A 55,495-nucleotide genomic window follows, 5' to 3' on the forward strand; every position below is an offset into this window, starting at 1 on the left:
CGCAATCAGCATTCGCTTCCCTTACCGATTCTAAAGGTGATGAAGGTATTATTATGCGAGAAGAACAAGCGGTATCGATATTAGTTATTTCGCGTGATCATCAACTATGGTCAGGAATTTTGTCTGCTCAGGGATGGAGTTATCGAATTGTAGCATCGGTTGATACTGCGAAAAAGATATTAAAGAATGTACACAGACTTGTGGTTGTATTCGACTTTTCATGTGGTCGATACCAATGTAAACAATTAGAAGTACTCCATGGAATCGGCTTGGGAGTTCGCACTATTGCTTACTTGGACAAATCTCAAAGAGAGCTGATGACCTGTGAAGATCTCAACTATATTTCATACTATTGTGTTGATTATTACACCAGTCCTTTGCCTAGAGAAATGGTAGTAAAAACTCTAGGTCATCAATTAGGAATGCTCGATTTGAAGAGCAACTCACTGACAAAATCGAAAGTAAATGTTGTTGAAGTTAAGACGACAGCGTTGATTGGTGATTCTCCTGTTGTACATCGTCTGAAACGACAAATAGGCAAAGTTGCGCCAACGGACGTTAACACGCTAATTTGTGGTGAAAGTGGTACAGGTAAAGAATTAGTTGCTAGAGCTATTCATGATGCATCCTCACGAGCGAATGAGGCATTTGTAGCGGTGAACTGTGGTGCTTTGAATGAACAGTTAGTTCATTCTGAGTTATTTGGTCATGAAAAGGGGGCTTTCACAGGAGCCAGCACAAGCCGGACGGGTAAAATTGCGCTAGCACATAATGGCACACTATTTTTGGATGAAATTGGTGACTTGCCCCTAACTCAGCAAGCCAATTTGCTGCGGTTTCTTCAAGAAGGAACGATCGACGTACTAGGAGGTCATGAGCCGGTCAGGGTAAATGTGCGGGTGGTTGCGGCAACTCACGTTGATTTGGAACAAGCGATTAGGGAAGGCCGTTTCCGACAAGATCTCTACTTTAGATTGAATGTGCTTCGGGTTAATGTACCAGCGTTAAGAGAGCGAGATCAGGACATATTAGTCTTGGCTGAATTTTTTATGAAAAAGTTTAGTGCTGAATATAATTGTAACGTCTCTCATTTTGATGAGGGAGCAAGGCAAAGATTGCTTGGGTACCATTGGCCGGGAAATGTAAGGGAACTAATCAATATTGTTAAGCGTGCCGTGCTGATGAACGACATTGGAGTGATTTCAGCACAAGATCTTGATATATCCGCCAATGTGGAGTTTTCTACACCTAACAACGGTCATAAAGGTGAAAGCTTACGTGATGCCTTACTCCTTTATGAAGGTAATGTCCTAGAAGCCTCGAAATATTTAGGAATATCAAGAGCGACCGCCTACCGGATTATAGAAAAGTACGACCTAAGATCAGCATTGGTTAGGGCGAGAGGCCTCAATTAGTGATTGCTGACGGCATGTATTTCGTGTGATCGTTTGTCGGAATACATGCTTAGGTCTGCATGGGTTAACAACTCAGCGACATTAAGTGAATCTTCTGGATATCGAGCGATACCGATGCTAGTGGTTAATTCGAATTGCGTGCCATCTTTGATTTTAATTGGTTTGAATACGTTTTGATGGATTGTATCGATTGTCTTATTTATTACAGCCAGATCAGTTTGATTTGATATGACGGCAAATTCATCACCACCAATTCGGTAGCATTCTAGCCCGAGACGACTTAAGCGCCTAGTGACTGCTTTAATTACCTGATCCCCAGCATAGTGTCCATGATAATCGTTGATTTGCTTAAATTTATTTAGGTCAAGTAGCAAAATACTGAATGGTGTATCAGAATCTGTTCTCCGTTTTAATTCACTAAACATCGCCAAACGATTAGCAATACCTGTTAGCGAATCTGTGAGAGAGAGTTGCTTATGGTACTCCGACTCTTTATGGAAGATGTACATTGCTAGACAGACGCACAACACAAGCAACATCAAGGAGGCAAACTGGATATCGTTAAGATTCTGTGCTTGCTTCATCTGATCGCGATAGAGCGGACTCTTGATGCGAAAATTGGTGTTTACATACTGAATCATAGACATGTAAAGAGTGTTGAACTCGTCACTGACCTTCTCTACGTAATCAGGATGATTAAGAAGTTCCAAACGGGATTCGAGTGCTTTGAATTGGCTAAATAGTGTCAAAAAGAAAACTCTTGCTCCCGGTAACGCAATGTAGGTATCCGCTTCTCTACTGGTCAGAAGGAGATCAAAACGACTCCAAGTGAGCTCGTACTTAAGCAGGGCTCGTTGATGATAATCCTCATCCGTTGCCGCAAAAGGAAGAATGGAATTGAGCTCCGAAAACTCCTTACTCAGTTGGAATAAAAACCATGTAGCTTGATTTTGCTGTTCGCTGTAGGACTGAGCGTGTTGTCGAGTCGCACTAAGAAAGTAGAGATTCGCGATGATGACCACAAGACTGAGCAAGAGCAGTAAATACTTGGCCCTTTTGAGAATAGCGGATGATTGGTTGTAATTATTGCGCTGCCACATCTTGGTTTCTATGTATGAGTATCTCGTCTATTTGCCACACCATTTGAGCGTGGAAAACAGCATTATCAATTTCTGGGTATTGGTCTAAATTAAAGACCAGCCAATAAGGACCTTTATTTCTAACTTTAATGGGTTGATTGTCTATCTGATACGCCACAATAGGCTGATACTTTTTGATATCTTTGATTTGTGAGCTAGCCGCGTAGTCATTGAGTGCAAGGAAAGAGACAGAAAAAGCGTCGTTAATTCCAAGGTGTGTTAGGAGATCAGAAACCTTGAATCCAGTAATGTCTTTCTTATCTTCGAACCAAGGGAGGCTGGTGGTAAAGCTCGTTGGTGGAAAGAGAGATGTGACTTGTTCATGGGTAAGAACAATAGGTTGTTGATCTGCTGCACGAATGACCAACTGAGAGCCCAATGTTTGGAAACTCAAAATCGAGGACAACAAAGCAGCCCAATACCACCTCATAAGCTCTCCTTGGATTATTTATTTAGATAAATATCATTAATTATATTATGAGAACTGATGGATTAGAAAGCTTTTAGGCAAACAGTGAGAGATGACGAGGGTGCTGTTGGATATGATGAACAACAAAGCCCCTAAAAGGGGCTTTGTTCATTACGACAGAAACGGTGCGGATTAGAAAATCAGGTGAGCAACCGCTGCAATAACAGGTAATGTGATAAGAGTGCGCAAAATGAAGATTGCGAACAGCTCAAAGATATTCACAGGGATACGGCTACCTAACAGCAGAGCACCCACTTCAGACATGTAAATTAACTGAGTAACAGACATCGCTGCGATAACAAATCGAGTCATCTCGTTGTCTATTGATGCTGCTAGGATTGCAGGGATAAACATGTCAGCAAAGCCTACAACCATGGTTTCGGATGCCGCGGCTGCTTCAGGAATACCGAGTAGCTCAAGGAATGGGATAAAAGGTTGGCCTAAGAAGCTAAATACCGAAGTGTATTCAGCGATAATTAGTGCGATAGTGCCCAAGCCCATAACAACAGGCAGTACGCCAAATACCATATCGATAGCATTGTGGACGCCTTCTTGGAATACACTTTTAACTGACTTAACTTGGCTCGCTTTGTTAAGTGCCAGTTCCATACCCCAAGAAAAACTTGTGTGACCTTCAGGGATTGCATCTGCATCTTCACTTGGCTTAGAGCCATCGATGAAGGCATCTTTTTTGTAGCTAAGTGGTGGAAGGCGAGGGATGATCACCGCTGCGATGATACCAGCCAAACAGATAGCGCCATAGAAAGGCAAGAACAGATGTTCCAACTCCACTTGAGCAATAACAACAAGGCTAAAGGTAATGGAAACCGCAGAAAAAGTTGTACCTACAACTGCCGCTTCGCGTTGGGTGTAGAATTTGTTTTCGTACTGCTTGCTGGTCAGAAGAATACCTACTGAACCATCGCCTAGCCATGAAGCCATACAGTCGATAGCACTGCGACCCGGTAGGTTGAACACAGGACGCATAACTTTGCTAAGAAGAGTGCCGAATAGCTCTAACAGGCCAAAATTAAGGAGTAGAGGAAGGAGTAAGCCTGCGAAAATGAACACTGAAAATAGAGTAGGAAGCAAACCTTCAAGTACTAAGCCGCCAGTATTCTCTTCCCAAATTGCTTTAGGACCAATTTGGAAAAACGTCATTACAACAGCTGCACCGCCAATCAAGCGTACCGCCAGCCACAATGGGCTTGGGTTAAACAAGCTGTTTAAGAAATTACTCTTGGCAATAAAAGCGGGTGTCTTAATTCGACATAAAGCTGAGGCTGCAGCCATAAATGCGATGATCGTTGTGACCATAGCAACTAGGTAATCGCCAAATACGGCTTGGATGGATTTAGCTAATACAGCCACAGGGATGGTAATATCACCCTGATAGCTAATCGGTGCCATAAAAACAAAAAGGCCAAGTAGGGATGGAATAAAAAACATCCAAAAATTGCCTTTACTATTCACTTGCTTCATCGTTTGTGCGCTGTCTTGCATAAGTTTCTCGAGTTACAACTAGTGTAATACCTAAACCAACCTTGTTGGCATAGTTATTCACTAAACATCCATATATTATCAAATCTGAGCAAGGTTAATGGCTTTCCATAGTTCTTGCAATACTATTCAATAAAAATCGCTAAATATTCAACGAAAAATGTCAATAATTTTACCGTTGATGGCTAAATGTGTCGCGGATGTTAAATTGTTTACTCTAATGTTTCAAGTGTCAGTTAGGGTTGAGCTCGAGTTGGATGGCTTGAAATAAAGACCCAGTAAGCTATTGCAAGGCATAGAGCCAGTATGATTGGAGCAGCAAGGGCACCGATTGCATAATATGCGAACAGCTTGGCACCGATGATGCCACCGGATAAAAATCCACAGAAGATAAACATGAAGAGTTTCGCTTTGCGATAATCGAATGATTCACCCCGAAGCTTCGCGCCAATCATGATGCCAAGGTCAGTGATGATGCCGGTCATGTGCGTCGTGCGTACCACTGCTCCGCTAAACGTTGTGATCATCGCGTTTTGTAAACCACAAGCAGCGGAAGCTAAGTATTGCCCTGCGGTGATGTTTTCTTGCAACAGAATGTAAGCGCCAAAAAGCAGCAAGCTTTCAAAGCAGAGTGCCACGCCATAGCGTCGCCCGAGTTTGAGTGCCGTACTCTCAATAAAAATACCACTTAGCACCGCGCCAATCAGAAAGCTCAGTAAGATAAGTAAAAGGTGGCCTGTTTGCTGATCAAAGGCTTCGATTGAGGTGCCAAGCAGGGTGACGGTACCAGAAATATGCGATACAGCCTGATGTTGAAAACCTAGCAATCCTATTGCGTTTACAATGCCTGCGAGTAAGGCGAGTAGAAACGCTCCATATTCTACCCAGCGTGGAAGTTTGGAAATCAAAAGTTGCTCCTTAGATCTAAGGCGCAATTATAGAGCGAGTTCGCGTTTGTCGATAGGAAAAATCGAAGTCAAAAGTTGATCAAAGATAACTAAAGATAGCGTTCCATCTGGCATTCAAAACAATGACAAACTGAACTACGCTCAGGTTCTCCACGACAAACCAAATTATCTTGACCACAGCTACAGTCAGCTATTCTAATTTTATGCTGTTGTTCCATTTTATCTCCTTGCGGTAGCCTGCTAACATGCTGTTTGATTATTCTATGATTCCAATAAAATTGATAACCCGATGAAAAAACGCTTATTACCGATTCCCCTCATCCTTTTGATTCCTGTTGTATTGCTAATTATAGTCACGGTTGCAGGCATCTATCGTTTCAGCCTTACAGATGAAGAAATTCTAGCCAAATTTCCCAATCAAGGGCCGCAAAATAATGCCATTATGGCGCAAGTTTTTGGCATTAAGACAACCAATCCATGGACAGTCAAAGTGCCTGACAGCAATGCGTTTACCTTCATAGAAGATCTAGAACATCGACCAATCGCGGCAGGTAGTTATGAGGATGGCGCAGTCCGAGGTCGCGTTGCGATAAACACAGAACAAATCGTTAAGTTAAATGACACCACCTATGCTGTGATTCTTGCGGTTAGCAATCAGGGGTCAGGGGTGTTCTATTATCTTGCAGTTTCAAAGTATGACGAGTTTAGACAACGCATGATCATCAACGGCGGAGCATTGTTAGGTGATCGAATTAAAGTGGCTGAAATTTCCGCTGTTGATAGATTGATTACTATTAAGCTATTGGAACGTGAAGCGAATCAGTCTATGGCTGAGGAACCGTCACAAATAACCACTATACTGTTCAAGTTAACTGAGCAAGATAGCTTAGAACTGCGCTAAACCAATCAATTTGTTAAGCGTGCTATCAAAGACATTGAACTGCCTAACCCGTTATGAGATGGATTTTAATTGTGTTAATGGAGTGATATATGATCAATAAGCGTTTCTTTAAAACCAAGGATGAAGTTGAAGTAACTTTTGAGTTTGCGGCGGATGAGGTTGGGCATAGTGTGGCGATTGTCGCGGATTTTCTTGATTGGCAGCCGCTCGCCATGAAAAAAGTGGCTAAATCTAAGTCATATAAATTCAAAACTAGTCTACCTAAAGACCAAGAATTCGAGTTTCGGTATTTGATCGATGAAGAACGGTGGGTGAACGATCCTGCTGCCGATCTTTATCGTCCAAATGGTTTCGGTGAAGATAACGGGCTAATTTCTACTTATCAGTAAGTTCTGACAGGAAAAAATAAGTTTTGTACAAAAAAACAACAAGGCGCATAGCGCGCCTTTTGTTGTAAACCTGACAATTGACAGGTGACAAGCCTGAGACAAATTTGTACTCTTAGGGCTTTGTTTATTTCGATTTATAGGTCAAATTGTGCAAACTAGAAGTTTGAAGTCTCGCTTCCAAGAGCTATCGAGGCCGAAAAAGCTGATGGTATTGAGTTTGCCGATCCTCGCGGCAATTGCGGTAGCAAGTACTTCGCAACATGGTCGATACCAACGCACCATTGATCTCTCCCTACCTGAGTCAACTTTGGTTGATCGCTTGCTGATCGATACGGATATTGCACGTGATGTGCCGGATTACGAGTATGTTATTCAAGCTGGTGATAACTTGAGTAGCATATTTAATCAGTTAGGCTTTGGTTACAGCGAACTGATGAAAATCATGGAAACCGACCTCAACTATCTTGCTCTGGATACGCTCAAACCAGGAAACACCTTACGTTTCTGGCGAGATGAGGAGAGTAAGCATCTGGCAAAAATGGAGCTAGAGTTCAGCTTGGTTGAGCGTGCAGTTTATACACGAGTTGATGATGGTGAATATGAGTTCACGGATGTAAAAATTCCAGGTGAGTGGAAGTCTTTTGCATTAGTAGGTGAAATCAACGGCAGTTTTTCTCAGTCAGTCAATGCTCTTGGCCTGGGTAAGAGTGAGATTGAACAGGTCGTGAATCTACTTAAAGACAAAGTAAACTTCGCGCGTGATTTACGTGCAGGAGATAAGTTTGAAGTTGTCCAATCACGCCAATTCGTCGATGAGCAACTGACGGGAAATCGCGAAATCCAGGCTATCAGAATCTACAACCGCGGGCGTGTGCTTTCGGCTTATCTGCATAGTGATGGTCAGTATTATGATTTCAATGGTGATAGCCTACAGAGAGCTTTCCAACGCGAACCAATTACCGGGCGTTACCGATTAAGTTCTCAATTTAACCCTAATCGTAAGCACCCAGTGACAGGGCGAGTCTCTCCTCACAATGGTACCGACTGGGCCGTACCTATTGGTACACCGATCGTGTCGACGGGAGATGGTGTGGTGGTGATGACGCGTAAACACCCTTATGCGGGTAATTATGTTGTTATTCAGCACGGCAGTCGTTACAAAACTCGTTACCTACACTTGAGTAAAATTCTCGTACGTAAAGGTCAGAAGGTGTCTCGTGGGCAACGAATTGGCTTATCAGGGGCGACAGGTCGAGTGACGGGTCCACATATTCACTACGAATTGATTGATCGTGGCCGTCCAGTAAATGCGATGAAAGCAAACATCCCCATGGCGAATTCAGTGCCGAAAAATCAGATGGCGAGTTTTAAAGCCAGACGAGATGAGTGGGATGCGATGCTTAAACAAAGAGAAATCGAGTTGGCAAGTGAGCCTCCATTGAAGACTACCACATAACAAGAAGCTCCTTTTCCGTAGACTCAAACGTGCAACTTGGTTTGACTCTTGGCTACACATCGACCCATGGGTATTTATGATTGGTGGCGGTTACAAGTTCTAGTTGTACCCGAATATAAAAAGGCTTCCCACGGGAAGCCTTTTAACATTTACGAACGATTACTTATTGGCTTTTCCAAGCTGTAGCCAAGTATCGATAACCGTATCTGGGTTGAGGGATACTGAGCTGATGCCTTGTTCCATTAACCATTCAGCTAAGTCTTCGTGATCTGATGGTCCTTGCCCACAAATGCCGACGTATTTACCCGCTTTCGTGGCCGCGTCAATCGCCATTTTAAGCATCGCTTTTACCGCCGGGTTACGTTCATCAAATAGGTGAGCAACATCGCCTGAATCACGGTCAAGACCAAGTGTAAGCTGAGTCATGTCGTTGGAACCGATAGAGAAACCATCGAAGTACTTCAAGAATTCATCCGCCAGAATCGCGTTGGATGGCAGCTCGCACATCATGATCACTTTCAGACCCTGATCGCCACGGCGTAAGTCGAATTTAGCCAGCAAGTCGATTACCGAAGCCGCTTCGCTCGGCGTGCGCACGAATGGGATCATGATTTCTACGTTCTTCAGCCCCATTTCGTTACGAACACGCTTAATCGCTTGTGTCTCTAACTCGAAGCAGTCTTCAAAGACTGGAGAGATATAGCGTGAAGCGCCACGGAAACCTAACATAGGGTTCTCTTCATGAGGTTCGTAACTTTGTCCACCAACTAGGTTGCTGTATTCGTTCGACTTGAAGTCAGACATACGAACGATAACACGTTGAGGCCAGAAAGCCGCTGCGATTGTCGCGATACCTTCAGTCAGTTTGCTTACATAGAAGTCGATAGGATCTTTGTAGCCACGAATTCGTTGGGTGATCTCGGTTTTCAGTTCGTCGCTCTGCGCATCAAAGTTGAGCAGTGCTTTCGGGTGAATTCCGATCATCTTGTTGATGATGAATTCCAGACGAGCCAGACCGACACCTTCGTTAGGAATCTGCGCAAAATCGAACGCACGATCTGGGTTACCAACGTTCATCATCACTTTGGTCGGCAGCATTGGCAATTCATCCACAGAAGAGCGCTTGATTTCGAACGCTAGCTCACCTTGGTAGACATAACCTGTTTCACCTTCTGCACAAGATACGGTGACGGTAGAACCATCAGTGAGAGCACTCGTTGCGTTACCACAGCCAACAATAGCCGGAATACCAAGCTCACGGGCAATTATTGCTGCGTGACAAGTACGGCCGCCACGGTTAGTCACGATTGCAGAGGCTTTCTTCATCACTGGTTCCCAGTCAGGGTCAGTCATGTCTGTGACTAATACATCGCCTTCTTGTACCAGTGACATTTGGTCTAATGAATCGACCAGACGTACTGGACCAGAACCGATACGCTGACCGATGGCACGACCTTCAATCAGAACCTGCGTTTTATCGTTTAACTCGTAACGCTCAATAACATTCTGCTCGCTCTGAGAACAAACCGTCTCTGGACGCGCCTGAACAATGTATAGCTTGCCGTCGATGCCATCTTTAGCCCACTCGATATCCATTGGACGTTGGTAGTGCTTTTCAATGATCATCGCTTGCTTGGCCAGTTCTTTGATCTCTTCATCACTCAGAGAAAACTGGTTTTGCTCCTGTTCGCTGGTATCGATGATCTCAACTTGTTTTCCAATTTCTTGGTTAGTCGAGTAGATCATTTTGATCAGCTTTGAGCCAAACGTCTTTTTCACAATGGCTTGTTGACCCGCTTCCAGCATCGGCTTGTGAACGTAAAACTCATCTGGGTTAACTGCGCCCTGTACGACCATTTCGCCCAGACCCCATGAAGAGGCGGATATCATCTTACTTGGCGTATCGCGCAGTGGTAAAACGCCAACCAGCCTTTATATGGCGATGCAGTTTGGCCTGCGAGTCGTTAACTATCCATTTATTGATGATGATTTGAAACGCTTAAGATTACTGCCTGAGTTTGCAATTCATCGTCATAAGTTGTTTGGTTTGACCATCAATCCTGAACGATTGACAGAGATTCGAGAAAACCGTCTAGCAGGAAGTGACTATGCGAGTAACGAACAGTGTTTACATGAACTGCAAACCGTTGAGGCGCTATTTCGTCGCGAAGCGATTCCTTATATCAATACCTCTTCTTTATCGGTAGAAGAGATCTCGACCCGTGTTCTAGAGCGTTCAGGACTACGTCGTCGCCTTCTGTAATTGTCAAAAATGATGGCCGAGGACTATGGACCATGCCGATGACCGTGCTTTTGATATTCTCATCGTTTTGTCATTGGTGCTCGGCTATGGTGCAGTCTGGTTGCCTTGTAAACTGATTAAATAGTTATCAAGCACCTGTTTGAGTTTGGTTTGTGCGGGAAATTGTTTCGAAATCAGCATATAGAACTTGTGTGGGGGCATGTTGGGTATCGCCTTAGCTACTAAGTCATCAGTAATGTATTCGATCCCCCACACCGATTTTAAACCATCAATGATTTCCAGCCAGTTTAAATAAACTTCACATTCACCTTGTCTTAGTTTGGTGAGGACGTCCTTAACCGAGTTTCCTTCACGGACAATATTATTAAGTTCAAAGTCAGCGTAATTGTAGCCATGGTTACCACATACTTTGTAAGCGGATAGGTCTTGCACACTGGTTATCTCTAGACCCTGCGGAAATCGAGTGGAAGAGTAGATATAGTATGGGGTTATGCTGTAGTACCACTCTGTGTAGAGAAAGTCCTTTGTTCGGGTATCGCTGAATGAGGCACTAAGCGCTAAGTCAAATTCTCCACTTTTGGTCCCCCTCAAGCATCGAGACCAAGAGGTCATTGTGATGTCATAGCTAACGCCATTTTGAACTAATACCCTATCGAGAATGACAACATCGGAACCGTAAGCGGCATCATTTACAACGTAAGTATAAGGGGACCAGTCAATTGCATCACCACAGACTCTTACATGGGTCAATTCAGTGTTATGAGCGTAACTAGCGAAGCTCACAAACGTGATGACACAGGCGATAATGATGTCAGTAAACCGAAGCATTATACAATTTCCTCAAGCGCAATAACCTGAGTATAGCTAAGGTTTTCTAACCTATCGAACCAGATTAGGATGCAGGAAAAATCAATGGAAAGTCTAGTGTTGGGTGTGACGTGATAAGAGCGTCGTAGCCATAGACTTGCTTAATCAAATCGACATCTAGTGCATGCCAAGGTGCTTCATCACATGCAATTTTTCCCTGATGCAAAACAACCAGACGATCTGAATATTGTGCAGCTAAGTTTAAATCATGCAAAACCACTACTACGGCACAATGTTCATCTGCCAGTCTGCGGGCAATTTTTAACGTGTTGTGCTGGTGGGCCAAATCCAATGCCGAGGTCGGCTCATCAAGCATCAGGATTTTTTCGCGCTCTGAATGTGCGAGTTGAACCAATACTCGAGCTAAGTGGACACGTTGCTTTTCGCCACCCGATAAAGAAGGGTAGAGACGTTCGCTTAGATGACCAACATCGGTCATCTCCATATATTTTTGCGCCAACAGTTTTACTTGCTTATTTGGTAGATTCAGCGGGATCCCACCAAGCTCAACAACCTCGTGAACCAAAAATGGAAAACTGAGTGTACTGTGTTGAGGTAGCATACCTAAGTGCTGTGCCAAATCACCTGGCTGCCACTGCTCTTTACTCCGTCCAAAATAGCTTATATTGCATCGTGATGGGATCTCTCCACACAGCAATTTGAGTAAACTGCTTTTACCCGCCCCATTGGGTCCCAAAAGCGTGGTAACTTCTCCGGCTCGGATATCGATACTGATATTATCGAGCACTTTACGTTGACCATACGACATAGAAACTTGTTGGGCAGACAACACGATGTCATTGATCATAGGATTGCCCCTTTTTGCTTGAAGAGAAGATAGATAAAGAAAGGAGCGCCGATAAGGGCAGTCACAATGCCGACAGGCAGTTCAGCGGGGGCAACGGCCACTCGAGAAAACATATCGGCTAGAGTGAGTAGCAGTGCGCCCATTAATGCAGAAAGCGGCAATAAGGTTCGATGATCAGGCCCTGAGATCATCCTACCCAAGTGAGGAATCACCAAACCAATAAAGCCGATCATGCCAGATACACTGACAGTCACACCAACACCGATCGCGCTAAGCAGGATCAGCTGGCGCTTTAGTTTTTGTACAGGAATCCCAAGGTGTGCGGCCTCTGCCTCACCAAGCAGTAGAGCATTGAGTGCCATCGCTTTATAAGTGAACACCGCCATCAGTAAAGTCAGCGTGGTCGCGCACAGCAGAATGCTAGACCAGTTTGCCCCCGCCATAGACCCCATCGACCACAAGGAGAGATCACGTAGCATCTGATCGTCAGCGACAAAGCTCATGTAACCAATTCCAGCTCCTGAAAGCGCACTGATAGCCACTCCTGCTAGTAGCATGATGGTGACAGAGGTTCCCATCTTGGTTGTGCCTAACCTGTAGACCAACACCGTTGTTAGTGCTCCACCCAGAAAAGCGAACAGTGGGACGGCGGCTAAGTTCATAAATTGAGGGTGATTGTGACTGACGCTTGAGAACAGGACTATCGCAGTCGCGGCGCCGAGGGAGGCCCCTGCCGAAACACCAATGATTCCGGGTTCGGCAAGTGGATTGCGAAATAGCCCCTGCATGACGCTGCCACACAGTGCCAGAATCGCTCCCACTAACATACACAGAAGTGTGCGTGGAAAACGGATTTCATGAATGACGAGATTGATGTGAGGAGCGAGATCTTGCGATTGGAACATCAGGCTTTGAACACTTTGCCAAAAGCCAATATGCATTGGCCCCACGGTCACTGAACTGATGGCAGTCACAAGCAGTGTAAGCCCACCCAGTGCCCAAATTGTCGTATTACCCAGTCGACGAAGAAACATGGTTGTAGTGCTCTTATCTCAATATTGTACTTAGCCGCTCGGCTTCTGAAAGACTCTTCAACCCAAGTCCCCCAACCAAAGCACGACCATCAATTTGAATTATTTGTCCATTTTGTCCAGCGGGTGTTGCTGCCAGCATAGGCATACTGGCGAGAATGGCGTCCACCCCCCCTAGCTGTTTGTAGCTACGTCCACTGACTAGAATCACATCTGGTTGCATCTCTACAAGGGCTTCCGTTGAAAGAGGTTTGTATGACGTCACACTCTCCGCTGCAGGATTGCGAGCTCCCGCTAACTCTATGATTGCATTTGGCGTGGTATCTCGGCCAGCGACATTGGCGGGGCGCCCTTCATGAATGAGCAAGAACAGGACTTTTTTCGCTGAAACTTGATTGTTTTTGTTGGCTTGCAAAGTATGGATCTGTTTAGTGATACTTTGCTTCAAGTTTGAGGCTTGTTGCTGAGCATCGAGTAAAGAAGCAATTTGGTCTACGCGCTGCAGCAGACCCTCTGCGGTTGGTTTTGTGTTAACAATATCCACCGTCACCCCTGCTGCACGAAGTTGGTTTAATGTCGTGTCTGGTCCCATCTCGTCAGAACCGATTAAACGAGTTGCACCGAGTGCAAGCAGACCTTCTGCGGATAGTTGTCGGTGATAACCTATATTGGCTAACGATAAATTGGTTGGACGTTCACTCGTGACATCAACCGCAACGAGCTTATCTTGTTGTCCCAGCGCCACAACCAGTTCGGTGACAGCACTGCCTGCACTGATGACTTTTTCATCGGCGAAAGAGTGAGCGGCAATGAGAAGCAGGGAAAGTGTGGCGAAGCGCTGAATGAAGGCATTTTTATACATAGTTGACTCGGCTATTTAGAATCTTGCGTGAGTAGTTGAGTTGCTTGAATACCGTTTTGCTGCAAGAAAGCGAGCAATTTGACCAAATGTTGAACATCGGCGGTTTTTTCAGCACCAACCACTATCGGCTGTTTGTTGGTACGGTGCTCTTCGAGCAAGGCGAGAGTGAAGTTATTCCAGTCGATATACTGTTTACCATCAATGGCCCAATGGGGCGCTTGTTCAAGAATATTGATGGTCAGAGAGGTATTTTCCACCACTGAAACCGCAGGGGAATCGACGCTAGGTAGGTCGACTTCGAGGGAGTCCAGTTTGACGGCTGCTGTGAGCATCAAAAACACCATGACGATAAAAATAATATCGAGTAAGGGCGTTAAGTCTGGTACCAATCCGTTGTGGTTTGCTTGCTGTGAGACTTTAATCATTAGTTGGCCTGAATTTCTAGTTTAGCGACTTTTTCACTCGCGCTGCCCTTGCTGGATGAAGTCTCTCCGAGGCGTAGCCCTTCAAGCCATAGATTTACGTAGTTCAAGGTGTGCTCAAGCTTCGCGATAACACGATCTGCCCATAGCCCAAGCAATTGAGCTCCGGCGATGGCAGGCAGAGCAATGATCAACCCTGCGGCGGTTGTCCGCATTGCGATGCCAAGACCGTCAGCAAGATCATTGGGCGTAATGTTACCTGTAGAGGCGGCAACGCCTTTAAACATCTCTATCAAACCTAGTACGGTACCAAGTAGCCCAATCAGAGGGCTAATCACACCGATTAGAGAGAGCAAACGCAGACCAAATTGAAGTTGGTGACGCTTCTCTTGTAGCCACATACCTGCCGCATCTTCACGCAGTGTTTTATCAAACGAGTGGTGTGCGAGTAGCATAGCGACGCCCGTGTAAAGGAGAGGTCTACGCACAACCAGTGCCTTTGATAGTGCTTCTATCTGTTGAGAGTCTGTTGGTGTGATTTGCTCTAGTTCAGCGCGAATAGCGTGTTTGCCAGCCCCTAAACTGAGGATGACATGGAAAATACGCTCGGCGATGATCATTAGGGTGAGCCCAGAGCAAAGAATTAGCGGCCAAGTCATCAGGCCGAGCTGTTGTTGCAACTGATTTATTTGTTCCATTATTGGTCCAACTTAAAACGAACAGGGATTTGAATGCGGTGTGCAATTTGCTGACCGTCAACAGATTGTGGGGTGAACTGCCACGTTTTGATGGCGTCTAAAGCGGACTGATCAAGTATCGTCGCTCCTGAAGAGGAGATTAGGACTTGCTTAACCTGATTGCCGTTTTTATCAAGCCAGACCTCATACAAAACCACGCCTTCTAAGCGGCGCTTTTTCGCCAATCGCGGATATTTAGGTGCAGTAGGTTTAGTCAAAAATGACGCCTTGGTGACCATTACGGGCTGCGCATTTACGCCGTTGTTAACGTCCTGCGGTAGGGCATCATCGGACGCCTGCTCTGGTTGTGGCTCAGCGAGAGGCTTTTTGTCTTGCTTTGCCACGCGTCGATTCTCTGCTGTGTGCTCAGGCTTTTTTTGTGCAGCTTGTTGCTTTGAAACTGGAGTTTTGACGGTATCCACTGGCTTTGGCTTTGGCTTTGGCTTGGCGAAGTGTTTTTCTTGTTTAACTGCGCTTGATTCGACTAACTTAGGTTGCGTTTTGATTTGAGCTTTTTGTTCAACAACAGGTTGAACCGAGCTTGGTGGAGCCGTCATTTTTAGATTGAGAGAGACTGAATTGGAGGGACTGCCCGCAGGCATAGCCATGGCTTTGGGTTCTTGTGTAACAACAACTAACGCAGCATGCACAGCAACAGATAGACCTGCGGCAACAACGTATCGTTTAATGTTCACTTTATCTCCTTATCCAATCTCGCTACTCAGTTACGGCGAGATTATTACTCACAATGTAAATAAGATCAATTATCAATTGCATTCTCATTTTTGACAATTTATGATCCCAACCATCAGTGGAATAAGCAACAGTATGGAAAGAGTATGCCCTCATTAAAACAACAAGTGGTTCAGCTATTGGAGCAAGAGCCGGCTTTGCTGCCTGCGGATTTGGCGGAAAAACTCAACGTATCAGAATTTCAAATTGTTGCTTCTTTGCCTGATGGCATGGTGACTCTTGTCTCTGGGGAACAAGCGCAATGGGTTTTGGAGCAATTGGTTGGTTTTGGCCCTGTGACGACTATCGTTCATTCATTTGGCTCAATTTTTGAAGTCAAAGCCCCCTTTCCTAGAGGGAAAGAGACCAGAGGTTACTACAATCTCATGGGGAAAGAAGGTGAATTACATGGTCATCTCAAGCTAGAAAATATTAAGGATATTGCTTTGGTAAGTAAGCCTTTTAGAGGACGAGAAAGTCATTATTTTGGATTTTTTTGCTCACAAGGTAATAATATCTTTAAAGTCTATTTGGGACGTGATGACAAACATCAACTGTTTGCTTCTCAAGTCGAGACATTCAAACGCTGGCAGCACGAGTTGAGCCAATAACAAATACAGAAAAAGAGAACAGATTAAGGAGCCTCAAATGGACCAACAAGTGAAACAAGAGCGTTTGCAAGGTCGTCTAGAACCGGAAATTAAAGAGTTTCGTCAAGCGCGACGTACATTGCAACTCGCCACCGTCGATGAAAATGGGCGTCCGAATGTGAGTTACGCTCCTTATGTGCAGAATCAGGATGGTTACTTTGTCTTAATCTCTGAAATCGCTCGCCACGCACGTAATTTGCAGGTCAATCCAAGTGTGTCGATTATGATGATTGAAGACGAGGGTGACTCGAAACAGCTGTTTGCTCGAAAACGCTTAACGTTTGATGCGATAGCGTCAGTGGTTGAACGCGATAGCAAGCAATGGAATCTTGTGATTGCACAAATGAAAGAGAGATTTGGTGAGATTATTGATGGCCTTAGCCAATTACAGGATTTTGTTTTGTTCAACCTAAAAGCGGAGCAAGGTCTGTTTGTCAAAGGCTTCGGTCAGGCTTATCAGGTGTCGGGTGATGATCTTGTTGATTTTGTTCATTTAGAAGAAGGTCATAAAAAGGTTTCCAACCAGTAGTGATTCAGATAGCTTAGATTCCAATTAAGGAGCCATAGTGGCTCCTTTCTGCTTTAGGAGAGGAATTACGATGCGCCCCGTCAGCAAAGATCACGGAGAAATCTGCTACCCATTCATCTATGAAGATAGCCCAGTGTGTGACTTTGAGATCGCCAGTGACGAGTTGTGTAGCAGGATTGGTTTAGTGCTGACGTATGAGTTGGATGACGTTAGCCGTGATATATTGCTGCGGCTTCAACCGAATGTATATCACCTCAATGGTTCCGTTCGCGGGAAGATGGCGATTGATGAGTCAACCCTGCATGAACTCTATCGTGACTACAACCAGTTAAGAGAAAAACTTGATGGTGGCTTCAAAGGGTTTGTATTACCCGGTGGACACCGAATCTCAGCGGAGCTACATCTGTGTCGTACTCAAGCTAAGAAAGTGGTTCGCGCGTTGGTGGCAATTGAACACTCAGGCAGAAAGTCGCCGGATCCGATCTTGTTCCGCTACGCCAACCTACTCGCCAATATCATGTATGCGCTAGCCTCATACACAAACCGTGTCCATCAGGTAAATGAAGTGGAGTTTGTCAGTCACAGTTACTAGCTGAGTAATGCCCCCTAATGTAGAGGGCGTGACACCGAGGCGATACGAACGATCAGAGCGGCTATAGCATATCTCGGATTCTGAAATAGGACATCGCCAGAACGAGAGCAGGGGTGCGGAACAAGCGACCACCTGGGAATGGGTGGTGAGGAATTCGGTCAAATATGGCAAAACGTTCGGCTGTAGTGGCGATGCACTCTGCCATTAGGGTTCCCGCCATACCAGTGGCTGCGATGCCGTGACCTGAAAAACCTTGCGCAAAGTAGACATTTGGCTTTAAGCGACCAAAATGCGGTGCTCGGTTGAGGGTAATGGCGACATTACCTCCCCAAGCAAAGTCAATCTTGGCGTCTTTCAGCTGCGGATAGATATCAATCATTCTCGACTGCATTGCTTTTCTAAGGTTAAAAGGTGCAACGCCTGAATAACTGACTCTGCCACCAAATAACATGCGGTGATCTCCTGAACAGCGGAAGTAATCGAGTACAAAGTTAATATCACACGCTGAAATATGATTTTTCATCAGATCATTGGTGACCGTTTCACCGAGCGGTTCTGTCGCGCAAATATAGGTGCCAACGGGCATGACACGATTTTCTAACTTGCTCTCCAACCCATCCATATAAGCATTACAGGCTAAAACAACGTGGTTGGCTTCAACGCTGCCTTGTGCCGTAAACAGTTTGGCAGGATCGCCATGCTCAATCTTCTTACATTCACTCTGTTCGTAAAATTCAACCCCCGCATCTTGTGCGGCTTTAACCAAACCAAGCGTATAATTTAATGGGTGGAGGTGACCGCTGTTAGAGTCAAATAAACCCGAAGTATAACGATCGCTTGCGATGTGTTCGCGTGTCTGTTTTTGATCCCAAAGTTGCAGTGATTGGTAGCCATAATTCTCGGTGAGATCATCGTGCCACGCTTTGAGCTCGCGATCGTGACGTGATTTGACGCCTAGATGGACCATACCATCACGCCAATCACACTCAATGTTGTATTTTTTTATGTTGCCTTTGGTGAGTGCCAAAGCGTCAACGGACATATCCCATAGTTTACGTGCGTCTGATTTACCGACCAGTTTTTCGAGAGTACTTTGCTCTGAAGCCCAACCGAAAATCGCTTGACCGCCACTACGACCTGATGCACCCCAACCGACGCGTTTGCCCTCAAGCACAATGACTTTAAAACCACGATTGGCAAGTTCAAGTGCCGCTGTTGCACCAGTAATACCTGAACCCACCACACAAACATCCGCCTTGTGTGCGCCTTTTAACGTTGGAAAATCAAAGTGTTGATTTGCTGACGCTGCGTAGTAAGAGTCGGTGTGCTTTGCTTTCATAGCTTTGTCCTTAAAACTAAAGTTGAACTTACTTGTACCATTGGTACTCGAGTGGCGATACCTGAGCGGAAAAATGCTCCTGCTCATGTTGCTTGTTTGCCAAATAGATTTTGCAGAACTGTTCTCCAAGTTGCTCTTTCAAGAACAGACTCTGGTCGAACAGTTCGAGTGCCGCTTGCCAAGAGGTCGGAACCGTTGGTGCGTCGACAAGTGTGGCATCACCTTCAATAGGTGCTGGTGGAAGTTGCTGCTTTTCAATGCCATCTAACATAGAAGCGAGAATGACAGCGGTCGTTAAGTATGGGTTAACATCAGCACCTGCAAGTCGATGTTCAATCCGACGATTACTATTTTCACCGGCGGGAACACGAACTGCGACGGTACGATTATCCCATCCCCAAGTCATTTGGAGTGGGACAAACATATTCGGTTGCAAGCGTCGATAAGAGTTAGCGTTTGGAGCCAAGACCGCCATGCTTTCATCCATATGGTCGAGAATGCCTGCAATGGCGTGAAGTAGGGTATTCTGATCGTCAGCGAAGATATTTTCTCCGTCGCGATCGAGCAGACTAACGTGGACGTGGCAGCCGTTACCTGCGTGCTCTGTGTAGGGTTTAGCCATGAAGTTGGCATAGAATCCGTGTTTTTTTGCAACGGCGCGTATGACTCTTTTCAACAGCATTGCTTGGTCACAGGCTAAAAGCACATCCTCGCAGTGGCGCAAGTTAACTTCGAACTGGCCTGGAGCATATTCGGCGGTGATATTGTCTGTTGGAATATTTTGTATTTCACATGTCGCTAAGACTTCGTCAAGAAATGCCTTAAATTCATCAAGCTCATCAAGTGAATAGACTTGAGTTTGCGTCATTCGCTCACCACTGAGTGGCATGATAGGTGGCTGTGGTTGTCCGTCTGCATCGGGCTTAACGTCTTGCAGATAGAACTCAAGTTCTATCGCGACGCACGGGGTTAAGCCACGTTGAGTGAATTTGTCTAATTGCCCCTGAAGGACGTGACGAGGATCGGCGAAAAAGGGCTGCTGGCTGTCGGGCTCATACATGGTAACAATGGCTTGAGCACTGTTCTCAAGCCAAGGCGTCAGTTGCAATGAACTGTCAACCAGCATGCAGAGTCTGTCTCCATCACCTTGCTCAAATCCTAGCCCTGTTTCTTCGACGGTTTCGCCACATATATCGAGGGCGAAAACAGAAGCGGGTAAGCATATGCCTTGCTCGGCAATTTTATCCAGTTGTGAGGCATTCACTCTTTTACCGCGGATGACACCGTTAATATCAAACAGCATTAAATCGACGGTGGTGACGTTGGAGTTTTCGCGGATGAATTGCACGATGGCGTCAGCATTGCTGGAAACTGAGCAGGCATCGTGATTGGTCGCAATGGTTTGTTTGACTAGCTCGTTCATTGTTAATTCGCTTCCTTTCAGTTGATTACCGCTTATGGGAATAGGCAAGTGCGTCCTTACTTTCCTTAGCGTGTTCGGTAACACGTTAGCCATATTTCGTCGATAACATTCCTACTTAATAGTGATGAAAAAACATCCAACGCACGGTATTACCCTTACACAACGTTTAGTAAAACACAACACTCTTGTTAATTATTTGTAAAATATAAGTATCAAATTATCAAAATAATTAACATTCATGGTTGACATTTGACCAATTCAAGGTCAATTCTATTCCCAGTCGCGGACAAAATTGTCGCCAAACAATAGGTGAATAAATCATGGAAAAGATAACGAAATGGATTGAGAGTAATAGGATTACTGAGGTGGAATGCCTCATACCTGATATTACTGGTAATGCGCGAGGTAAGATCATGCCCGCCAAAAAGTTTCTTCGAGAGGGAGGAATGCGCCTTCCCGAAGCGGTTTTTTTCCAAACGGTAACCGGTGACTGGCCTGATGATGAAAGCATGATTGACCTGACTGAGAAAGACATGCTGCTAGAACCGGATCCGGATACGATTCGTTTTGTTCCTTGGACTAAAGAGCCCACAGCTCAAGTCATCCACGACTGTTACACCGTGGATGGTGATCCAGTAGATATCTCGCCTCGTGCCGTTCTAAGACGCGTTTTAGATCTCTACAAGAAAGAGGGATGGAATCCTATCGTTGCACCAGAGTTGGAGTTCTTCCTCGTTAAGAAAAACCTCGACTGGGACTACCCACTTGAACCGCCAATTGGTCGTAACGGTCGTCCAGAAACCGCGCGTCAGTCGTTCAGTATTGATGCGGTAAACGAGTTCGATCCAATTTTTGAAGATATGTACGACTATTGTGAAGTACAGGAGTTGGATGTTGACACCCTGGTGCACGAATCTGGTGCCGCGCAAATGGAACTCAACTTTGACCATGGTGAGCCACTTGATAGAGCTGACCAAGTGTTTTTGTTTAAGCGTACGGTACGTGAAGCGGCATTAAAACATGATGTGTATGCGACCTTTATGGCAAAACCAATGGAAAATGAGCCAGGTAGTGCGATGCATATTCACCAGAGTCTAGTGGATGACAACGGTCAGAACCTGTTTGCGAATGATGATGGCTCTAACAGTGAACTCTTCATGAACTATATCGCTGGTATGCAGAAATACACGCCTGCCGCTATTTCGTTTTTTGCGCCGAATGTGAACTCCTACCGCCGTTTGGTATTTGGTGAATCTGCGCCTACCAACGTGGCTTGGGGGGTGGACAACCGCACCGTTGGATTGCGAGTACCTATTTCAGATAGAAATTCTCGTCGAATCGAGAACCGCTATGCGGGAGCTGATGCTAATCCATATTTGGCGATGGCACTCACCCTCGCTTGTGGTTATTTGGGCATGAAAGAGAAGCTCACACCAACGCCGGAATGTACAGGTGATATGACAACTCAACCCTATTCTCTGCCACATACGCTGGAAGATTCACTGGTGTTATTGGAGCAGAGTGATGAGCTTCGTGAAATTTTAGGCGATCGTTTTGTAGCGGCTTATGTCGCCATTAAGCGCAAAGAATACAAAACGTTTTTCCAAGTGATCAGTTCATGGGAGCGTGAGTTCCTATTATTGAACGTGTAAATCATGACTCGAGTCACTTGGCATTATTAGCCAGATGACTTGAGACAAGGTGAGCTAGTTTGTGGTCAGTTTACCGAGTTTATTTCGATATCTGAAAAAGATGAGAGTTAACTATGTCTACATGGATTGAGCAAGACAGTGCACATTGTTTGCACCCTTTTACTAACTTTAAGTCATTAAATGCAAAAGGTTCTCGCGTCATTACTAAAGCTGAGGGCGTTTACATTTACGATGAGGACGGTAACAAAATTCTTGATGGTATGGCTGGGCTTTGGTGTGTAAACCTTGGCTACAGCAGTCAACCACTCATTGATGCTGCAACGGCGCAGCTCAAGGAGCTGCCTTATTACAATCTGTTCTTCCAAACTACTCATCCACCGGCGGTAGAATTATCAACATTACTGGCTGAAATCACGCCAGAAGGAATGAACCACGTTTTCTTCACGGGTTCTGGCTCTGAGTGTAATGACACCGTACTGCGCATGGTAAGGCACTACTGGGCAAGCAAAGGCAAAGCCAGCAAACAAACTGTGATCAGCCGAAACAATGCTTACCATGGAAGCACCATGGCAGGTGCGAGTTTGGGTGGTATGAAGTTTATGCATGCGCAAGGTGGTTTGCCACTACCCAATATCGTTCATATCGATCAGCCTTATCACTTTGGTGAAGGTCAGGGGCAAGATGCTAACGAGTTTGGTCTAGAGCGTGCTCGCCAATTGGAAGCCAAAATTCTTGAGTTAGGTGAAGATAATGTTGCTGCCTTTATTGCCGAACCGATTCAGGGTGCGGGTGGCGTGATTATCCCGCCAGATAGCTATTGGCCAGAAATTCAACGTATTTGTGACAAATACGAAATCCTATTGATCGTCGATGAAGTCATATGTGGCTTTGGACGCACAGGTGAATGGTTTGCCAGCCAGACCTTCAATATCAAACCTGATTTGATGTGTATGGCTAAAGGTATTACTTCAGGCTATCTGCCTCTAGGTGGTGTGATGGTCCGTGACCACGTCGCTAAAGTTCTCACCGATGCTGATACGGAATTTGCCCATGGCTTTACTTATTCCGGACACCCAGCAGCGTGTGCGGTAGCGATTGCCAACATCAAAGAGATGCAACGCCTTAATGTCGTCAACCAGGTTCGAGAAGAGACCGCCCCATACTTTGCTCAGCGTTGGAGCGAGCTTGCACAGCATCCATTGGTGGCAGAAGCCCGCTGCAAGGGGCTGGTTGGTGCTATCGAATTGGTAGCGGATAAAGAGACCAATCAGCGTTTTGATAAAGAGCTAGAAGTCGGTACTCGCTGTCGTGAGCACTGCTTTAATTCAGGCGTCGTTTTACGAGCGGTGGGAGACACAATGATCTGTTCGCCACCACTTATCATTAGCAAGGATGAAATCGATCAACTGGTCACTAAAGCGAAACAAGCTTTAGATAACACATTGGCGGACGTCAAGTCTTAGTCGGTCACGTACACGAGCAACAAGCAAGAGGAACGGAGATCCAAATGGTTAAACTAAAATCATATATCGGCATGGCGCTGGGAGCAGCAATGGTTACTGCACCGGCATTAGTGCACGCTGGCGAAGAGAAAGTTCTTAACGTTTATAACTGGTCAGATTATATCGCGGAAGACACGATTGCCAAGTTTGAACAAGAGACTGGTATTAAGGTGGTTTACGACGTTTTCGACTCTAACGAAGTGTTGGAAGCGAAAATTCTCTCAGGCAACACAGGATTTGATCTTGTCGTGCCGAGTAATGACTTCCTTGGACGTCAAGCTAAAGCGGGTGCATTTCAGAAGCTGGATAAAAGCAAGCTGAGTAACTACAAAAATCTAGATCCTAAGTTGATGTCGATTCTGGCTGATACGGTTGATCCGAACAACGAGTACGCGATTCCTTACCTATGGGGTACCACAGGTATCGGTTACAACGTAGAAAAAGTACAAGCAGCACTTGGTGAGAACGCCCCTGTCGACAGTTGGGAGTTGGTGTTTAAGCCTGAAAATATGGAGAAGCTAGCTCAGTGTGGTGTGGGCTTCTTGAATGCGCCAACCGAAATTATGGCGGCGGCACTTAACTATTTAGGTAAAGATCCAAACAGTACTAATGCGGATGACTACAAGAATGATGCACTCGCATTGTTGAAAGACATTCGTCCTTACGTCACATATTTCCACTCATCTCAATACATCAATGACTTAGCAAATGGCGATATCTGTGTCGCTATCGGTTGGTCTGGCGATGTTCTTCAAGCGGCAGATCGTGCGGCAGAAGCGGACAATGGAGTCGAAATTTCTTACTCAATTCCAAAAGAAGGTGCGCTTGCTTGGTTCGATTTGATGGCGATTCCTAAAGAAGCGAAACATCCAGAAAATGCACATTTGTTCATCAACTTCCTGCTGCGTCCTGAAGTTATTGCAGAAATTAGTAACTACGTTTGGTATGCGAATCCAAATGTCCCGTCTCGTGAGTTTATCGAACAGGAGATACTAGACGATCCGGGTATCTACCCTACGCCAGAGGCACAAGAGAAGTTGTACAGCTCGAAAATGCTGCCGCATAAGGTTTCACGAACTATTACACGTGCGTGGACTGACTTTATTAAAAACTAAGTTGTAAGGCGGGCACTTTCGGGTGCTCGCCGCTGTAGGGAGAAAGATATGAGTGTGATGTCTATTGAAACCGAGCTAGTGCATAGCCATACAAAATCTAAACCGCCTAAACCCTTGTTAGAAATACGAGGTTTGACCAAGAACTTTGATGGCCATGTTGCGGTAGATAATGTCGACCTGACCATCAACCAAGGTGAGTTGTTTGCCTTATTAGGTGCCTCGGGTTGCGGTAAATCAACACTACTTAGAATGCTAGCGGGTTTCGAACAGCCTACGGAAGGGCAAATTATACTCGATGGTGAAGACTTAGCGAATGTCCCGCCGTACCGTCGTCCAGTCAACATGATGTTTCAATCATACGCTCTATTTCCCCATATGACGGTAGCCAAAAATATAGCTTACGGGCTAAAGCAAGATGGCATGCCAAGCAAAGAGATCGACGCGACAGTAAAACATATGCTTGAGTTGGTGAGGATGACAGACTATGCCAATCGTAAGCCACATCAGCTATCTGGTGGACAGAAACAAAGGGTGGCCTTGGCGAGAAGCCTAGCGAAGAAACCTAAGTTACTACTTCTTGATGAACCAATGGGTGCATTGGACAAAAACCTCAGAGAAAAAATGCAGCTTGAGGTTGTGGATATTCTTGAGAGCGTCGGCGTGACATGTGTCATGGTGACTCATGACCAAGAAGAAGCCATGACGATGGCGAGTCGCATTGCCATCATGAACAAAGGTCAGTTTGCTCAAATCGGCTCTCCCGAAGCCATTTATGAACACCCGAACTCAAGATACACCGCTAGATTCATTGGTTCAGTTAACGTATTTGAAGGTGTTTTGGAGACCAACAACAACGATAGCGCAACGATTGCTACACCGGATCTCCCTTCTCCAATCCGAATTGCACACGGTGTATCTGGTGCTCCAGGGATTCCTGTTTATATCGCCATACGCCCCGAGAAGATGATGCTGTGCGACAAACCATCCAACGCGGAGAACTCCTGTTCTGGTGTTGTTGAAGATATCGCTTATATGGGCAATCAGTCGATTTACCATGTACGCTTAGAAAGCGGTAAATTGGTGACCGCCACTTTGCAAAACACTAGCCGTCATCGCAAAGAAATGCCGACTTGGGAGCAAAGGGTCAACCTATGCTGGGAATTAGAAAGTAGCGTGGTACTTAAGATATGAAAACTCATGCCAAATTGAACTTCTGGCGTGTGGTTCCGACGCCAAAGTGTCTATTGCTGTCGATTCCCTATGGGTGGTTGTTACTGTTTTTCCTGCTACCTTTTCTTATTGTGTTCAAAATCAGTTTCGCCGAAGCACAAATTGCTATCCCGCCATACAGTGAGCTGTGGAGTTATGCGGAACAGAAAATACAGTTGCTGCTCAATATTGGTAACTACCAGTATCTTGTTGAAGACGATCTCTATATCTCGTCATATCTAGAATCGATTCGCATCGCACTAGTGTCGACCGCTTTATGTTTGTTGATTGGTTTCCCGATCGCTTGGGCGATTGTTCACTCAACACCTGCGACTCGAAACATCTTACTGATGCTAATCATTCTACCGTCATGGACCAGTTTCTTGATTCGAGTTTATGCGTGGATAGGCATCCTCAAAAATAATGGATTGCTTAACAATGTCCTGCTGTCGTTAGGAGCCATTGATGAGCCATTAAAAATACTTCACACCGATGCTGCCGTTTACATAGGGATTGTCTACACCTACCTACCTTTCATGGTTTTGCCTATCTATACCGCTTTAATGCGCGTCGACTATTCGTTGATCGAAGCGTCTAGCGATTTAGGTGCGAAGCCATACACGACCCTATTTAGCATTCTTGTCCCACTCACTCGTGCGGGGATCATTGCTGGCTCGATGTTAGTGTTTATTCCGGCTGTGGGTGAGTTCGTTATCCCTGAGCTCCTTGGTGGGCCGGATTCGATATTGATTGGTAAAGTTTTGTGGCAAGAGTTTTTCAATAACCGAGATTGGCCCGTGGCGTCAGCAGTGGCTATTGTCATGTTGTTACTGTTAATGATTCCGATACTGTGGTTCCACCGTTATCAGAAACGTGAGTTGGAGGCAAACTAATGGATGCGATTCCTGTATATAAAACCAAATGGAAGTGGGCGATACTCGCGGCAGGTCTTACGTTTCTATACCTACCGATTCTAATCCTCATTATTTACTCGTTTAACGAAAACAGATTGGTAACGGTTTGGTCAGGTTTCTCAATCAAATGGTACTTTGAGCTTCTCGAAGATGACCTATTGATGGGAGGGGTCAAACTGAGCCTGATGATCGGTTTCTTGTCAGCCAGTGCAGCTGTTGTGCTTGGTACTATCGCTGCTTTTGTCTTAAACCGATTTGGTAAGTTCAGAGGTGAAACCGGTTTTGCTTTCATGATCACCGCTCCACTGGTTATGCCAGAGGTGATTACCGGCTTATCCTTGCTATTGCTCTTTATAGCGCTAGGGCAAGTGTTCGACATCTTCTCACAGCGAGGCATGTTGACGATATGGATAGCGCATGTGACTTTTTGTACGGCTTATGTCACCGTTGTAGTCAGCTCTCGTCTACAAGAAGTGGATCGCTCGATTGAGGAGGCGGCGATGGATCTTGGGGCGCCGCCTTGGAAAGTCTTCTTCCAAATCACCTTACCCACTATCGCACCAGCAATTCTCGCTGGATGGTTACTGGCATTCACATTGTCATTGGATGATTTAGTTATTGCGAGTTTTGTTTCGGGGCCAAGTGCTACAACCTTACCTATGGTGGTGTTCTCTAGCGTTCGTTTAGGGGTCAGCCCGAAAATCAATGCTCTAGCGACCCTCATCATATTGGCGGTAGCGTGTGCGACCTTTGTCGCTTGGTGGGTGATGGCGAAAGCAGAAAAACGTCGGCAACTTGAGATGAAACTTGCTGCTCAATAGTGCTGTTCAAGGTGGTGTGGTATAGCTTGCTATGACATCACCTTTCTTTATAATTGTTGGCTTAATTTTGCGCGTTGATAGTCAATTTGTGTCATTAGTGTTGCAATTACTTTTTCAGAGGATAGGCCATGGATGTTGGGAAACAACTAAAAACAATAAGAACGATGCGCGGGCTTTCTCAAAGAGAGTTAGCGAAGCGCAGCGGTGTCACCAACTCAATGATCTCCCAGATTGAGCAAAATCTCGTTAACCCATCTGTGGGGTCACTAAAGAAAATTCTCGATGCTATTCCAATCTCAATGGGAGAGTTTTTCACCATAGAAATCGAGGCAAAAGATGAAATCTTTTTTACACTCGGGCAAATGGCGGACCTTGGTGACGGCACAATTAAGATGTTACTGGTTGGGGCCAAGCGTGAGGGGCGAAAACTGGCGATTTTGCGCGAGTTTTATCCACCGGGTACGGATACTGGACCGGACTTCTTGCAGCATGACGGTGAAGAGGGCGGGATAATCATTAGTGGTGAAATTGAAATAACTGTCGGAAGTAAGACGCAACTGCTTAAAGCAGGCGACTCTTACTACTTTGAAACCAAGAAGCCTCATCGTTTTAGAAACCGAGGCAAAGTTGAATGTGAACTGATTAGTGCGGCTACGCCACCCACTTTCTAAAGCCATTTCTATATTTCTACTCAACCGAACCTCATGATTGTCCTGTGATACCCTTGAAAAAGGTATCACAGGCTTTGTCATTCTAGAGACGGTTCGCGTTAATCCAACTCTATCCATGTCGACTTCATTTCGGTGTATTTATCGAGTGCATGAAGTGATTTGTCACGGCCGTTACCGCTCTGTTTATAGCCGCCAAATGGCATTGTCATATCACCGCCATCCCAGTTGTTGACGAATACGGTACCCGCGCGAAGCGCTCTTGAGCAGCGTACAGCGGTTGAAATATCGGCAGTCCAGATACCTGCGGCTAGGCCATAATCGCTGTCGTTGGCGAGCTCAATGGCTTCTTCTATCGTGTCGAACGTCGAGACACACAAAACGGGGCCAAAAATTTCTTCTTGGAAAATACGCATATCACGAGTGACTTCTGTAAAAATCGCTGGTTGGATAAAGTAGCCCCCCGTTTCCTGACGCACTGGCTGACCACCACTGATCAATTTCGCCCCCTCTTGTTGACCGATGTCGACATACTCTAGAACACGTTTGAACTGAGATTCATCGACAATTGCGCCCACACGGGTCGTTTCTGATAGGGGATCGCCTGGTTGCCAATTCTTGACGTTTTCGAGCAGCAGTTCGATGAATTGATCCTTGATGGAAGAATGAACCAATAAACGGGACCCAGCAGTACATACTTCCCCTTGGTTGTAACAAATGGCAGAAACGGCAGTCGCCGCAGCCTTAGCAAGGTTCTTAACATCGTGGTTGACAATATGAGGACTCTTACCACCACACTCCATAAAGGCGCGTTTAAGGTTTGATTGACCTGCAAATGCAAGTAACTTCTTACCAACAGCGGTCGAACCCGTAAAGGTGATGCAGTCGACATCGTTGTGCAGTGCAAGCGCTTGGCCTGCTTCATGTCCAAAGCCTGGTAAGACTTGTAACACGCCATCAGGGATGCCTGCTTTCTTGGCAAGCTCAGCGAGTAAGATCGCCGTCAGTGGCGATTTCTCTGAAGGCTTAATGATGACGGAGTTGCCCGTTGCTAGAGCGGGACCGATTTTCCATGCGGCCATCACAGTCGGGAAGTTCCAAGGAACAATAGCAGCGACGACACCAAGTGCTTCTCTGGTCACGAGAGCGAGCGCGCCTTCTGTTACAGGGGCAACTTCGTCATAAATTTTATCAATGGCTTCTGCATTCCATGCAATACAGCGAGCTGTCGCAGGCGCATCGTAACCGATAGCATCACCAATTGGTTTCCCCATGTCCAGTGACTCTAAAAGAGCAAACTGCTGTTGGTGAGCGTCGATTTCGTTAGCATAGTTTAAAAGGATGGCCTTTCTTTCCGCTGGTGCAAGCCCTGCCCATACACGACTTTCGAAAGTTTGGCGTGCAACTGCGACGGCGAGGTCGACATCCTGTTGATCACATCGTGCCACAGAGGCGAGAACACGGCCGGTTGCAGAGTTGATGATCTCAAATGTTTCACCACTTTTTGCGTCTTGTAGCTGTCCATTGATAAACGCCTGAGTCGAAAACTTGATCGTCTCTGCCTTGTTCTGCCAGTACATAGTATCCATATTATTGCCTTATCCTTAAAAGCTTGCTGGTGAATTCGCGCTAATGATGACGCAGTCTTCTTCAGCCGTGTTTCTAAAACGGTGAGGACGGGTGCTATCAAAGTAGTATCCATCCCCTACATGGAGGGTAACGGTATTGAGATCGACGGTCAGCTCAAGTTGGCCTTGAACAACGACACCACACTCTTGTCCTTCATGAGTGAGCATTTCCTCACCGGTGTCAGCATTCGGTTTGAGAGTTTCTCTCAGCATACCGATATGACGATCACCGTGGAAATGTCCGACTTGTCGATAACTAATTTCTCCTTGGCCAATTTCTGGTTGTTCTTCTTTGCGAGTGTAAAACTGTTCAGGTTGTGGATCGTCTATAGCGAAAAACTCCGCCATAGAGGTTGGTATCTTACTCAGTAACTTGCTCAAAGAGGCGACGGATGGGCTGACCGCGTTACTCTCTATTTGAGAGATGAAGCCATTTGTTACTCCAGCACGCTTTGCCAACTCTCGTTGAGATAATCCGGCTTTCTCGCGTAAAGCTTTAAATCGAGTGCCGATTTCTGTATCCATGATATGAATCCTCCCAAAACATCTGTGATTATTAAATTAAACACGCTTTGATGTTTATTTCATCATATTTAACCCGTAACGTTTAAAATTTAAACATTGCATGGCGTAAATTTCCAAGCTATAGTCGTTTTTGTTAAGTATTTTATAACATAGTTTTAACATTATGGTTAGGCGTTTATTAAAAAAAACGCCTTGATCGATATCACAGACAACAAACTCTTAGTCATTGATTGAGGAAATGCACATGCAGGATCTCGCAAAAACACACAACTTAGACGCATTTTGGATGCCGTTTACCGCCAACTCGCAGTTTAAACAATCACCACGGATGATGGTGTCAGCTGAGGGGATGTACTACCGCACAGACGACAACCGCAAAGTGCTCGACGGTACAGCAGGGCTATGGTGTTGTAATGCAGGACATGGACGCAGAGAGATCAGCGAGGCCGTGAGTCAGCAAATCCACAACCTAGATTTTGCACCGACATTCCAGATGGGCCACCCGTTGCCATTTCAGTTTGCTGAAGAGCTTGCGGAGATAGCGCCAGCAGGGCTGAGCAAAGTCTTTTTTACTAACTCAGGCTCGGAATCCGTCGATACCGCATTGAAAATTGCTTTGGCATACCAACGTACAATTGGTCAAGGGACGCGAACGCGACTGATTGGGCGTGAACGAGGCTATCACGGGGTAGGATTTGGTGGTATTTCCGTGGGGGGAATCGTCAATAACCGCAAAACCTTCGGTAGCCTTCTGACTGGCGTAGACCATCTTCCTCATACACTCAGTATTGAACACAGTGGGTTTAGCCGTGGCCTGCCAGAATATGATCCGGGTTGGGCAGAAAGCTTGCAAAATATTGTCACGCTTCACGATGCGAGCAATATCGCCGCTGTGATCGTAGAACCAATCGCAGGCTCCACTGGGGTTATCTTGCCGCCAAAAGGCTATTTGAAAAAGCTAAGAGAGATCTGTACCCAGCACGGTATCTTACTCATTTTTGATGAGGTAATTACTGGCTTTGGTCGCCTTGGTAGTCCATTTGCTGCACAAGAATTCGATGTGATTCCAGATATCATCACCAGTGCTAAGGGGTTAACCAATGGTGCAATTCCTATGGGCGCAGTATTTGTTCGTGATGAAATCTACGATGCGATGGTAAGCCCAGAGAGTCAGGCGATAGAGTTGTTCCACGGTTACACCTATTCAGGTCATCCAGTGGCTGCCGCAGCGGGATTAGCGACGCTGAATATCTATCGTCAAGAGAGTTTATATACTCGCGCTTCAGAACTTTCCCAATACTGGGAAGATGCAGTGCATAGCCTAAAAGGGCTACCGCATGTTATTGACCTGAGAAACTATGGATTGGTTGCTGGTATTGAGTTATCGAGCATTGCCGGAAAGCCGGGTTCGCGAGCGTTCCAAGTTTTCCAAGCGTGTTACGAGAAGGGGGCGTTGATTCGTGTCACAGGGGATATCATTGCCCTGTCGCCACCACTGATTATCGAGAAACACCATATTGATGAACTGTTTAATATCTTAAGTGATGTGCTGAGCACGATTGAATACAAGGAATAATTATGTCGATTTTAGTTTCAAACTTTATAAATGGATCGGTAGTTGAAAGTAAAAGCACTCGTAGCGCGGATCTTTTTAATCCGGCGACGGGAGAGCGACGTGGTCAAGTGCAGCTATCTACAGCCCAAGAAGCTGAAGAGGTGGTTCAAATAGCGAAAAAGGCACAGGTTGAATGGCAAGCGACACCGCCACTCCAGCGTGCGCGAGTGATGTTTAAGTTTAAGCAGCTATTAGAAGACAACGCAGATAGCTTGGCGACCTTGATCACGCAAGAACATGGAAAAGTGCACAGCGATGCACTGGGTGAACTGACTCGAGGTCTCGAAGTTGTTGAGTTCTCATGTGGTATTCCGCACCTGTTGAAAGGTGAACACTCACTTAATGTTGGTCGTGAAATTGACAGTTATTCAATGATGCAGCCAGTGGGTGTTTGTGTTGGTATCACCCCTTTTAATTTCCCAGTTATGGTTCCGCTTTGGATGATTCCGGTCGCGTTGGCTTGCGGTAACAGCTTTATCTTAAAACCGTCAGAAAAAGATCCGAGTGCAGCAATGGTGTTGGCGGATCTTCTCAAACAGGCAGGTCTACCAGACGGTGTATTTAATGTTGTCCAAGGCGACAAAGAAGTCGTTGATGCGCTCCTTGAATCACCTGATGTTGCAGCGGTGAGTTTTGTCGGTTCAACGCCGATTGCTGAAGCGATTTATGCAAAAGGTAGTGCAAATGGTAAACGCGTTCAGGCGCTAGGTGGCGCGAAAAACCACTTAGTTGTGATGCCAGATGCTGATTTAGATCAGGCTGTAAACGCGATTATGGGCGCGGCATATGGTGCGGCAGGTGAACGTTGTATGGCAATTTCGGTTGCCGTAGCGGTGGGTGATGAGGTTGCAGATCGCTTAGTCGAAAAACTTAAACAGAAGGTTGAGGCGCTACGCGTTGGCCCAGGTATTGGTGTAACACCTGAAAATGAAATGGGTCCTTTGGTCAGTGAGCCACACAAAAATAAAGTGGTTGACTACATTCAGTCAGGTGTAGATCAAGGCGCGACACTGGTTGTTGATGGGCGTAACTTTGATGCCGGTTCTCCTGGTTACTTCGTCGGTGGTACGCTATTTGACAACGTGACGGAAGACATGACCATCTATAAAGAAGAGATCTTTGGTCCCGTTCTTTCAGTAGTGCGAGCCGATGATTACCAGCATGCCGTTAATATGATTAACCAACATGAGTTTGGAAACGGGACAGCGATCTTTACTCGTGATGGCGATACGGCGAGAAACTTTACAGAACAGATTGAAATTGGCATGGTAGGTGTAAATGTTCCAATTCCAGTGCCAATGGCGTTCCATAGTTTTGGTGGCTGGAAGCGTTCAATCTTTGGACCACTCAACGTTCACGGCAATGATGGCGTACGTTTCTACACACGTATGAAGACTGTGACAGCACGTTGGCCTAGAGGTCAAAGGGATAGTGAATTTGTTATGCCAACCATGAAATAGGTGAACAATGAAGATAGGAATCATTACTTGTGGGCACGTAGCCCCACCGTTGTCAGACCTCTACGGTCAGTACTTCGATATGATTGCCGCTTCTCTCCATGAAGTGAACAATCAGTTTGAGTTTGTTGATTTTGATGCAACTCAGGGGGTGCTGCCGTGCCTTGACGAATGCCACGGTTTTATCATTACAGGTAGTGTTCACAATGCTTATGATGATGATGCTTGGATCCTTGGTCTCATGGAGTGGATTCAACGATGTGAGGCTGTTCGTCGACCATTGGTCGGTATCTGTTTTGGTCATCAGGTTATTGCTAGAGCACTCGGTGGCACCGTGATGAAGTCTGAAAAAGGCTGGGGACTGGGTAGTTACCCTGTCAATGTAAACGCGCAGAAGAAGTGGATGAACCTATCCATGGATAGCGTGCGTATGCTGGTCAGTCATCAGGACCAAGTGGTGATAGTTCCTAAAGGTGTTAAGGTCATCGCAGGTAATGATTTTTGTCCTAATTTTATGCTGGTGAAAGACAACCACATTTTTACTGTGCAAGGGCACCCTGAGTTTAGTAATGAGTTCACTGGCAAGCTGGTTGAAAAGCGTCGCGAAATCATTGGTACTAAAAAGGCTGATGAAGCTTTGCGTCAACTGGAACAACCACAAGATTCGGCACTGATTCTCCATTGGATTGATTCGTTCCTAACCATGGCGGAGCAAGCAGAGCGGACTCATAAGCTGCATAAAGTGCTATAAGTTTACGTCTTAGTCGTAACCTAAAAACCTATCAACTTTCGGAGTTGGTAGGTTTTTTTGTTTTACTGACACTTTGTAGGTATTGGTTGCTCCAAGAAGCTATTGGAACTGGTTGATTCTGAGCTGACTTATTGGGAATCTGCGCTCAGGCGCGGAGTGACACCTCAGTTCGATGAGATTCGTCGTTTTGGCAAGATGTGTACTAGCGTCAAAAGGGGGGGGAGCCGAAATGGGCTAATATAATTTACCTTCTCCCTTTAGAACTGCTCTGCTGTAAGCTAACTTTAAGGTTAGTAAGGGCAAGATAGGGAGCATTCACAATGCGACGACTGGTGTGCGTTATTTTCGCGTATCTTGTGTTCTTTAGTGTGAGTTTCGCTGAAGACGATCTACGTGAAATATCTTTCTATACCGAATCCTACCCGCCAGCAAATTTCATAAAAGACGGCCAGGTAACGGGTTATTCGATCGACATTCTTTTGGCCGCAAGTGAACTGGTTGGAGAGCCGATAGAACTTAGTCAGGTGACGTTACAACCTTGGGCGCGCTCTTATCGGACGGTTTTAACGAACAAAGACTCAATCCTTTTCTCAACCACGCGCTCTGAACATCGAGAGAATCTTTTTAAGTGGGTTGGGCCAATTCTTGATATCAAAGTTGTGGTGCTAGCGCGCAAAGATTCAAATATAAAGATTAATTCGCCGATGGATATGGCCAATTACCGAATTGGTGTCATTCGTGATGATATCGGAGAACAGAGCCTGCTTTCACTTGGTATTCCTCGCAACTCAATGCAAGAAGCCTCCTACGTCACTGTGTTGGCGGAACAGTTGATGAAAAAGCGAATCGATCTGTTTGTCTATGCTGAGCGAGCGGCGTATTGGTGGACAAGGCAAGCCAAAGTTGACCCAGATCTGTTTGAACCTGTTTATGTCGTGAGTGAAGGTGAAGTCTATTTCGCAATTAACCGAGACACAGACGACGCGATCGTCGAAAAATTGCAAAAAGGGCTCGACATGCTCAAGGAGAAGGACGCGGCTGGACGTAGTCAATATCAAGATATTGTTGATAAATACTAGCTACGAGAAATAGTAAAAAGGGCACCTGAATGATGCCCTTACCGCTTATACTTTTGCTTTCTTGACAAAATAGGGGTTATCAAACTTCTTCGCAGGGCCAATTTCAGAAACGACCAGCTTATTCCATAGCTGGACATCAAACTCACCTTTAGGGATTGAGGGATAAAGCGTTTCTACCTCTTCCATTGCAAAGCGAAGAAATTGCTTTTTCTTTATTTGATTGTACTTTCGTGCGACGCGGTTGTGTTTTGAAATCCACTCTTGCTTGAACGCGATGATACCAGGTTCTGCCTGCTCTAAAGGAACACGAGACAGATAAACTCGTTTGTAGGACACCTTTCTATCCAGCATGGTACGCATCGCCGTTTGAATATATTTCCCGTGATGCGTCACTGAAATATCATTATTGTCGAATAATTGAACGCTCCAGCCCGTTGGGAAAAAATCAGGTTTACGGTACTGCTTGTTCCGCACTTCGATTGCTTGGTGCATGACAATATCTGACGTGCCATTAAAGGTTTGTTGCCATTTTCCAATGCGGATCTGCACTGCTGTGGGCAATCGATAAATATTGGTAAATTTATCCTGTTCCATACTTTTATACACTAATTAGCGTCGATGATACAAAAAACAAGTAAAGTGAGGGGCGAGAGAGCCGCCTTGGGTTCAGCGCCGTAGGTTAACCGCCTTAGTGTAGTGAAAAGCGTGCTTTCCTGCTAGTGGCCTAGGTCAATATTTGGTTAGAGTGTGACGGCTTAGGCTAGCGTTGATAGCAACAAATGTTGCTTGCTAATTTTGTTTGCGGGCATGAATAACAAAAGCCCTTACCAACGGATAAGGGCTTAAGTGATGTTTAATCGTAGATAGTCGGGATTGGTTGGCGCTTATGCTGAGTTACCGTGTAGATATGAATTAGACGCTCAGTCACCTCTGGAGAGACAGGCTTTCCTTCGAGGAAATCATCGATTTGATCGTAAGTTAGGTTTAAAGCATCTTCGTCAGCTTTTTGAGGCGCAAGTTCTTCCAAGTCTGCCGTTGGAACTTTTTTCACTAGAAGTTCAGGGGCACCCAGTGTCTCAGCGACTTCTCGAACTTGACGCTTGCTTAGGCCGAATAGCGGAGCCATATCGCACGCGCCATCGCCAAACTTAGTGTAGAAACCGGTGATGTTTTCTGCTGAGTGATCCGTGCCGATCACCAAGCCACCGACGTAACCTGCGATTTCGTATTGTGCCACCATGCGAGCGCGAGCCTTGACATTCCCTTTGACAAAGTCAATTTTTGCTTTGTCTTGCGGTAGAAGCCCAGTGCCTTCAAGTGCGGTGTGGCTTGCAGCGTGTAATCCGTCAACACCTGATTTGATATTGACCGAAACAGAATGTGTCGGTTGGATAAACTGGAGAGCTAACTGAGCTTCGTCTTCATCTTTTTGCTCGCCGTAAGGTAAGCGAACGGCGATAAACTGATAGCCACCGTTGGATTCTTCGTTAAGCTGGTCAACAGCGATCTGAGCTAGACGACCGCAAGTCGTGGAGTCTACGCCACCACTAATGCCAAGAACGAGGGATTTACAACCCGCTTCTTGGAGCTTTTTTTTGATAAAGTCGACGCGGCGGTTGATTTCAAAGTGAGGGTCGATTGACGGCAGAACGCGCATTTCATCGCGAATCAACTGTTCCATTATGTTTCCTTCCTGCAAGCAATGTAGTTTAAAATTTTGTGGTAATCCTGATAGCCTTAACAGGTCTATCTCAGCAAGACTTATCTCAACTGAAGTGGACGTGTTAAAGTCACCTTGCTATATCATACCTCAATCAAAGAATTAGAAAACTGTGATCACAGTTTTCGCCACAGAGTGAAGAACAAAATGAGCAAAATTGCAGTATTTGGAAGTGCTTTTAATCCGCCTAGTTTAGGGCACAAAAGTGTTATTGAGTCATTAGGCCACTTTGACAAGGTTTTGCTGTTGCCAAGTATTGCTCATGCTTGGGGAAAACAGATGCTGGATTATTCAGTCAGATGTGAGCTGGTGGGTTTATTTATAGAGGATTTGTCGGTCTCTAACGTTGAGTGTTCGACAATCGAAGAAACATTATATAAACCGGATGCCAGCGTTACGACCTTCGCTGTACTTGAAGCGCTACAAGCTCAGTATCCGGACAGTCAACTGACCTTTGTTATGGGGCCTGATAACCTGTTCAACTTCGCCAAATTCTATAATGCGCAAGAGATAGTAACTCGTTGGTCGTTACTGAGTTGCCCAGAAACCGTCCAAGTAAGAAGTACAGATATTCGTCAGGCTCTGAGTGAAAAACGGGATATTTCTAACCTGACGACTGAAAAAGTGTGTCGCAGATTAGCCGAAATGGAGTATTATTAAACGGGCTGGTGTGCGATATATAAGAGGTGTGAATGTCAAAGCTCGGACTTATAGCGTTGACGTTATTTTCGTCATCTGCATTGGCTGGATGCGAGATCTACTCCTCGACTCAATCAGTCATGTTTGGCAAAACACAGGGGCTTTGTGTTTCCTTAATCCAAGGTATTGAATATACGACAAAATCGCTTGATTCATTCAATGATCTAACCACCAGTGATAACCAAGATTACAGTGAATATTGGGCGGATTGGAGTATGAGTGAAGAGGTTAACCCGATCTTGAGCCGCAGTTTGGCCTCTAACTATGTCGGTATCGGAGTATGGGTACCCAGTGAACTCGAGCAACAGTTAGAGTCTATGAGTGCCGAAGAGTGGCTAAAAAGTCACGGATTGTTACTGAGCTTGGGATTTGGTGACATGAATTCAGGTAAACCAAGAATGAGGCTCGATTATCGCTGGCATGAAAAATACGATGGCGATGTCGTTATGCAAGTCGAGTTACCCTTCTAACACCGACAACACTTCACCGCCAACATTACTAGCCGTTTGACACTTGCTGCTGTTCGCTACGTTCAAAGTTTTTGCTAACCAGTACCTCTGGTGTTTCAGGACGCGAAAAATAGTATCCTTGAATGAGCGGACACCCCATCGCCGTCAACTTGTCCAACGCTTCTTGATCTTCTACCCCTTCAGCCACGAGCGATACGCCAAGCTGGTTAGCAAGCTGAACGATCAACCACACAACCCGTTCCGCAGTCTCGTTAGTTAGCATGTTCTTGATGAAGGTCGCGTCAATTTTGATGCAGTCGATAGGATAACTGTGAATATAGTTAAGGCTCGAATAGCCAGTGCCGAAATCATCTAACGCGACCTTAAACCCGAGTACACGCAGCTTATTGAGGATCTCTTTCACTTCTTCCGTCTGTGAGAGCAGCACGGTTTCAGTTAGCTCAATCGTAAAATCTTGTGGCGCAAAGTCATACTTACGAATGGTTGTAAGTATGTGCTGAAGATAACGAGTCGAGTTGTTGAGCTCATGCGCTGAACAGTTAATCCCCAACTTGACGTTATGGCCTAATCCCTGTTCCAGCTTTTGTTTTGCTTGGCATGCCAGTTCGACTATTCGCTCACCAAGTTCCACAATTAATCCTGACTGTTCGGCTGCTTCAATAAATTCGATCGGATATATTGGACCGAGTGTTTTACTTTGCCAACGAGCCAGAATTTCAAAGTAGTCCCACTGGCTACTGCGCAAATCGACTATCGGTTGAGCAACAACATAGATCTCGCTCTGGTTGAGGCATTTTATCTCCAGTTCTTGACGAAGGGCGTCGATCACTAAAGCGCGGCGATAATATTGAGCGCTCAAATGAGTATCGTAGCATTGAATATGGGTATGACGAGATTGTTTACAGTCTTTCAGAGCCAAGCTTGCATTAAGGATTATCTGATCTGAGCTAATGTTGTGCCCGTTGTTTCTTGCCAGACCGATACTGACACTGAACTTGATGTTGTGCGCTGGATCTTTGTAGCCTTTCTCTAAATTTTTAATCAGAGCGTAACACAGTTCGAAAGGATCACCGGACAGCGTGATAAAAGCAAATTCATCACCGGAAATACGAAATGCGAGTTGCTTGTCTTTGATGGTTTCTTTGATGGTATTGGCAACAAATTTAATTATCTGATCACCAATATAGTTACCATACAAGTCATTGATTGATTTGAAATTATCAATATCAATATAGGCTAGAGTAAAAGGTTCATTTTGCAGTTCATTTAGTCGTTCTAGTTTATCCGACAGAAAGCTGCGGTTGAGAAGCCCAGTAAGATTGTCATGGGACACTTCGTAGCTCAGTTGCTCGACCAGTGTATCTGAACGAGCTGACAGCCATTTCGACCTCAAGCTATGAGCGATAAGGTTGCCAAACAGCTTATGGTAATAAATGAGTTCATCACACTGGTTGCTATCTAGCGCGGTTGTGTAGGTGGACAGCAAAACACCCAGCACTTCACCGTTATGTGTCTTGAGCGGTACGGCAATGTAAGCCTCTATGCCGTGTTCAATAATGTACTGCTCTTGAGGATTTGCTTCATGGGCGTTGCTTGCACATACGATGGAATCCTGCTCGGTTTTGGTGATTAAGGTACAGGTCGCTCGTGTCAGAGGTGAGGTGTAGTTCTCACGTAGTAACCGCTGATCACTTGAAGAAGCGAGCAAAGTGGGCTTTGAGGTAAATGGGTCTAGCTCGATCACACATGTACACAATGATGATGAGATACGACTCAGCTCAGACGTGGTTTTGTTGAGCAGATCTATCCCATCTAAACGTAACGTGGCATTGAGAGTCTCAACGCTCAGCGGAGCATGTTGATATATTGTCCTAACCATAACGTAGTAACTCACTCTTATTGTGAACTTTGTCACTTATTTATTGATCGGGGTTACAAACTAAATATGGTATGAGATGCATACTATTGCAAATGAATAATCCAAATGACGTGCGTTTGGAGCTAACTTATTGACCTTTAGATAATCTTTCTTTCAAATAATCGAGAAACAGCTTAGTTCTTGTGTGCTGATAGTCCAGTTTCGGATAGTAAGCATAGACAGTTGCCTCATCAGCAGTGATGTCTGGAAGAATCCGCTTTAGCGTTCCCAGTCGTAGTTCTTCTTTAATCATCACATCATTACTAAGTAGTACACCCATGCTGTTTTTGGCCGCGTAATATAGCGCTTCAGGGTTAGTGGTCGCAAAATTACCTTTGAGTTGCAGCTTCTTGCCATTGGCCAAGGTGATCTCTCTATGTGGGCGTTCACCCCAAATGAGCATATTGTGATGAGTGAGATCTTGAGCTAATTTGGGTTCACCATGTTTCTTAATGTAGTCAGGAGCTGCATAAAATCCCGCTCTATGCTCAAAGAGTGCGGTGGCTTTAAAACTCAGTGAGTTGAGTTGCTCTATCTCACGGCTGATAAACAGATCCAAGCTTAGTTCGGGCAACTGACCTGGGGTCGTCGTGGTCAATTGAATGCGAATATCGGGATACATCTGTAAGAAGTCATCCAGATATTGAACGAGAAACTTGGATCCGACAGCTAGCGTTGCTCCGATCCTTAGCAAACCTGCTGGTGTTTGCGAGACTGAGCGGGTTTCGTCAACAATCGACTGCCAGCCATCAAGTTGCACTTTAGCTCGTTCATAAAACAGAGCTCCGGCTTCGGTTTGTGTGACTGAGCGAGTGGTTCGTTTCAGAAGCTGAACACCGATTCGTTCTTCGAGCCAGTGGATGCGTTTACTAATCGCAGAACTGGTGGTGTTGAGCTTTCTTGCAGCGCCATTAAAACTACCTTCATCAACGACACGAATATAACTCTGAACGCTTTGAATCCAATCCATAATTCTCTCTAATTATTTCCACCTTGGAACCAATCACTTTCCAATTCGCTATATTATCATTTGATAGTGGCCAATTTAAACTGATTTGAACCCACCCAATTCAGGAAATGCCATGAAAAAAACACCAATCTTGCTTGCAATGATGATTATCGCTACCGGCCAAGTTGGGGTGAGTATTTACCTGCCCGCTCTTCCTTCAATTAGCCAGTCGCTTAATGCCACCCAAGCCGATGTTCAACTCTTAGTGACACTTTTCCTACTCGGTTTTGGGTCTTCTCAACTGTTTTACGGACCACTGTCGGATGCCATTGGGCGACGACCTGTTTTTATCATGGGTCAAGGCGTATATCTGGTTGGTACTGCGATATGTCTGACTTTCTCTCATCATCTCCATTTGCTCATATTGGGAAGGTTGTTGCAAGGTTTAGGTGCCGGAAGTGCATCTGTGTTAGGTCGGAGTGTATTAAGAGATAGCTACGAAGGTGCACAGCTTACCAAAGCGTTGTCCTATATTTCCATTACCGCTTCTATTATGCCTATTGTTGCGCCAGTCTTGGGTGGTTGGATCGCATTCTACCTAGGTTGGGAATCTGTGTTTGTCTTTGTTCTACTGTACCTTATCGCTATCTTCACGCTTGGTTATTTTGTGCTACCGGAAACCATGACCTATGGCAAAACGAGATTTAACTTTGTTTCTGTAGCGGCAAACTATGCGCGTTTGATTACCAATAGACAAGTGCTGACGAGCGCGAGTTACAACTGGATCAGTTATCTTGCCAGCTTAGTCTCCTTATCGGTGATGCCATTTATTTTGCAGCATCAACTTGGCTTAACCGCTGGTGAGTATGGCTCAGTAATGATATTGCCATCTGCTGGACTGATGATGGGTAGTATTGGCTTAAATATTCTTAATAGATACCTATCTACGGGGCAATTGCTAACACTCGCAATATCGGTGATGACAATCGCTGGTATCTGGTTGTTAATTTCGCAAGCGACACTGTTTAACCTCATTGGAGCGTTTACCTTGCTGACAATTGCACAAGGGATTTCATTTCCGCTGTCGATTAGCATGTTATTAGCGCCGCACAAACGTCAAGCAGGGGCTGTGTCTGCGTTATCTGGTTCGATCCAGATGTGCATGGCGGGATTGTTTGGTGGTTTTCTGGTGGAGCACTGGGTACAGAGCCAAACCTCTATGGGGGTGTTCTATTTACTCTCTGCGGTGGCAATGGGAGCGGTGTTGATCGCGTCGAGAAAAGTGCCTTTAGTTCAGCAAGAGTTTGCTTGATAGATACTTGGGTATACAATGCCGGCAAACTCCTATCCAGAGAAGATGATCATGGAACACAAAGAATTTGAAGTATTGGTAAAAGCACTGTGCGAAAAAGAGACGCTACCGCAAGCATTAGAAATGCTAAAAGCTTGTGACGATAGTGAAGTCGCAGAAGCTGCGGAATCATTGACAGGTCAGTTTGCTCTAGCTGAGGTGGAAGGTGCTAAGCGAATTTACCATGTAACAGTGCAAACCAACGAGCAGGGTGAAGAACAAGAGTTTGTTGAGCACGTGATGGATGAAGGTGATGATGTTATCCGTTTTGTGGCGTGGTTCTTTGACATTATGTTTGATGTGAAACGTAAAGACACGTACCTAATGGCGGGTAAAACATACCAACAGCCAAAGCGTTCTTAACTAAGACTTTAATGTGATCTAGATCTTGTTTTTATTTTATTTGTGATTAAAATTACGCTCCTTATTACTGAGGAGAGACTCATGAATCACGAATTAGGCAACGCATATCTAGGTCAGATGATCGCAAAGCAAGCCATGCACGATGCACTTTATGGCAAGCCTAAAGCGAAGAAAACGTCATTCATCAAACGCATGATGAAAAAGATGGCCAAATAATCGCTGGCGTGAAATGGATTTTACAGTGGGTGAGGGAAGCGAGAGTTTTCTTCTCACTGACTAACACAAAGCCCTACCTTACTAGGTAGGGCTTTGTTGTAGATAACGAATATTATAAGGCGATGACGTTGTCAGGTACAGTATGGAGCCCTTTTTCTTCTAACCACGCTCCTAAGTTGTCTGAGCCACCGATGTAGTTGCCGTCAAGCCAGATTTGAGGTACGGTAACCGGCGTTTTTTCGCCGATAATCGCTTTGACTTCGGGGATCATTCGGTAGAGTGCTGCGCTGTCTTTTACCACGTCGAAATAGTGGTAATCGATGCCTGCATCCTCAAGCATTTTCTTAGCTTTCACACAGTAAGGACAGGTCGCCTTGCCATAAACGATATTGCCTTTAAGGGTATCGCGCTTAGTCCATTCCTGAATCACGGATTGAATCAAAACACCTCGATTCAGAGCTTCGCCTTGGCTGACCACCTTACCTTCCACCATTAAAATGGGTGCGTGCCATGCCCCAACTTTGAGCGGTTCCCACCAGTGCGATAACCAATCTTTAATCTCAAGTGTTACTGGTACACCTGCCAACTCATTCTCAAACGTGTCGGTAAGAATATCTTTCGTTAAGGTGCATTCACCACAGGGGATGTTGACCTTAAATGGCCCCCAGCTACCCGCCCAGCGATAGAGTGTCAATTTGATTGGTTCTGTCATAAAGGTGTCTCTCATTAATGCCTATGACTGATAAGAACGGCCAAGTTCGACATTTCTTTCAGCGAGCTGATTTTTTGGTTTCCCAACGAGTAATAAACGCGACCGATGCAATGATAATGGTTGCACCAAGCCAAAGTCGGCCCGGTGGCACCCAACTGAACACTAGCCATCCCGCCAAGACGTTGAGCGGCAACTTAGCATGATCAAACGGCTGAACAAACGAGGCATCGGCAACCGAATACGCTTTAACAATAGCCCATTGAGCAAGAGCAGTCATTGCACCTGCGGCGATTAAAACCAGCCAGATCGTGCCACCAACGGGCGTTTGCCAGTCTGGAAGCGCGAGCAAAATGTTGAATGGAGTAATCAGGACTAGTAAGTAGACCACCATAGTAGAAGGTGAGTCGTCAGAAGAGAGCTTTTTCACCATTAGTGAATAGCACGCCCAGAAGAAGGCGGCACCAACAGGCAGCAGTGTTGCCCAACTGAAATCATCGGCCCAAGGCTCCAGAATGATCATGGCACCAACAAAGCCAGTTAACGTCGCTCCCCATCGAGCAACGCCAACCTTTTCTTTCAAAAATAAGCCTGAACCAACGGTTGCAAAAAGAGGTGAGGTCATCAACAGTGCGATGCCTTGCCAAATAGGGACAGGATAGGCTAATGCCCACAGCCATAGCTGGATACCAATCACCGACAAAAACACACGGAAGATATGCATCCCAAGATTCTGGGTTCGCAGCGACTGACGAATGCCTAGCGTTTTAAGATAAGGGAGAATAACGACCAAAGCGATGGCGTATTGAATCAACGCAACGGTGGTAGAAGAGAGACCAAAATTAATACTGGCAATCTGAGCTAAGCTGTTGACGATAGCAAACGCTAGGCCTGCTGTTAGCATCCAGCTTGCCCCTTGAATAGGGTGGTGGTTGTGGGTGGTCATGATATAACTATCTGAAAAATTGATAGGCTGAATCATACGACTTTCTAAGCGTAAGATCATCTGCGGAATGCGTATGATGGTGCAAGTTCATCGATGTTTCAGCCCGTTTTGATGTCGTTACGATTTCTTGTTTAGCGTATAGACGGAAAAGACCACCAGCACCAGACCAATCGCATGCCAAGGGGTAAAGAGTTCATCGAGAACGACAACCGCGAGGCCTGCGGTAACCGCAGGGCCAATGTTGCTGGTCAGGCTTAAGCTTGTTGGCGTTAAACGTGCCATGGCCGCGGCAATCAAATAAGACGGTAGCACGGTACAGAATATACCGAGAATAATACCTGTCGTGATGAGCTCTTGAGACCATTGGGTCACTTCGCTACCACTCAACAGCAGATGGAGAATAATGGCAAGCCCTGCGCAACCCATACCGATACTGGTAAAGAGAGAGCTTCCTAGCTGAGTAATAAGAGGCTTACTCCATACTAGGTAGAAGGCGAATACCAGTGCCGAACTAATCGCAAGCGCGCTCCCCAGTACGACGGAATGACCCACCGTACTGAAATCATGGACAACAATAACACTGATCCCTGCGTAGCCAGTTACAGCAGAAAGAACAACATTACGATGTGGCTTCTGCCCATATAGACACCAGCTAATTAGAACGACAAAAGTAGGGAAAAGAAAGATAAGCAATCGTTCTAATTGCGCAGAAATAAATTCAAGTGACGAGATATCTAGAAAGCTCGCTAGGTAGTAGCCCATCACGCCAATTAACGCGGCTTTGGCTCCGTGTTGTTTTACTTTTATCCGATTTCCAGCACTGCGACATAAGAGCACCAGCGTAACCAGATAGAGAGGCAGAGAGCTGAATGCACGGAGCGACATAATTGACGTCGCATCGCCGCCATATTGGTAGGCAATTTTGATCAGGATGGGTTTGATAGAAAATAGTATACATCCGGCGAGCGCCAACAGAATTCCGCTCTGAGATAGAGAGTCGGGGACGGTAGTTTGCGTTTGTTCAGTCATGTTGCTCGTATCCTTGCTGAGTGATTTTAGGGCTACGAGAAAGTGGAGCTCTGGCTACGTTTCTCGCAGCCAGACATAGTGATACCTACCGGCTACTGGCATTAGGGAGAAGAAGCCAAAGGTAAGTAAACACGAATTTCATAATCGATCCTTAGTGGTGATTATTTAGACTATCTAGGTTGATTACAGAATGCAAACCTTTATCAAGGAGTCACGGCCCGTTGCTCTAACTGATTGAGTACTTTATGGAACATCATCCATGCACAGATGCCAGCGAGAATATTGCCACCAAAGGCTCCCCAGAAAAGCCCTTCGATCCCTCCGAGTTGCGCTCCGAGCCACAAACACGGTAGGAAAAAGGCAAATAACCTAAGCGCAGAAATCGTCAACGCGGTGTAAGAACGACCAAGTGCGTTGGAGATGGATACCATCAGCATACAGATCCCTAAAGGACCAAGACTAAAGGGAACGATCATTAGGTGGTAATTAAGAATGCTCTCTACTGCGGAGTCGCTGGTCATTAGTTGTGCTAAAAACAGCGATGCGAATAGCGTGATGACAGCGATAAGCAGTTGGAAACTGATAACAAACTTAGATGCAATAGCAACCAGTTTGCGAATGTCGGCGAGATTGTTGGCTCCCAGCAACTTGCCGACCATAGGGGGCATAGACATGGTGAGAGCCAAGACCGAAACGATGGCAAAGAACTCAAAGCGTGAACCTAACGCCCAAGCGGCGACCGCTGCTGTACCATAGCTTGCAAGTAGCTTGGTTGCGAGCATCGATGAGAGAGGTGGAAGCAGTTGACTGATCATCGCAGGCCCCATGATGTGGCCGATTGAGCGAACACTTTTAGCAACATCGAGATCTCTCCAGTCGAAGCTCAGCCACTGTTTAGCGGCAACTTTTGGTGCGACGACCACTAGACCGATACCAAATGCCACAATGGTTGCGATAGCCGCACCATCAATACCGAGATCTAACGTAAAGATGAAAATTGGATCTAGGATCAGGTTGAGCAAACTGGTGACCATCATCATGGTGCCTGGGAGCATGGTGTTTCCGTTGGCTCGGCAAAGACTGTAGAAGAAGTAGAGTACTGCACCCGTCCAAGAGCTTACCAACCAGTAGATCCAATAGCTATCAATGATAGGTAATACACTTTCAGGGGCACTGAGTAACGCTAAAATGGGCTCTCGGAGTAGATAGATCAGCACTGAAAACACGGCGACACCAACACTACCGATGACGATGACTAATCCACCAAGTTGTTTGGCGTATTTTGGCTGGCTAGCGCCAATTGCTTTGGCGATAACGGCAGTGGTTGCGATACCTAGACCAACTTGAATACCAATAATGACCATTTGCAGTGGAAGTGTGAAACCTTGTGCCGCCAGTGGCAGAATACCGAGCTGACCGATGAACGCACTGTCTACTAGCTGAAAGCTCATAATCGACAGCACACCGAACAGCATTGGCCACGTCATTTTAAATAGCTGTTGCCCAAGAGAAGGGGATGAATCAAGAGTTTTTGCAGTCATAGCCAAGCCATTGTGTTAGGTTTTTATAACGAATCTATAGATAAACCGAGGCGATAGACCTCGGTTTGATTTGTTGTTTTTAATACATCGTTACTTACCAGACAAAATTCAAGGGTAAGTGTGATTTATTTCACTTTGTTGCTATCGTTCAATTGCGTGTTGTTTCGTTTGATTGAGACAAGACAGACTCGAGTTCGTCAAGATGCTCTACGATCAGTGAAGCGTGTGCGCCAAATGGAGATGTTTTGCCGTGAGTGACAAGACACGAAGGCATATCAGCATTGTAGGCCGCCTGAAGATCGTAGAGATAATCACCCACATAGAGAATTTCATGGCGTTCAAGTTGCCATTCATCGGCTAAAGCGATCAGTGACTCTGGGTTCGGTTTGGGCGGAAAGTGTTCGCGAGTGATCAGCCGAGAGATATTGAGCTGGTTATGCTTGATTTTGATTTGAGCGGCCTGAGCACAATTTCGAGTAATAATAGCGGTATAAAGTTGATTGCTGTGAATGAATTCGATGAGGGACTGACTGCCAGGCATTAGCTGTGATTGCTGCGCGTCTTCAAGCTCATGTTGCAGGATGAGTGCGTGCGCATTGGCGTAAGCGTTGGCACATTCAAGTTGATCAACATAAGAGAGCAAGTCGGTATCTGAAGGACAACCAATTTGCTCTCTTAACCAGAAGAAATCCATGTCTGAGCTTACCAAGGTATTATCTAAATCAAACACAATGGCTTTGATATGCCGAATGTTCAATGGTTTGCATGACATGGAACCTACCTTATTTACGCGAACTCTTTCTCTAAGTAAGCAACGATATCTGATGATTCATACATCCATTGTACGTCACCGTCTTTTTCAATTCTTAGGCAAGGAACTTTCACTTTTCCACCCCCTGCTTCTAATTCTGCGCGGTGTGTTTGATCATTCTTTGCATCACGTAATTCAAACTTAACGGATTGACGCTTCATCGCTCGACGTACTTTGACACAAAACGGACACGCTTCGAATTGGTAGAGAGCCAATGATTGAGCTTTCTGATCGACCGCTTGCTGTTGTTCAGCATCACGCTTTATGCCTTTTGGTGAAAAAACAAAGTTGAGCAGCAGGATCACACGTCCTAAAAACCAGCGGATAAACTTCATAACAATCCTATTTGATGAACATTATATTATTGGCAGATGACTTTTTCGTTGCGTATTGTAACTGAGATGTAATCAATGTTGAATCTTAAACTCAGCCAATATTCACCTGATGTTTTTTGGTGACTTCGATACCTAGCCGTTTGGCAAGACGCGTTAAGTTGGCACGATCTGTCTTCAACTGACGTGCGGTTTTTGCCCAATTAAAATCAGCTTGAGTCAAGGCTGTGATAATCATGTGACGCTGATATTCTTCCGTTGACTCTCTTAGACCACGTGATAGCTCGAACTCTGGTGCCAGATGAGCCTGATTGATCGGAGTAAAGGCATTGCTCTCTTGCGTCGATTGCAGTTGGCCTATGTCTTCAACTGAAACGGTAATCAGTTTACCTCCTTGACCGCGAGCTCTCGCTTTTAGTGCGGCTCGGTTAATGACATGCTCCAATTCGCGAACATTACCCGGCCAGTTGTAGCGAGACAATAGGAGTTGAGCATCTTTGCCCAACTTAATCTGCACAATCCCCAGTTTGCGTCTAGCCTGCTCAAGGAAGTAACCAGCGAGCAGTACGATATCACCGTTGCGTTCACGAAGGGCGGGAACCGTGATTGGGTAGACACTGAGTCGATGATAGAGATCAGAACGGAAGTGGCCTGCAGAGACTTCTTCTTTTAGATCTCGGTTGGTCGCGGCGAGCACACGCACATCAATGTTCTCGACGTTGTCTTGTCCTACGGGCTGAATCTCATTATTTTGCAGAGCTCGAAGGATCTTGCTTTGCGCTGCAAGAGGAAGCTCACCAATCTCATCGAGAAATAGGGTGCCACCATCCGCTAACGCAAATTTTCCCAAACGTGATTTATCTGCGCCGGTAAAGGCGCCTTTCACGTGACCGAAGAGTTCGCTCTCGACAAGATTCTCAGGAATCGCAGCGCAGTTGACATAAACAAGAGGTTGTTTTCTGCGTGGTGACAAGTGGTGCAAACTGCGTGCAACCAGCTCTTTACCGACCCCCGTTTCCCCGTGGATCAGAATATTAAAGTTGGAAGGGGCCACCACCTCAATATCAGCCTTGAGGGCTTGCATTGCCTGACTGTCACCAATGATTTCTCCACCATCACGTTCCCATGCTTCTTCGTTCAGTTCCTCAAATCTTTGTTGAGTCTGTTTCGCTTGTTGTTCTAGTTGGCTAACGGTGAGAGCGACCTTGAGTGTTGAAGCCGCGATAGCCGAGAGGGCATCGAGACTGCGTTTAGGAAACTGCTCGAAGACCCCTGGCTTTAGGCTATCAAGTGTAAGCACACCGAGGAGCTTGTCTGCATAGATAAGTGGTAGCCCCATACATGAGTGCATGGGCAGATCCCCATCATAGTCGAGTAGCAAATTATCAAAGGGATCGGGAAGATCGCTATTCGCATCAAACCTAACTGCGGTTTTCGACTCACAAATCAGGGCAAAACGAGGATGTTCGTCTATCTTAAAACGACGCCCTAGCGTGTCACGGGTCAACCCTTGCATCGCCAACGGGATAAGAGTATCTCCTTGTAATGAGAGCAGGGCGACACAGTCGCATTGGATGGCTTTACGAATAGCGTCGAGTAGATTATTGAATCGATCTTGGTCGTTATCACCGCGAGCGAGACCAATGGTCATGTCGATAAGGGTAGAAACAGAGATATCTTGCATAATAGCTAAAGGTAGAAACAGTTGAGCATCACATGATGTTGAATTAACCATATTGGTCGAGTTATTACAATATCTATGTGTCAAATTGACATTTTACAGGTGTGTTTATTTGACATGATATTGGTAATTAAAACGCGCTAAACCAAGTGTTTAGATACATTTTTGAAGTTGGCATTCTTCCTGCTATATCTGCTACGAATAAAATTAAAATAATGAGGAGAAAACTCGAATGCTCAACAATCAGCACATTGAAGTCGTAAAGAGTACAATTCCACTACTCGAATCAGCAGGTCCTGCATTGACCCAACATTTCTATCAAAGAATGTTTACTCACAACCCAGAACTGAAAGACATCTTCAATATGACCCACCAAAAAACCGGTCGTCAGGGCGTCGCCCTATTTGAAGCTGTGGCGGCGTACGCAAAGAATATTGATAATCTGCAAGTACTGACTTCTGCTGTCGAGCGCATTGCTCACAAACACACTAGTTTTAACATTCAAGCTGAACACTACCAGATTGTTGGCCATCACTTAATCGAAACACTACGTGAACTGGCCAGTGATGCCTTTACCCCTGAAGTTGAAGAAGCATGGACAGCGGCGTACCTGTTTTTGGCTCAGGTCTTTATCGATCGTGAAGGCGAACTATATCTGCAACGCAAGCAGGCCGTTGGTGGTTGGGCTAACTCACGCAACTTCGTGGTTAAATCTAAGCAGCCGGAATCACAGTTTGTGACTAGTTTTGTTTTAGTACCGCAGGATGGTGGGGATGTTCTAACCTACCAACCAGGTCAATATGTGGGTATTGAATTAAAGCCTACAGAGGGCGAATACAACGAGATTCGCCAGTATTCACTGTCGCAAAAGCCGAACGGCGTAGACTACCGTATTTCTGTTAAAAGAGAAGTGGGTGAGCATAAAGGTTTGGTATCAAACTACCTACATGATGAAGTACATGAAGGGGATGTGGTTCGCCTTTACCCACCAGCAGGTGATTTCTTCTACCAAGAGAAACAGCAACCAGTGGTGCTGATTTCCGCGGGTGTTGGTGCAACACCAATTCAGTCGATGGTGCAGACATTAGCTGCGCAGAATAAGCAAGATGTCAGCGTGCTCTATGCGTGTAACACTGCACAGCAGCATACTTTCAAGGCGGATACGGAACGAGCTGTGAAAGATAACAACTGGAAGTCATTCACTTGGTATCTTGAAGAGGCCAATGCCGAGTTTCAAGGGGAGCTCAACGTAAGCCTGATTGCCGATCAACTACCTTTAGACAGTGCCGATTTTTATCTTTGTGGCCCTATCGGTTTTATGGAATCGGTAGTGCGTCAACTAGAGTCTCTTGGTGTAGACCGAGACCGAATCCACTATGAGGTATTTGGCCCTCATACTTACCTATAAAAAAATGGCCCTCGGTGAGGGCCATTTTTTATGAAGTCGAGTTGCCGAAGATGCGACGCAGCCAATCTATCAGGCCTGATTTCGCTTGAGTATTCTCAGCGGCGCGTTGCTTGCCGTGGTAGTAGCTTTCGAGAAACTGAGTGCGCAGATATTGAGGGTCTTGCTTGTTGAGCGTCGCGATCAAGTGAGCCGTATTGCCGGCATGATCATTGGCCAAACTGAAGTCCATCTTCAAATATCCTTGAAGATAGAGCCACAGATGGGTAACGAGAATAAGTTGCTTGATGCCTTGCTGCTCAAATTTATCGGCGTGCTCCTGTCCGAGATTTGATACCAATACATCCTGCATTGCCTGAATCGATGCAATTTGTGATTCGAGGGCTGAACTCTCTTCCATATGGGCTTTAGTGAGCACACCCAGCAGCCCATGTGTGGCGGGCTTATCTGGATTGCGTCTCCTTGCTTTAGCAAACAGTGACGCGTGGCGGCTGCAAAACTGCTCCCATGCTGAACAAGGTAGTGTGATTGCTGGGATAGAGTCGGCGTCAATGGCTTTAAGCGACAGCTCAAGTTCAGTCATTTGACTGCAAGCTCTTCAATGAGATTTCAAATGAGCCTTTGTCACAATCAACAAACAGGCTTTCACCAGTAATCATGACTGACAGATCCATACTGCGTTCAACAATTTCTGATAATGCTTCAATACCATCCCATTCAAACTGATAGATATTGGCGTTGTATTGATGTGCCTTGTTCTTGGTTTGTTCCCACCAAACATTAGATTTGCTGTTAAATGAAAACACATCAACGTTAGTGGCTAAGCGACACGCCTTTTTGATTCTGTCGAGCGAAGGCTCTCCAATATCAACCCAAAGCTGGATTTGGTCGTCTAAAGATTTGACCCACAGGTCTGGCTCTTCAGTGGTCGACAAGCCTTTGGTCAACGCTAAATCTGGCTGCCATTTAACACAGAAGGCCAGAATTCGCGCCATCATTCTCGGAACGGTTTCTGACGGATGCTGAGCAACGGTAAGTTGCGTCGAGTCATACAGGTCACGGTTGGTATCTGAAAGTGAAATACGGAATTTGTAGATAGTCGGTTTAAGAGCCATGTATTTTCAAGGGTTCCAAATGATTGAAGTGTACTATAGGTGTACCGTTGAGGCTTTTCTTATAGTAAAACGTTAATGGAATTCACTATACAGCAGTCCCCGAGAAAACGGGAGCATAACCGATTGTTTATTAATTCAATTACACAGGTGGAATTCGGGACTCATTCACATGGCGTGAGTGCAGATCTGTTTTATCCGTAGTCACTGTCTCCTTGGCGCATCTTATAAACTTTGCCTCTGCTTTCGAGTGGCACTGACCATCCACGTAAATAGTGCTCTCTAACAGATACAATCCACGTCGATGTTTTATGCATATCGCTTCAACTCGAAGCAATGTGTTGAGAGGAATGGGGTGTATAAAGCGCACATCAAGTTGTGCTGTCATAGCACAGACATGCTGAGAGAATAAGCAGTGAGTCATGGCGGTATCATGTAAAGCGCTAATGGCACCGCCTTGCATTACCCCTTGGTAGCCTTGAACAGCTTCTGTTGCTACAATTTCGCCCTGTACACCACCGTTTGGCATCGCGATAAAGTGAATCTTGGTATGGTGGTTGAAAAAAGGCTGGCAACATATAGCGCACTGTTGATGATTTTTGGGTTTGTGAATAGTCATAAAATACCGCAAAGTTAGAGAGCAACATTGAGCCCATAAAACGTAAAGGGGAACAAAGTGGCGAGGCCAAAAATAAAGCGAAACATATGTGGCAGAGCAAGTTACGAATGCTTTAAACCCAATGGGGTGCCGCTTTCTCAGCTCGAAAAAATCGAGTTATTTGAGGATGAACTCGAAGCGTTGCGTCTAGCTGATTTGGATGGTTTAAGCCAATTGGAAGCGGCAACGCTCATGAAGGTATCAAGACAAACTTTTGCCAATATTGTTAAGCGTGCACGTAGTAAAGTAGCGCAGAGCTTAGTGCATGGTCATGCGTTGATATTGGCTAGTGAACAGTAGCTCCTACTGAGTTCGGCTCTTCAATTTGGTATAATTTGCGCGAATGTTGAGCGCAGATTTCTACGCAGTTGCATTCTCTTTCTATCTCTATAGTGGCAAGACCGCCACAGCTCCCCTGTATCGGATGGCGTTTTAATACGACTCCCATCGCCATCATGCCAACCACAGTTATAAAAACAGCAAAGCTAATCAAATAGGTCATAGCTATTACTCCGCGTAAGTGGTGCATTTAAACACCTTAGCAAGATGGCTCATCGCCTTAGGTGACAACTTGCTGGCCCTCGCTTGTTTGTTCGCTGATATAGAGTGAGTAGGGCAATCTCCTGAGCAAGTTGCGTTGTGCTTTTTGACTGAAGGGCGCGCAAAATTAATGTCGGTAATGGGCTTCAACACGTTGGTATCAAACTGCTCAAGGTCGAATTGGCGCGGTGCAGCTAGCACAGTGACATGCATTTTAAATAGAGTGTTAAGCATATTGGCTCCAATAGAGCGAACGATGACAGCGTCGATATTGTTCTCCTGTACAATACTTTGCCAATATTTTTTACGCTCACAACACGCTGAAGAAGGGGGTAAGTCAAGCACGCGCTTGGTTTGTTCCTTACTATCCCAAAGCATGATCTGAGGGGCTTTTGAGAAGTGATTGTGAACAGACGCTCCGTGGTAGGGGATGGCGAATAACATAGTAAACTCCTTATCTTGTGACAGAGACACTATAGTATTGGTTTTTGGCATATGCCAATAACTAATAATGAGAAATTAAGATCCACTGAGTGGTGTTGTGAGGAAGAATTGTGTCTCTCAGGCAGGGTGAGATAGGAGGCGCGTTAGCAGAGTTTAGCGCTAGGGAAGATAAATGGTATGGACATATTTAGGGTATAAAAATAGCCAGCTTGAAGCTGGCTATCGAAAAACTGTGGTACTTAACAATTAAAGTACTTTGATGTTCTCAGCTTGAGGACCTTTTTGGCCTTGAGATACTACGAACTCAACTTTTTGGCCTTCTACTAGAGTACGGAAACCGTCGCCAGTGATTGCAGAGAAGTGTGCAAAAACGTCTGGACCGTTTTCTTGTTGAATGAAACCGAAACCTTTAGTTTCGTTGAACCATTTAACTGTACCAGTAACAGTGTTAGACATAATGTATATCCTTGATAAATCTTGTAAAAGCCATACGGCACCGATAGCGTGGAAAAGGAGATTGCTAATGCGTACGACGTTACGGTAGATATTCATACATCCAACGAAACGGCGAAAGTAAACAAGAACCGTTTTCTAGCTGGCATCCAGTCTAAAGAGAAGTGCAACTAAGTCAATAAAAATCAGGGGATTTGCACGCCATAAATAGGGGTTTTCATTGGAAAATTTGCGCTAGGTATAATTTCGAAAATAATACTGATTAGCGCATAAATAGTGTAACATTCGAAGGCTTGGTTGATTGTTCTACTTAACGATAAAAATGTGAGTAGAAACAGCGCAGAAACCAGCTGTATGTAAACTATCATTCAGAGGAATGGATTATGAAAAAGTTAAGTGACTCAAGCCATGAGTTCACGGATCTCGACACCGAATTAGAGGTCGGTCGAGGTCAGATAAAAGATAACGCCCTTAAAGCCGTTGTGACCAGTAAGCTGTTTCGAGCAAGAGTAGAAAAAGCGAAAAAAGGCAAAGGAAGTTTCAGAAGAAACATGAAACACAAGGGGAAAGAGCCCTATTCAAAAGCCGCTTAGTTAGCGACGTTTGAATGGGGCTTTTTGCTGAATCAATGGATGTTAGCGTTCAATTCTTGGCGAAGAAAGCAACCAGAATCCCCGTGAGCAAGGCGGCAATAAATTCTACGGCGATGGAGCGACGAGCTTTACACACCTGCTGTGTTAGCCAAACTACAAAACCCAAAAATACGGAGAACACTATCGC

At 45.5% G+C, this 55,495-nt stretch carries 60 protein-coding genes and 4 pseudogenes (3 of these 64 running past the window's edge); 29 read left to right on the forward strand and 35 right to left on the reverse strand.

Annotated elements, in window-relative coordinates:
- Positions 1-34: the final stretch of a transporter gene (locus ACQEXR_RS00505; RefSeq protein WP_426950868.1), read on the forward strand. The gene continues 1,355 nt to the left of window position 1, outside the view; the window shows 34 of its 1,389 coding nt (coding positions 1,356-1,389); the start codon falls outside the window, past its left edge; its stop codon occupies positions 32-34.
- Positions 1-1,415, forward strand: the 3' portion of a protein-coding gene (locus ACQEXR_RS00510; protein WP_426950870.1) for a sigma 54-interacting transcriptional regulator. It extends 16 nt beyond the left edge of the window; 1,415 of the gene's 1,431 nt are visible here — the last part of the coding sequence; its start codon lies beyond the left edge, outside the window; its stop codon occupies positions 1,413-1,415. Before ACQEXR_RS00505 ends, ACQEXR_RS00510 begins: the two co-directional genes overlap by 50 nt.
- On the opposite strand, the gene ACQEXR_RS00515 is transcribed toward ACQEXR_RS00510, so the two are convergent.
- From ACQEXR_RS00515 to ACQEXR_RS00535, 5 genes and pseudogenes are all read right to left on the reverse strand, one after another.
- A complete protein-coding gene (locus ACQEXR_RS00515) occupies positions 1,412-2,515 on the reverse strand; it encodes a GGDEF domain-containing protein (RefSeq protein WP_426950872.1) in 1,104 nt (367 codons plus the stop codon). The genes ACQEXR_RS00510 and ACQEXR_RS00515 overlap by 4 nt on opposite strands.
- On the reverse strand, positions 2,499-2,984 hold the full coding sequence (locus ACQEXR_RS00520; RefSeq protein WP_331427217.1) for a hypothetical protein: 486 nt from the start codon (positions 2,982-2,984) through the stop codon (positions 2,499-2,501). Before ACQEXR_RS00520 ends, ACQEXR_RS00515 begins: the two co-directional genes overlap by 17 nt.
- A gap of 171 nt (positions 2,985-3,155) precedes the next feature.
- Positions 3,156-4,526 (reverse strand): YjiH family protein, encoded by a 1,371-nt coding sequence (locus tag ACQEXR_RS00525; RefSeq protein WP_426950874.1) that lies wholly within the window; start codon positions 4,524-4,526, stop codon positions 3,156-3,158.
- A gap of 233 nt (positions 4,527-4,759) precedes the next feature.
- Positions 4,760-5,431: a YoaK family protein gene (locus ACQEXR_RS00530; protein WP_138970573.1), complete on the reverse strand. Its 672-nt coding sequence runs from the start codon at positions 5,429-5,431 to the stop codon at positions 4,760-4,762.
- Between the two features lie 107 nt (positions 5,432-5,538).
- Positions 5,539-5,649 (reverse strand): annotated as a pseudogene (locus tag ACQEXR_RS00535) (GFA family protein); the annotation flags it as partial.
- Between the two features lie 71 nt (positions 5,650-5,720).
- Between ACQEXR_RS00535 and ACQEXR_RS00540 the strand changes: the two are divergent.
- From ACQEXR_RS00540 to ACQEXR_RS00550, 3 genes are all read left to right on the forward strand, one after another.
- Positions 5,721-6,332: a hypothetical protein gene (locus ACQEXR_RS00540; protein WP_138970572.1), complete on the forward strand. Its 612-nt coding sequence runs from the start codon at positions 5,721-5,723 to the stop codon at positions 6,330-6,332.
- Between the two features lie 89 nt (positions 6,333-6,421).
- Entirely contained in the window at positions 6,422-6,721 is a 300-nt protein-coding gene (locus ACQEXR_RS00545) for an isoamylase early set domain-containing protein (protein WP_427019578.1), read from the forward strand.
- 205 nt (positions 6,722-6,926) lie between these two features.
- Positions 6,927-8,177 (forward strand): peptidoglycan DD-metalloendopeptidase family protein, encoded by a 1,251-nt coding sequence (locus tag ACQEXR_RS00550; RefSeq protein ID WP_331417450.1) that lies wholly within the window; start codon positions 6,927-6,929, stop codon positions 8,175-8,177.
- A gap of 159 nt (positions 8,178-8,336) precedes the next feature.
- Here the strand turns inward: ACQEXR_RS00550 and ppsA are convergent.
- Positions 8,337-10,058, reverse strand: a pseudogene (gene ppsA, locus ACQEXR_RS00555) (phosphoenolpyruvate synthase); the annotation flags it as partial.
- On the opposite strand from ppsA, the pseudogene ACQEXR_RS00560 reads away from it, so the two are divergent.
- Positions 10,051-10,440 (forward strand): annotated as a pseudogene (locus ACQEXR_RS00560) (kinase/pyrophosphorylase); the annotation flags it as partial. The pseudogenes ppsA and ACQEXR_RS00560 sit on opposite strands and share 8 nt — an antisense overlap.
- An 84-nt stretch (positions 10,441-10,524) precedes the next feature.
- On the opposite strand, the gene ACQEXR_RS00565 reads toward ACQEXR_RS00560, so the two are convergent.
- From ACQEXR_RS00565 to ACQEXR_RS00595, 7 genes are all read right to left on the reverse strand, one after another.
- Positions 10,525-11,268, reverse strand: a complete 744-nt coding sequence (locus ACQEXR_RS00565) for a substrate-binding periplasmic protein (RefSeq protein ID WP_331417404.1) — start codon at positions 11,266-11,268, stop codon at positions 10,525-10,527.
- Positions 11,269-11,332: 64 nt separating this feature from the next.
- On the reverse strand, positions 11,333-12,112 hold the full coding sequence (locus ACQEXR_RS00570) for a heme ABC transporter ATP-binding protein (RefSeq protein WP_138970600.1): 780 nt from the start codon (positions 12,110-12,112) through the stop codon (positions 11,333-11,335).
- Complete coding sequence (locus ACQEXR_RS00575) at positions 12,112-13,149, reverse strand: FecCD family ABC transporter permease (protein WP_426950880.1); 1,038 nt, start codon at positions 13,147-13,149, stop codon at positions 12,112-12,114. The genes ACQEXR_RS00570 and ACQEXR_RS00575 overlap by 1 nt, the downstream gene beginning before the upstream one ends.
- A gap of 13 nt (positions 13,150-13,162) precedes the next feature.
- Positions 13,163-14,008 carry a heme/hemin ABC transporter substrate-binding protein gene (locus tag ACQEXR_RS00580; RefSeq protein WP_426950882.1) on the reverse strand — a complete coding sequence of 282 codons (846 nt, stop codon included), beginning with the start codon at positions 14,006-14,008 and terminating at the stop codon, positions 13,163-13,165.
- 11 nt (positions 14,009-14,019) lie between these two features.
- Positions 14,020-14,433, reverse strand: a complete 414-nt coding sequence (locus ACQEXR_RS00585) for a biopolymer transporter ExbD (protein ID WP_331417407.1) — start codon at positions 14,431-14,433, stop codon at positions 14,020-14,022.
- Positions 14,433-15,128, reverse strand: a complete 696-nt coding sequence (locus tag ACQEXR_RS00590; RefSeq protein WP_426950884.1) for a MotA/TolQ/ExbB proton channel family protein — start codon at positions 15,126-15,128, stop codon at positions 14,433-14,435. The genes ACQEXR_RS00585 and ACQEXR_RS00590 overlap by 1 nt, the downstream gene beginning before the upstream one ends.
- Positions 15,128-15,862, reverse strand: a complete 735-nt coding sequence (locus ACQEXR_RS00595) for an energy transducer TonB (RefSeq protein ID WP_426950886.1) — start codon at positions 15,860-15,862, stop codon at positions 15,128-15,130. The genes ACQEXR_RS00590 and ACQEXR_RS00595 overlap by 1 nt, the downstream gene beginning before the upstream one ends.
- A 144-nt stretch (positions 15,863-16,006) precedes the next feature.
- Here ACQEXR_RS00595 and hutX point away from each other — a divergent pair, with 144 nt between their 5' ends.
- The 3 genes from hutX to ACQEXR_RS00610 all read left to right on the forward strand — a co-directional run bounded on the left by hutX (position 16,007) and on the right by ACQEXR_RS00610 (position 17,670).
- Complete coding sequence (gene hutX, locus ACQEXR_RS00600) at positions 16,007-16,510, forward strand: heme utilization cystosolic carrier protein HutX (protein ID WP_426950888.1); 504 nt, start codon at positions 16,007-16,009, stop codon at positions 16,508-16,510.
- A 37-nt stretch (positions 16,511-16,547) separates the two neighbouring features.
- Positions 16,548-17,078 carry a heme utilization protein HutZ gene (gene hutZ / locus ACQEXR_RS00605; RefSeq protein ID WP_426950889.1) on the forward strand — a complete coding sequence of 177 codons (531 nt, stop codon included), beginning with the start codon at positions 16,548-16,550 and terminating at the stop codon, positions 17,076-17,078.
- 70 nt (positions 17,079-17,148) lie between these two features.
- A complete protein-coding gene (locus tag ACQEXR_RS00610) occupies positions 17,149-17,670 on the forward strand; it encodes an ATP:cob(I)alamin adenosyltransferase (protein WP_426950891.1) in 522 nt (173 codons plus the stop codon).
- A gap of 61 nt (positions 17,671-17,731) precedes the next feature.
- Here the strand turns inward: ACQEXR_RS00610 and ACQEXR_RS00615 are convergent, their stop codons facing one another.
- Together ACQEXR_RS00615 and ACQEXR_RS00620 are read right to left on the reverse strand one after the other, a co-directional pair.
- Complete coding sequence (locus ACQEXR_RS00615) at positions 17,732-19,009, reverse strand: NAD(P)/FAD-dependent oxidoreductase (protein WP_138970560.1); 1,278 nt, start codon at positions 19,007-19,009, stop codon at positions 17,732-17,734.
- A gap of 28 nt (positions 19,010-19,037) precedes the next feature.
- Complete coding sequence (locus ACQEXR_RS00620) at positions 19,038-20,432, reverse strand: glutamine synthetase family protein (protein WP_426950893.1); 1,395 nt, start codon at positions 20,430-20,432, stop codon at positions 19,038-19,040.
- 320 nt (positions 20,433-20,752) lie between these two features.
- Between ACQEXR_RS00620 and ACQEXR_RS00625 the strand changes: the two genes are divergently transcribed.
- From ACQEXR_RS00625 to ACQEXR_RS00655, 7 genes are all read left to right on the forward strand, one after another.
- Positions 20,753-22,084, forward strand: coding sequence for a glutamine synthetase family protein (locus ACQEXR_RS00625; protein ID WP_427019579.1), 1,332 nt, complete (start codon positions 20,753-20,755; stop codon positions 22,082-22,084).
- Positions 22,085-22,197: 113 nt separating this feature from the next.
- Positions 22,198-23,547, forward strand: coding sequence for an aspartate aminotransferase family protein (locus tag ACQEXR_RS00630; RefSeq protein WP_331427209.1), 1,350 nt, complete (start codon positions 22,198-22,200; stop codon positions 23,545-23,547).
- 44 nt (positions 23,548-23,591) lie between these two features.
- The gene (locus tag ACQEXR_RS00635) at positions 23,592-24,701 is read left to right on the forward strand and encodes an extracellular solute-binding protein (RefSeq protein WP_426950894.1); all 1,110 of its coding nucleotides are present in this window, start codon (positions 23,592-23,594) and stop codon (positions 24,699-24,701) included.
- 48 nt (positions 24,702-24,749) lie between these two features.
- Positions 24,750-25,892, forward strand: coding sequence for a putrescine ABC transporter ATP-binding subunit PotG (gene potG / locus ACQEXR_RS00640; RefSeq protein WP_426950895.1), 1,143 nt, complete (start codon positions 24,750-24,752; stop codon positions 25,890-25,892).
- Positions 25,889-26,803 carry a putrescine ABC transporter permease PotH gene (gene potH, locus ACQEXR_RS00645; protein WP_426950897.1) on the forward strand — a complete coding sequence of 305 codons (915 nt, stop codon included), beginning with the start codon at positions 25,889-25,891 and terminating at the stop codon, positions 26,801-26,803. The genes potG and potH overlap by 4 nt, the downstream gene beginning before the upstream one ends.
- Complete coding sequence (locus tag ACQEXR_RS00650) at positions 26,803-27,645, forward strand: ABC transporter permease subunit (RefSeq protein ID WP_138970553.1); 843 nt, start codon at positions 26,803-26,805, stop codon at positions 27,643-27,645. Before potH ends, ACQEXR_RS00650 begins: the two co-directional genes overlap by 1 nt.
- A 128-nt stretch (positions 27,646-27,773) precedes the next feature.
- Positions 27,774-28,316, forward strand: a complete 543-nt coding sequence (locus tag ACQEXR_RS00655; protein WP_269375074.1) for a cupin domain-containing protein — start codon at positions 27,774-27,776, stop codon at positions 28,314-28,316.
- 98 nt (positions 28,317-28,414) lie between these two features.
- On the opposite strand, the gene ACQEXR_RS00660 is transcribed toward ACQEXR_RS00655, so the two are convergent.
- Positions 28,415-29,902, reverse strand: coding sequence for an aldehyde dehydrogenase (locus ACQEXR_RS00660; protein WP_427019580.1), 1,488 nt, complete (start codon positions 29,900-29,902; stop codon positions 28,415-28,417).
- Positions 29,903-29,917: 15 nt separating this feature from the next.
- Complete coding sequence (locus tag ACQEXR_RS00665) at positions 29,918-30,466, reverse strand: cupin domain-containing protein (protein WP_426950901.1); 549 nt, start codon at positions 30,464-30,466, stop codon at positions 29,918-29,920.
- Positions 30,467-30,710: 244 nt separating this feature from the next.
- On the opposite strand from ACQEXR_RS00665, the gene ACQEXR_RS00670 reads away from it, so the two are divergent.
- The 4 genes from ACQEXR_RS00670 to ACQEXR_RS00685 all read left to right on the forward strand — a co-directional run bounded on the left by ACQEXR_RS00670 (position 30,711) and on the right by ACQEXR_RS00685 (position 35,368).
- Positions 30,711-32,042, forward strand: coding sequence for an aspartate aminotransferase family protein (locus ACQEXR_RS00670; protein WP_138970549.1), 1,332 nt, complete (start codon positions 30,711-30,713; stop codon positions 32,040-32,042).
- A 2-nt stretch (positions 32,043-32,044) separates the two neighbouring features.
- Positions 32,045-33,541 (forward strand): CoA-acylating methylmalonate-semialdehyde dehydrogenase, encoded by a 1,497-nt coding sequence (locus ACQEXR_RS00675; RefSeq protein WP_138970548.1) that lies wholly within the window; start codon positions 32,045-32,047, stop codon positions 33,539-33,541.
- A 7-nt stretch (positions 33,542-33,548) separates the two neighbouring features.
- On the forward strand, positions 33,549-34,289 hold the full coding sequence (locus ACQEXR_RS00680; RefSeq protein ID WP_426950903.1) for a type 1 glutamine amidotransferase: 741 nt from the start codon (positions 33,549-33,551) through the stop codon (positions 34,287-34,289).
- Positions 34,290-34,609: 320 nt separating this feature from the next.
- The gene (locus ACQEXR_RS00685; protein WP_331417422.1) at positions 34,610-35,368 is read left to right on the forward strand and encodes a substrate-binding periplasmic protein; all 759 of its coding nucleotides are present in this window, start codon (positions 34,610-34,612) and stop codon (positions 35,366-35,368) included.
- A gap of 45 nt (positions 35,369-35,413) precedes the next feature.
- Here ACQEXR_RS00685 and ACQEXR_RS00690 read toward each other — a convergent pair whose 3' ends face one another.
- Positions 35,414-35,962 carry a hypothetical protein gene (locus tag ACQEXR_RS00690; RefSeq protein WP_331417423.1) on the reverse strand — a complete coding sequence of 183 codons (549 nt, stop codon included), beginning with the start codon at positions 35,960-35,962 and terminating at the stop codon, positions 35,414-35,416.
- Positions 35,963-36,221: 259 nt separating this feature from the next.
- A complete protein-coding gene (gene nadE, locus ACQEXR_RS00695) occupies positions 36,222-37,049 on the reverse strand; it encodes an ammonia-dependent NAD(+) synthetase (protein ID WP_138970544.1) in 828 nt (275 codons plus the stop codon).
- Between the two features lie 186 nt (positions 37,050-37,235).
- Between nadE and ACQEXR_RS00700 the strand changes: the two genes are divergently transcribed.
- The gene (locus ACQEXR_RS00700; protein ID WP_331417425.1) at positions 37,236-37,748 is read left to right on the forward strand and encodes a nicotinate-nicotinamide nucleotide adenylyltransferase; all 513 of its coding nucleotides are present in this window, start codon (positions 37,236-37,238) and stop codon (positions 37,746-37,748) included.
- 32 nt (positions 37,749-37,780) lie between these two features.
- A complete protein-coding gene (locus ACQEXR_RS00705; RefSeq protein ID WP_426950905.1) occupies positions 37,781-38,257 on the forward strand; it encodes a hypothetical protein in 477 nt (158 codons plus the stop codon).
- A 28-nt stretch (positions 38,258-38,285) separates the two neighbouring features.
- Here ACQEXR_RS00705 and ACQEXR_RS00710 read toward each other — a convergent pair whose 3' ends face one another.
- Both ACQEXR_RS00710 and ACQEXR_RS00715 read right to left on the reverse strand, forming a co-directional pair.
- Complete coding sequence (locus ACQEXR_RS00710; protein ID WP_426950906.1) at positions 38,286-40,136, reverse strand: bifunctional diguanylate cyclase/phosphodiesterase; 1,851 nt, start codon at positions 40,134-40,136, stop codon at positions 38,286-38,288.
- A gap of 127 nt (positions 40,137-40,263) precedes the next feature.
- Positions 40,264-41,145, reverse strand: a complete 882-nt coding sequence (locus ACQEXR_RS00715) for a LysR family transcriptional regulator (protein ID WP_426950909.1) — start codon at positions 41,143-41,145, stop codon at positions 40,264-40,266.
- 112 nt (positions 41,146-41,257) lie between these two features.
- Here ACQEXR_RS00715 and ACQEXR_RS00720 point away from each other — a divergent pair, with 112 nt between their 5' ends.
- From ACQEXR_RS00720 to ACQEXR_RS00730, 3 genes are all read left to right on the forward strand, one after another.
- Positions 41,258-42,436 (forward strand): multidrug effflux MFS transporter, encoded by a 1,179-nt coding sequence (locus ACQEXR_RS00720; protein WP_426950910.1) that lies wholly within the window; start codon positions 41,258-41,260, stop codon positions 42,434-42,436.
- Positions 42,437-42,487: 51 nt separating this feature from the next.
- Positions 42,488-42,838 (forward strand): hypothetical protein, encoded by a 351-nt coding sequence (locus ACQEXR_RS00725; protein WP_269375061.1) that lies wholly within the window; start codon positions 42,488-42,490, stop codon positions 42,836-42,838.
- An 81-nt stretch (positions 42,839-42,919) separates the two neighbouring features.
- Entirely contained in the window at positions 42,920-43,054 is a 135-nt protein-coding gene (locus ACQEXR_RS00730; RefSeq protein ID WP_269375060.1) for a hypothetical protein, read from the forward strand.
- A 112-nt stretch (positions 43,055-43,166) separates the two neighbouring features.
- Here ACQEXR_RS00730 and ACQEXR_RS00735 read toward each other — a convergent pair whose 3' ends face one another.
- The 7 genes from ACQEXR_RS00735 to norR form a co-directional block, all read right to left on the reverse strand.
- Positions 43,167-43,766: a glutaredoxin domain-containing protein gene (locus ACQEXR_RS00735; protein WP_426950912.1), complete on the reverse strand. Its 600-nt coding sequence runs from the start codon at positions 43,764-43,766 to the stop codon at positions 43,167-43,169.
- Between the two features lie 58 nt (positions 43,767-43,824).
- Complete coding sequence (locus tag ACQEXR_RS00740; RefSeq protein ID WP_426950930.1) at positions 43,825-44,709, reverse strand: DMT family transporter; 885 nt, start codon at positions 44,707-44,709, stop codon at positions 43,825-43,827.
- A 117-nt stretch (positions 44,710-44,826) separates the two neighbouring features.
- Positions 44,827-45,738, reverse strand: coding sequence for a DMT family transporter (locus ACQEXR_RS00745; protein ID WP_138970537.1), 912 nt, complete (start codon positions 45,736-45,738; stop codon positions 44,827-44,829).
- Between the two features lie 203 nt (positions 45,739-45,941).
- Positions 45,942-47,279 carry an MATE family efflux transporter gene (locus ACQEXR_RS00750; protein WP_426950913.1) on the reverse strand — a complete coding sequence of 446 codons (1,338 nt, stop codon included), beginning with the start codon at positions 47,277-47,279 and terminating at the stop codon, positions 45,942-45,944.
- 148 nt (positions 47,280-47,427) lie between these two features.
- The gene (locus ACQEXR_RS00755; protein WP_138970535.1) at positions 47,428-48,051 is read right to left on the reverse strand and encodes an HAD family hydrolase; all 624 of its coding nucleotides are present in this window, start codon (positions 48,049-48,051) and stop codon (positions 47,428-47,430) included.
- A gap of 14 nt (positions 48,052-48,065) precedes the next feature.
- A complete protein-coding gene (locus tag ACQEXR_RS00760; protein WP_138970534.1) occupies positions 48,066-48,425 on the reverse strand; it encodes a glutaredoxin family protein in 360 nt (119 codons plus the stop codon).
- Positions 48,426-48,516: 91 nt separating this feature from the next.
- Entirely contained in the window at positions 48,517-50,106 is a 1,590-nt protein-coding gene (gene norR / locus ACQEXR_RS00765) for a nitric oxide reductase transcriptional regulator NorR (protein WP_427019604.1), read from the reverse strand.
- A 229-nt stretch (positions 50,107-50,335) separates the two neighbouring features.
- Between norR and hmpA the strand changes: the two genes are divergently transcribed.
- On the forward strand, positions 50,336-51,511 hold the full coding sequence (gene hmpA / locus ACQEXR_RS00770) for an NO-inducible flavohemoprotein (protein WP_427019581.1): 1,176 nt from the start codon (positions 50,336-50,338) through the stop codon (positions 51,509-51,511).
- Positions 51,512-51,539: 28 nt separating this feature from the next.
- Here the strand turns inward: hmpA and ACQEXR_RS00775 are convergent, their stop codons facing one another.
- The 3 genes from ACQEXR_RS00775 to ACQEXR_RS00785 form a co-directional block, all read right to left on the reverse strand.
- Positions 51,540-52,091: a hypothetical protein gene (locus ACQEXR_RS00775; RefSeq protein ID WP_427019582.1), complete on the reverse strand. Its 552-nt coding sequence runs from the start codon at positions 52,089-52,091 to the stop codon at positions 51,540-51,542.
- Positions 52,084-52,623, reverse strand: a complete 540-nt coding sequence (locus ACQEXR_RS00780; protein WP_427019583.1) for a YaeQ family protein — start codon at positions 52,621-52,623, stop codon at positions 52,084-52,086. The genes ACQEXR_RS00775 and ACQEXR_RS00780 overlap by 8 nt, the downstream gene beginning before the upstream one ends.
- A gap of 139 nt (positions 52,624-52,762) precedes the next feature.
- Positions 52,763-53,239 (reverse strand): PaaI family thioesterase, encoded by a 477-nt coding sequence (locus ACQEXR_RS00785; protein ID WP_427019584.1) that lies wholly within the window; start codon positions 53,237-53,239, stop codon positions 52,763-52,765.
- A gap of 57 nt (positions 53,240-53,296) precedes the next feature.
- Between ACQEXR_RS00785 and ACQEXR_RS00790 the strand changes: the two genes are divergently transcribed.
- The gene (locus ACQEXR_RS00790; RefSeq protein WP_138970529.1) at positions 53,297-53,578 is read left to right on the forward strand and encodes a DUF134 domain-containing protein; all 282 of its coding nucleotides are present in this window, start codon (positions 53,297-53,299) and stop codon (positions 53,576-53,578) included.
- Here the strand turns inward: ACQEXR_RS00790 and nqrM are convergent.
- From nqrM to ACQEXR_RS00805, 3 genes are all read right to left on the reverse strand, one after another.
- Positions 53,565-53,780 carry a (Na+)-NQR maturation NqrM gene (gene nqrM, locus ACQEXR_RS00795; RefSeq protein WP_427019585.1) on the reverse strand — a complete coding sequence of 72 codons (216 nt, stop codon included), beginning with the start codon at positions 53,778-53,780 and terminating at the stop codon, positions 53,565-53,567. The two genes, ACQEXR_RS00790 and nqrM, sit on opposite strands and share 14 nt — an antisense overlap.
- A gap of 5 nt (positions 53,781-53,785) precedes the next feature.
- A complete protein-coding gene (locus ACQEXR_RS00800) occupies positions 53,786-54,262 on the reverse strand; it encodes a NifB/NifX family molybdenum-iron cluster-binding protein (RefSeq protein WP_427019586.1) in 477 nt (158 codons plus the stop codon).
- Positions 54,263-54,508: 246 nt separating this feature from the next.
- Positions 54,509-54,718, reverse strand: a complete 210-nt coding sequence (locus ACQEXR_RS00805) for a cold-shock protein (RefSeq protein ID WP_038204438.1) — start codon at positions 54,716-54,718, stop codon at positions 54,509-54,511.
- A gap of 48 nt (positions 54,719-54,766) precedes the next feature.
- On the opposite strand from ACQEXR_RS00805, the gene ACQEXR_RS00810 reads away from it, so the two are divergent.
- Together ACQEXR_RS00810 and ACQEXR_RS00815 are read left to right on the forward strand one after the other, a co-directional pair.
- Positions 54,767-54,889: a hypothetical protein gene (locus ACQEXR_RS00810; protein WP_269375047.1), complete on the forward strand. Its 123-nt coding sequence runs from the start codon at positions 54,767-54,769 to the stop codon at positions 54,887-54,889.
- 209 nt (positions 54,890-55,098) lie between these two features.
- Positions 55,099-55,308 (forward strand): alternative ribosome-rescue factor A, encoded by a 210-nt coding sequence (locus ACQEXR_RS00815; RefSeq protein WP_138970527.1) that lies wholly within the window; start codon positions 55,099-55,101, stop codon positions 55,306-55,308.
- Between the two features lie 58 nt (positions 55,309-55,366).
- On the opposite strand, the pseudogene ACQEXR_RS00820 reads toward ACQEXR_RS00815, so the two are convergent.
- Positions 55,367-55,495: pseudogene (locus tag ACQEXR_RS00820) on the reverse strand (hypothetical protein) (its annotated part continues 369 nt past the right edge of the window); the annotation flags it as partial.

The sequence above is a fragment of the Vibrio sp. TRT 2004 genome (assembly GCF_050113735.1).
GTDB lineage: Bacteria > Pseudomonadota > Gammaproteobacteria > Enterobacterales > Vibrionaceae > Vibrio.

Coding starts and splice junctions, on each gene's coding strand:
- ACQEXR_RS00515 (WP_426950872.1), bottom strand. CDS start 2,515: ATGTGGCAGCGCAATAATTACAACCAATCATCCGCTATTCTCAAAAGG.
- ACQEXR_RS00520 (WP_331427217.1), bottom strand. CDS start 2,984: ATGAGGTGGTATTGGGCTGCTTTGTTGTCCTCGATTTTGAGTTTCCAA.
- ACQEXR_RS00525 (WP_426950874.1), bottom strand. CDS start 4,526: ATGCAAGACAGCGCACAAACGATGAAGCAAGTGAATAGTAAAGGCAAT.
- ACQEXR_RS00540 (WP_138970572.1), top strand. CDS start 5,721: ATGAAAAAACGCTTATTACCGATTCCCCTCATCCTTTTGATTCCTGTT.
- ACQEXR_RS00545 (WP_427019578.1), top strand. CDS start 6,422: ATGATCAATAAGCGTTTCTTTAAAACCAAGGATGAAGTTGAAGTAACT.
- ACQEXR_RS00550 (WP_331417450.1), top strand. CDS start 6,927: ATGGTATTGAGTTTGCCGATCCTCGCGGCAATTGCGGTAGCAAGTACT.
- ACQEXR_RS00565 (WP_331417404.1), bottom strand. CDS start 11,268: ATGCTTCGGTTTACTGACATCATTATCGCCTGTGTCATCACGTTTGTG.
- ACQEXR_RS00575 (WP_426950880.1), bottom strand. CDS start 13,149: ATGTTTCTTCGTCGACTGGGTAATACGACAATTTGGGCACTGGGTGGG.
- ACQEXR_RS00580 (WP_426950882.1), bottom strand. CDS start 14,008: ATGTATAAAAATGCCTTCATTCAGCGCTTCGCCACACTTTCCCTGCTT.
- ACQEXR_RS00585 (WP_331417407.1), bottom strand. CDS start 14,433: ATGATTAAAGTCTCACAGCAAGCAAACCACAACGGATTGGTACCAGAC.
- ACQEXR_RS00590 (WP_426950884.1), bottom strand. CDS start 15,128: ATGGAACAAATAAATCAGTTGCAACAACAGCTCGGCCTGATGACTTGG.
- hutX (WP_426950888.1), top strand. CDS start 16,007: ATGCCCTCATTAAAACAACAAGTGGTTCAGCTATTGGAGCAAGAGCCG.
- hutZ (WP_426950889.1), top strand. CDS start 16,548: ATGGACCAACAAGTGAAACAAGAGCGTTTGCAAGGTCGTCTAGAACCG.
- ACQEXR_RS00610 (WP_426950891.1), top strand. CDS start 17,149: ATGCGCCCCGTCAGCAAAGATCACGGAGAAATCTGCTACCCATTCATC.
- ACQEXR_RS00615 (WP_138970560.1), bottom strand. CDS start 19,009: ATGAAAGCAAAGCACACCGACTCTTACTACGCAGCGTCAGCAAATCAA.
- ACQEXR_RS00620 (WP_426950893.1), bottom strand. CDS start 20,432: ATGAACGAGCTAGTCAAACAAACCATTGCGACCAATCACGATGCCTGC.
- ACQEXR_RS00625 (WP_427019579.1), top strand. CDS start 20,753: ATGGAAAAGATAACGAAATGGATTGAGAGTAATAGGATTACTGAGGTG.
- ACQEXR_RS00630 (WP_331427209.1), top strand. CDS start 22,198: ATGTCTACATGGATTGAGCAAGACAGTGCACATTGTTTGCACCCTTTT.
- ACQEXR_RS00635 (WP_426950894.1), top strand. CDS start 23,592: ATGGTTAAACTAAAATCATATATCGGCATGGCGCTGGGAGCAGCAATG.
- potG (WP_426950895.1), top strand. CDS start 24,750: ATGAGTGTGATGTCTATTGAAACCGAGCTAGTGCATAGCCATACAAAA.
- potH (WP_426950897.1), top strand. CDS start 25,889: ATGAAAACTCATGCCAAATTGAACTTCTGGCGTGTGGTTCCGACGCCA.
- ACQEXR_RS00650 (WP_138970553.1), top strand. CDS start 26,803: ATGGATGCGATTCCTGTATATAAAACCAAATGGAAGTGGGCGATACTC.
- ACQEXR_RS00655 (WP_269375074.1), top strand. CDS start 27,774: ATGGATGTTGGGAAACAACTAAAAACAATAAGAACGATGCGCGGGCTT.
- ACQEXR_RS00660 (WP_427019580.1), bottom strand. CDS start 29,902: ATGGATACTATGTACTGGCAGAACAAGGCAGAGACGATCAAGTTTTCG.
- ACQEXR_RS00665 (WP_426950901.1), bottom strand. CDS start 30,466: ATGGATACAGAAATCGGCACTCGATTTAAAGCTTTACGCGAGAAAGCC.
- ACQEXR_RS00670 (WP_138970549.1), top strand. CDS start 30,711: ATGCAGGATCTCGCAAAAACACACAACTTAGACGCATTTTGGATGCCG.
- ACQEXR_RS00675 (WP_138970548.1), top strand. CDS start 32,045: ATGTCGATTTTAGTTTCAAACTTTATAAATGGATCGGTAGTTGAAAGT.
- ACQEXR_RS00680 (WP_426950903.1), top strand. CDS start 33,549: ATGAAGATAGGAATCATTACTTGTGGGCACGTAGCCCCACCGTTGTCA.
- ACQEXR_RS00685 (WP_331417422.1), top strand. CDS start 34,610: ATGCGACGACTGGTGTGCGTTATTTTCGCGTATCTTGTGTTCTTTAGT.
- ACQEXR_RS00690 (WP_331417423.1), bottom strand. CDS start 35,962: ATGGAACAGGATAAATTTACCAATATTTATCGATTGCCCACAGCAGTG.
- nadE (WP_138970544.1), bottom strand. CDS start 37,049: ATGGAACAGTTGATTCGCGATGAAATGCGCGTTCTGCCGTCAATCGAC.
- ACQEXR_RS00700 (WP_331417425.1), top strand. CDS start 37,236: ATGAGCAAAATTGCAGTATTTGGAAGTGCTTTTAATCCGCCTAGTTTA.
- ACQEXR_RS00705 (WP_426950905.1), top strand. CDS start 37,781: ATGTCAAAGCTCGGACTTATAGCGTTGACGTTATTTTCGTCATCTGCA.
- ACQEXR_RS00710 (WP_426950906.1), bottom strand. CDS start 40,136: ATGGTTAGGACAATATATCAACATGCTCCGCTGAGCGTTGAGACTCTC.
- ACQEXR_RS00715 (WP_426950909.1), bottom strand. CDS start 41,145: ATGGATTGGATTCAAAGCGTTCAGAGTTATATTCGTGTCGTTGATGAA.
- ACQEXR_RS00720 (WP_426950910.1), top strand. CDS start 41,258: ATGAAAAAAACACCAATCTTGCTTGCAATGATGATTATCGCTACCGGC.
- ACQEXR_RS00725 (WP_269375061.1), top strand. CDS start 42,488: ATGGAACACAAAGAATTTGAAGTATTGGTAAAAGCACTGTGCGAAAAA.
- ACQEXR_RS00730 (WP_269375060.1), top strand. CDS start 42,920: ATGAATCACGAATTAGGCAACGCATATCTAGGTCAGATGATCGCAAAG.
- ACQEXR_RS00735 (WP_426950912.1), bottom strand. CDS start 43,766: ATGACAGAACCAATCAAATTGACACTCTATCGCTGGGCGGGTAGCTGG.
- ACQEXR_RS00740 (WP_426950930.1), bottom strand. CDS start 44,709: ATGACCACCCACAACCACCACCCTATTCAAGGGGCAAGCTGGATGCTA.
- ACQEXR_RS00745 (WP_138970537.1), bottom strand. CDS start 45,738: ATGACTGAACAAACGCAAACTACCGTCCCCGACTCTCTATCTCAGAGC.
- ACQEXR_RS00750 (WP_426950913.1), bottom strand. CDS start 47,279: ATGACTGCAAAAACTCTTGATTCATCCCCTTCTCTTGGGCAACAGCTA.
- ACQEXR_RS00755 (WP_138970535.1), bottom strand. CDS start 48,051: ATGTCATGCAAACCATTGAACATTCGGCATATCAAAGCCATTGTGTTT.
- ACQEXR_RS00760 (WP_138970534.1), bottom strand. CDS start 48,425: ATGAAGTTTATCCGCTGGTTTTTAGGACGTGTGATCCTGCTGCTCAAC.
- norR (WP_427019604.1), bottom strand. CDS start 50,106: ATGCAAGATATCTCTGTTTCTACCCTTATCGACATGACCATTGGTCTC.
- hmpA (WP_427019581.1), top strand. CDS start 50,336: ATGCTCAACAATCAGCACATTGAAGTCGTAAAGAGTACAATTCCACTA.
- ACQEXR_RS00775 (WP_427019582.1), bottom strand. CDS start 52,091: ATGACTGAACTTGAGCTGTCGCTTAAAGCCATTGACGCCGACTCTATC.
- ACQEXR_RS00780 (WP_427019583.1), bottom strand. CDS start 52,623: ATGGCTCTTAAACCGACTATCTACAAATTCCGTATTTCACTTTCAGAT.
- ACQEXR_RS00785 (WP_427019584.1), bottom strand. CDS start 53,239: ATGACTATTCACAAACCCAAAAATCATCAACAGTGCGCTATATGTTGC.
- nqrM (WP_427019585.1), bottom strand. CDS start 53,780: ATGACCTATTTGATTAGCTTTGCTGTTTTTATAACTGTGGTTGGCATG.
- ACQEXR_RS00800 (WP_427019586.1), bottom strand. CDS start 54,262: ATGTTATTCGCCATCCCCTACCACGGAGCGTCTGTTCACAATCACTTC.
- ACQEXR_RS00805 (WP_038204438.1), bottom strand. CDS start 54,718: ATGTCTAACACTGTTACTGGTACAGTTAAATGGTTCAACGAAACTAAA.
- ACQEXR_RS00815 (WP_138970527.1), top strand. CDS start 55,099: ATGAAAAAGTTAAGTGACTCAAGCCATGAGTTCACGGATCTCGACACC.